Source organism: Halomonas marinisediminis, from assembly GCF_004347715.1.
In the GTDB taxonomy this organism is placed as follows: Bacteria; Pseudomonadota; Gammaproteobacteria; order Pseudomonadales; family Halomonadaceae; genus Halomonas; species Halomonas icarae.
The window spans coordinates 1-50,678 of sequence record NZ_SLTR01000024.1; the positions used below are offsets into that span (position 1 = coordinate 1).

The 50,678-nt window shown below is 64.6% G+C and carries 52 protein-coding genes; 25 read left to right on the top strand and 27 right to left on the bottom strand.

Translation table 11 applies throughout. The features are described 5' to 3' along the window. Nucleotides 1-116 precede the first annotated feature (116 nt). Nucleotides 117-449, bottom strand: a complete 333-nt coding sequence (locus E0702_RS14460; RefSeq protein WP_132045068.1) for a YqcC family protein — start codon at nucleotides 447-449, stop codon at nucleotides 117-119. Between the two features lie 301 nt (nucleotides 450-750). On the opposite strand from E0702_RS14460, the gene E0702_RS14465 reads away from it, so the two are divergent. From E0702_RS14465 to E0702_RS14480, 4 genes are all read left to right on the top strand, one after another. Beyond that, nucleotides 751-1,770, top strand: a complete 1,020-nt coding sequence (locus tag E0702_RS14465) for a DUF3549 family protein (RefSeq protein ID WP_132045070.1) — start codon at nucleotides 751-753, stop codon at nucleotides 1,768-1,770. A 24-nt stretch (nucleotides 1,771-1,794) separates the two neighbouring features. Then, nucleotides 1,795-2,232, top strand: coding sequence for an ATP-dependent zinc protease family protein (locus E0702_RS14470; protein ID WP_132045163.1), 438 nt, complete (start codon nucleotides 1,795-1,797; stop codon nucleotides 2,230-2,232). A 29-nt stretch (nucleotides 2,233-2,261) separates the two neighbouring features. Further along, nucleotides 2,262-3,170: a 30S ribosomal protein S6--L-glutamate ligase gene (gene rimK, locus E0702_RS14475; protein WP_132045072.1), complete on the top strand. Its 909-nt coding sequence runs from the start codon at nucleotides 2,262-2,264 to the stop codon at nucleotides 3,168-3,170. Between the two features lie 122 nt (nucleotides 3,171-3,292). Further along, the gene (locus E0702_RS14480; protein ID WP_132045074.1) at nucleotides 3,293-3,742 is read left to right on the top strand and encodes a hypothetical protein; all 450 of its coding nucleotides are present in this window, start codon (nucleotides 3,293-3,295) and stop codon (nucleotides 3,740-3,742) included. Nucleotides 3,743-3,751: 9 nt separating this feature from the next. On the opposite strand, the gene E0702_RS14485 is transcribed toward E0702_RS14480, so the two are convergent. The 8 genes from E0702_RS14485 to E0702_RS14520 form a co-directional block, all read right to left on the bottom strand. Beyond that, nucleotides 3,752-4,480 carry a SanA/YdcF family protein gene (locus E0702_RS14485; RefSeq protein WP_132045076.1) on the bottom strand — a complete coding sequence of 243 codons (729 nt, stop codon included), beginning with the start codon at nucleotides 4,478-4,480 and terminating at the stop codon, nucleotides 3,752-3,754. A gap of 68 nt (nucleotides 4,481-4,548) precedes the next feature. After that, on the bottom strand, nucleotides 4,549-5,121 hold the full coding sequence (sufT, locus tag E0702_RS14490) for a putative Fe-S cluster assembly protein SufT (RefSeq protein ID WP_132045078.1): 573 nt from the start codon (nucleotides 5,119-5,121) through the stop codon (nucleotides 4,549-4,551). Nucleotides 5,122-5,219: 98 nt separating this feature from the next. Next, the gene (locus E0702_RS14495) at nucleotides 5,220-6,476 is read right to left on the bottom strand and encodes a cysteine desulfurase (protein ID WP_132045080.1); all 1,257 of its coding nucleotides are present in this window, start codon (nucleotides 6,474-6,476) and stop codon (nucleotides 5,220-5,222) included. A 46-nt stretch (nucleotides 6,477-6,522) separates the two neighbouring features. Continuing rightward, complete coding sequence (gene sufD, locus E0702_RS14500) at nucleotides 6,523-7,872, bottom strand: Fe-S cluster assembly protein SufD (protein ID WP_132045082.1); 1,350 nt, start codon at nucleotides 7,870-7,872, stop codon at nucleotides 6,523-6,525. Continuing rightward, nucleotides 7,869-8,621, bottom strand: a complete 753-nt coding sequence (gene sufC / locus E0702_RS14505; RefSeq protein WP_132045084.1) for a Fe-S cluster assembly ATPase SufC — start codon at nucleotides 8,619-8,621, stop codon at nucleotides 7,869-7,871. Before sufC ends, sufD begins: the two co-directional genes overlap by 4 nt. A 44-nt stretch (nucleotides 8,622-8,665) precedes the next feature. Continuing rightward, complete coding sequence (gene sufB, locus E0702_RS14510) at nucleotides 8,666-10,108, bottom strand: Fe-S cluster assembly protein SufB (RefSeq protein ID WP_132045086.1); 1,443 nt, start codon at nucleotides 10,106-10,108, stop codon at nucleotides 8,666-8,668. A 70-nt stretch (nucleotides 10,109-10,178) separates the two neighbouring features. Then, on the bottom strand, nucleotides 10,179-10,643 hold the full coding sequence (locus E0702_RS14515) for an SUF system Fe-S cluster assembly regulator (RefSeq protein WP_132045088.1): 465 nt from the start codon (nucleotides 10,641-10,643) through the stop codon (nucleotides 10,179-10,181). 197 nt (nucleotides 10,644-10,840) lie between these two features. Further along, complete coding sequence (locus tag E0702_RS14520; protein ID WP_132045090.1) at nucleotides 10,841-11,182, bottom strand: zinc ribbon domain-containing protein YjdM; 342 nt, start codon at nucleotides 11,180-11,182, stop codon at nucleotides 10,841-10,843. Between the two features lie 135 nt (nucleotides 11,183-11,317). On the opposite strand from E0702_RS14520, the gene E0702_RS14525 reads away from it, so the two are divergent. Beyond that, complete coding sequence (locus E0702_RS14525) at nucleotides 11,318-12,226, top strand: complex I NDUFA9 subunit family protein (RefSeq protein WP_132045092.1); 909 nt, start codon at nucleotides 11,318-11,320, stop codon at nucleotides 12,224-12,226. 21 nt (nucleotides 12,227-12,247) lie between these two features. Here E0702_RS14525 and gloA read toward each other — a convergent pair whose 3' ends face one another. The 3 genes from gloA to E0702_RS14540 form a co-directional block, all read right to left on the bottom strand. Then, a complete protein-coding gene (gene gloA / locus E0702_RS14530) occupies nucleotides 12,248-12,781 on the bottom strand; it encodes a lactoylglutathione lyase (RefSeq protein ID WP_132045094.1) in 534 nt (177 codons plus the stop codon). Nucleotides 12,782-12,872: 91 nt separating this feature from the next. After that, nucleotides 12,873-14,456 (bottom strand): GMC family oxidoreductase, encoded by a 1,584-nt coding sequence (locus E0702_RS14535; RefSeq protein WP_132045096.1) that lies wholly within the window; start codon nucleotides 14,454-14,456, stop codon nucleotides 12,873-12,875. Nucleotides 14,457-14,493: 37 nt separating this feature from the next. After that, nucleotides 14,494-15,063, bottom strand: a complete 570-nt coding sequence (locus E0702_RS14540) for a twin-arginine translocation signal domain-containing protein (RefSeq protein WP_132045098.1) — start codon at nucleotides 15,061-15,063, stop codon at nucleotides 14,494-14,496. Nucleotides 15,064-15,281: 218 nt separating this feature from the next. On the opposite strand from E0702_RS14540, the gene E0702_RS14545 reads away from it, so the two are divergent. Next, nucleotides 15,282-15,608: a ribbon-helix-helix domain-containing protein gene (locus tag E0702_RS14545; protein ID WP_240721770.1), complete on the top strand. Its 327-nt coding sequence runs from the start codon at nucleotides 15,282-15,284 to the stop codon at nucleotides 15,606-15,608. Between the two features lie 386 nt (nucleotides 15,609-15,994). Next, nucleotides 15,995-17,140: a histone deacetylase family protein gene (locus E0702_RS14550; RefSeq protein ID WP_240721771.1), complete on the top strand. Its 1,146-nt coding sequence runs from the start codon at nucleotides 15,995-15,997 to the stop codon at nucleotides 17,138-17,140. A gap of 53 nt (nucleotides 17,141-17,193) precedes the next feature. Here the strand turns inward: E0702_RS14550 and E0702_RS14555 are convergent, their stop codons facing one another. After that, nucleotides 17,194-17,952, bottom strand: a complete 759-nt coding sequence (locus E0702_RS14555) for a VIT1/CCC1 transporter family protein (RefSeq protein WP_132045102.1) — start codon at nucleotides 17,950-17,952, stop codon at nucleotides 17,194-17,196. Between the two features lie 209 nt (nucleotides 17,953-18,161). Between E0702_RS14555 and E0702_RS14560 the strand changes: the two genes are divergently transcribed. Continuing rightward, the gene (locus E0702_RS14560; protein WP_132045105.1) at nucleotides 18,162-19,418 is read left to right on the top strand and encodes a M20/M25/M40 family metallo-hydrolase; all 1,257 of its coding nucleotides are present in this window, start codon (nucleotides 18,162-18,164) and stop codon (nucleotides 19,416-19,418) included. 189 nt (nucleotides 19,419-19,607) lie between these two features. After that, nucleotides 19,608-19,856, top strand: coding sequence for a hypothetical protein (locus tag E0702_RS14565; protein WP_132045107.1), 249 nt, complete (start codon nucleotides 19,608-19,610; stop codon nucleotides 19,854-19,856). An 89-nt stretch (nucleotides 19,857-19,945) separates the two neighbouring features. Here E0702_RS14565 and E0702_RS14570 read toward each other — a convergent pair whose 3' ends face one another. Beyond that, on the bottom strand, nucleotides 19,946-20,860 hold the full coding sequence (locus E0702_RS14570; RefSeq protein ID WP_240721772.1) for a ribose-phosphate diphosphokinase: 915 nt from the start codon (nucleotides 20,858-20,860) through the stop codon (nucleotides 19,946-19,948). Nucleotides 20,861-20,864: 4 nt separating this feature from the next. After that, complete coding sequence (locus E0702_RS14575; RefSeq protein ID WP_132045109.1) at nucleotides 20,865-22,445, bottom strand: thymidine phosphorylase family protein; 1,581 nt, start codon at nucleotides 22,443-22,445, stop codon at nucleotides 20,865-20,867. Nucleotides 22,446-22,590: 145 nt separating this feature from the next. On the opposite strand from E0702_RS14575, the gene E0702_RS14580 reads away from it, so the two are divergent. The 3 genes from E0702_RS14580 to E0702_RS14590 all read left to right on the top strand — a co-directional run bounded on the left by E0702_RS14580 (nucleotide 22,591) and on the right by E0702_RS14590 (nucleotide 24,607). Further along, on the top strand, nucleotides 22,591-23,052 hold the full coding sequence (locus E0702_RS14580; RefSeq protein WP_240721773.1) for a potassium channel family protein: 462 nt from the start codon (nucleotides 22,591-22,593) through the stop codon (nucleotides 23,050-23,052). A gap of 68 nt (nucleotides 23,053-23,120) precedes the next feature. Beyond that, on the top strand, nucleotides 23,121-24,053 hold the full coding sequence (locus E0702_RS14585) for a 2-dehydropantoate 2-reductase (protein WP_132045113.1): 933 nt from the start codon (nucleotides 23,121-23,123) through the stop codon (nucleotides 24,051-24,053). 131 nt (nucleotides 24,054-24,184) lie between these two features. Beyond that, nucleotides 24,185-24,607 (top strand): secondary thiamine-phosphate synthase enzyme YjbQ, encoded by a 423-nt coding sequence (locus tag E0702_RS14590; protein ID WP_132045115.1) that lies wholly within the window; start codon nucleotides 24,185-24,187, stop codon nucleotides 24,605-24,607. Nucleotides 24,608-24,619: 12 nt separating this feature from the next. Here the strand turns inward: E0702_RS14590 and E0702_RS14595 are convergent, their stop codons facing one another. The 3 genes from E0702_RS14595 to E0702_RS14605 all read right to left on the bottom strand — a co-directional run bounded on the left by E0702_RS14595 (nucleotide 24,620) and on the right by E0702_RS14605 (nucleotide 26,195). Then, nucleotides 24,620-24,991: a thiol-disulfide oxidoreductase DCC family protein gene (locus E0702_RS14595; protein WP_132045117.1), complete on the bottom strand. Its 372-nt coding sequence runs from the start codon at nucleotides 24,989-24,991 to the stop codon at nucleotides 24,620-24,622. A 102-nt stretch (nucleotides 24,992-25,093) separates the two neighbouring features. Continuing rightward, nucleotides 25,094-25,624 carry a GNAT family N-acetyltransferase gene (locus E0702_RS14600; protein WP_132045119.1) on the bottom strand — a complete coding sequence of 177 codons (531 nt, stop codon included), beginning with the start codon at nucleotides 25,622-25,624 and terminating at the stop codon, nucleotides 25,094-25,096. A 247-nt stretch (nucleotides 25,625-25,871) separates the two neighbouring features. Then, entirely contained in the window at nucleotides 25,872-26,195 is a 324-nt protein-coding gene (locus E0702_RS14605; RefSeq protein ID WP_132045121.1) for a hypothetical protein, read from the bottom strand. 723 nt (nucleotides 26,196-26,918) lie between these two features. Here E0702_RS14605 and E0702_RS14610 point away from each other — a divergent pair. After that, nucleotides 26,919-27,605 (top strand): type 1 glutamine amidotransferase domain-containing protein, encoded by a 687-nt coding sequence (locus E0702_RS14610; protein WP_132045123.1) that lies wholly within the window; start codon nucleotides 26,919-26,921, stop codon nucleotides 27,603-27,605. Nucleotides 27,606-27,722: 117 nt separating this feature from the next. On the opposite strand, the gene E0702_RS14615 is transcribed toward E0702_RS14610, so the two are convergent. Next, nucleotides 27,723-28,202 (bottom strand): YbhB/YbcL family Raf kinase inhibitor-like protein, encoded by a 480-nt coding sequence (locus E0702_RS14615; RefSeq protein WP_132045125.1) that lies wholly within the window; start codon nucleotides 28,200-28,202, stop codon nucleotides 27,723-27,725. A gap of 69 nt (nucleotides 28,203-28,271) precedes the next feature. Here E0702_RS14615 and E0702_RS14620 point away from each other — a divergent pair, with 69 nt between their 5' ends. Further along, nucleotides 28,272-28,736: a flavodoxin family protein gene (locus E0702_RS14620; protein WP_132045127.1), complete on the top strand. Its 465-nt coding sequence runs from the start codon at nucleotides 28,272-28,274 to the stop codon at nucleotides 28,734-28,736. A 310-nt stretch (nucleotides 28,737-29,046) separates the two neighbouring features. Beyond that, the gene (locus tag E0702_RS14625; RefSeq protein ID WP_132045129.1) at nucleotides 29,047-30,063 is read left to right on the top strand and encodes a TAXI family TRAP transporter solute-binding subunit; all 1,017 of its coding nucleotides are present in this window, start codon (nucleotides 29,047-29,049) and stop codon (nucleotides 30,061-30,063) included. A 111-nt stretch (nucleotides 30,064-30,174) separates the two neighbouring features. Here E0702_RS14625 and fadA read toward each other — a convergent pair whose 3' ends face one another. After that, nucleotides 30,175-31,353, bottom strand: coding sequence for an acetyl-CoA C-acyltransferase FadA (gene fadA / locus E0702_RS14630; RefSeq protein WP_132045131.1), 1,179 nt, complete (start codon nucleotides 31,351-31,353; stop codon nucleotides 30,175-30,177). Nucleotides 31,354-31,380: 27 nt separating this feature from the next. Further along, nucleotides 31,381-33,570 (bottom strand): fatty acid oxidation complex subunit alpha FadB, encoded by a 2,190-nt coding sequence (gene fadB / locus E0702_RS14635; protein WP_132045133.1) that lies wholly within the window; start codon nucleotides 33,568-33,570, stop codon nucleotides 31,381-31,383. 353 nt (nucleotides 33,571-33,923) lie between these two features. Between fadB and E0702_RS14640 the strand changes: the two genes are divergently transcribed. Then, nucleotides 33,924-35,195 carry a DUF5924 family protein gene (locus tag E0702_RS14640; RefSeq protein ID WP_132045135.1) on the top strand — a complete coding sequence of 424 codons (1,272 nt, stop codon included), beginning with the start codon at nucleotides 33,924-33,926 and terminating at the stop codon, nucleotides 35,193-35,195. A gap of 73 nt (nucleotides 35,196-35,268) precedes the next feature. Beyond that, entirely contained in the window at nucleotides 35,269-35,721 is a 453-nt protein-coding gene (slyA, locus tag E0702_RS14645; protein ID WP_132045137.1) for a transcriptional regulator SlyA, read from the top strand. Here the strand turns inward: slyA and E0702_RS14650 are convergent. Next, complete coding sequence (locus E0702_RS14650; protein WP_132045139.1) at nucleotides 35,718-36,239, bottom strand: preprotein translocase subunit YajC; 522 nt, start codon at nucleotides 36,237-36,239, stop codon at nucleotides 35,718-35,720. The two genes, slyA and E0702_RS14650, sit on opposite strands and share 4 nt — an antisense overlap. 120 nt (nucleotides 36,240-36,359) lie before the next feature. Here E0702_RS14650 and E0702_RS14655 point away from each other — a divergent pair, with 120 nt between their 5' ends. Further along, complete coding sequence (locus tag E0702_RS14655) at nucleotides 36,360-36,815, top strand: universal stress protein (protein WP_132045141.1); 456 nt, start codon at nucleotides 36,360-36,362, stop codon at nucleotides 36,813-36,815. Nucleotides 36,816-36,902: 87 nt separating this feature from the next. Here E0702_RS14655 and E0702_RS14660 read toward each other — a convergent pair whose 3' ends face one another. Then, nucleotides 36,903-38,849, bottom strand: a complete 1,947-nt coding sequence (locus tag E0702_RS14660; protein WP_132045143.1) for an ATP-binding cassette domain-containing protein — start codon at nucleotides 38,847-38,849, stop codon at nucleotides 36,903-36,905. Nucleotides 38,850-38,972: 123 nt separating this feature from the next. On the opposite strand from E0702_RS14660, the gene E0702_RS14665 reads away from it, so the two are divergent. Both E0702_RS14665 and E0702_RS14670 read left to right on the top strand, forming a co-directional pair. Next, a complete protein-coding gene (locus E0702_RS14665; protein WP_132045145.1) occupies nucleotides 38,973-39,875 on the top strand; it encodes a TatD family hydrolase in 903 nt (300 codons plus the stop codon). Between the two features lies 1 nt (nucleotide 39,876). After that, nucleotides 39,877-40,371: a hypothetical protein gene (locus E0702_RS14670; RefSeq protein WP_132045147.1), complete on the top strand. Its 495-nt coding sequence runs from the start codon at nucleotides 39,877-39,879 to the stop codon at nucleotides 40,369-40,371. A gap of 8 nt (nucleotides 40,372-40,379) precedes the next feature. On the opposite strand, the gene E0702_RS14675 is transcribed toward E0702_RS14670, so the two are convergent. Continuing rightward, on the bottom strand, nucleotides 40,380-42,545 hold the full coding sequence (locus tag E0702_RS14675) for a dehydrogenase E1 component subunit alpha/beta (RefSeq protein ID WP_205741938.1): 2,166 nt from the start codon (nucleotides 42,543-42,545) through the stop codon (nucleotides 40,380-40,382). A gap of 135 nt (nucleotides 42,546-42,680) precedes the next feature. After that, entirely contained in the window at nucleotides 42,681-43,244 is a 564-nt protein-coding gene (locus E0702_RS14680; protein WP_132045149.1) for an elongation factor P hydroxylase, read from the bottom strand. Nucleotides 43,245-43,367: 123 nt separating this feature from the next. On the opposite strand from E0702_RS14680, the gene E0702_RS14685 reads away from it, so the two are divergent. From E0702_RS14685 to E0702_RS14695, 3 genes are all read left to right on the top strand, one after another. Then, the gene (locus E0702_RS14685) at nucleotides 43,368-44,804 is read left to right on the top strand and encodes an MATE family efflux transporter (protein ID WP_132045171.1); all 1,437 of its coding nucleotides are present in this window, start codon (nucleotides 43,368-43,370) and stop codon (nucleotides 44,802-44,804) included. Continuing rightward, nucleotides 44,776-45,837, top strand: coding sequence for a DUF3080 family protein (locus E0702_RS14690; RefSeq protein ID WP_132045151.1), 1,062 nt, complete (start codon nucleotides 44,776-44,778; stop codon nucleotides 45,835-45,837). Before E0702_RS14685 ends, E0702_RS14690 begins: the two co-directional genes overlap by 29 nt. A 148-nt stretch (nucleotides 45,838-45,985) precedes the next feature. Then, nucleotides 45,986-46,717, top strand: coding sequence for a hypothetical protein (locus tag E0702_RS14695; RefSeq protein ID WP_132045153.1), 732 nt, complete (start codon nucleotides 45,986-45,988; stop codon nucleotides 46,715-46,717). On the opposite strand, the gene tusA is transcribed toward E0702_RS14695, so the two are convergent. Beyond that, the gene (tusA, locus tag E0702_RS14700) at nucleotides 46,714-46,953 is read right to left on the bottom strand and encodes a sulfurtransferase TusA (protein ID WP_132045155.1); all 240 of its coding nucleotides are present in this window, start codon (nucleotides 46,951-46,953) and stop codon (nucleotides 46,714-46,716) included. The two genes, E0702_RS14695 and tusA, sit on opposite strands and share 4 nt — an antisense overlap. Before the next feature lie 75 nt (nucleotides 46,954-47,028). Here tusA and E0702_RS14705 point away from each other — a divergent pair, with 75 nt between their 5' ends. Beyond that, complete coding sequence (locus tag E0702_RS14705) at nucleotides 47,029-47,319, top strand: antibiotic biosynthesis monooxygenase family protein (RefSeq protein ID WP_132045157.1); 291 nt, start codon at nucleotides 47,029-47,031, stop codon at nucleotides 47,317-47,319. 3 nt (nucleotides 47,320-47,322) lie between these two features. Here the strand turns inward: E0702_RS14705 and rlmM are convergent, their stop codons facing one another. Then, nucleotides 47,323-48,402, bottom strand: coding sequence for a 23S rRNA (cytidine(2498)-2'-O)-methyltransferase RlmM (gene rlmM, locus E0702_RS14710; RefSeq protein WP_132045159.1), 1,080 nt, complete (start codon nucleotides 48,400-48,402; stop codon nucleotides 47,323-47,325). A 335-nt stretch (nucleotides 48,403-48,737) separates the two neighbouring features. Here rlmM and gdhA point away from each other — a divergent pair, with 335 nt between their 5' ends. Further along, nucleotides 48,738-50,090, top strand: coding sequence for an NADP-specific glutamate dehydrogenase (gene gdhA, locus E0702_RS14715; RefSeq protein WP_132045161.1), 1,353 nt, complete (start codon nucleotides 48,738-48,740; stop codon nucleotides 50,088-50,090). Nucleotides 50,091-50,678 lie beyond the last annotated feature (588 nt).

The window sequence follows — 50,678 nt, forward strand, 5'->3', positions numbered from 1 at the left end:
TCCTGTTGTCCTGTTGTCCTGTTGTCCTGTTGTCCTGTTGTCCTGTTGTCCTGTTGTCCTGTTGTCCTGTTGTGCTGTTGTAACAGTGCCTGGCGACCAGGCAGCTCGCTACCGACTCAGTTGTCGGTGATCAGGCGGTCGATCTCCTCCACCACCTGGCAGAGCAGCAGGCGGTCGCTGGCACGCCCTCCCTGCTGGGCAAAATAGGCCGCCAGGGCCGGGGCCACATCACAGCGCGCCGGCAGTGGAGCGCGACGCTCCACCAGGGCGTCCAGCCGGGCGATAAACACGAAACGCAACCACTGGGGAAGCGCCATGGTATCGACGCAGAAGGGCTCCTCGCTATCGAATGCCGAGGGCGCGGGCGTCTCCATCTTCCACAGGTTGGCGGCCTTCATGTTGGCCTCGAGCCGGCGCAGGGACTTGTCGAGTTCGTCGTGAACCGTCATCGGGGAAGCTCCCAGTCGAGTGTGGCGTCATTATCCCGCCCCCGGCGACCCGTGACCACCCGCCACCTAAAGGATCACGATATCGCGCTCCGCTCCGGGTAATTATCCCATGCTCATGGCTCATTCACAGTTTCCGTGAACGGCCCTGTGGATAACCGCTGGAAAGAGTTCGCTAGCCCTGATGCCATGGGAGACAGCGAACGGCGATCAAACTTTGACCATCCCTGGCACATCCTCGCCGAACCTGCTGACAGCCTGGTGATGCCACGGTAGAGTGCACGCTCAGACAAGCGGAGATGCCATGCAACCCATCCACACCCTTCACGACTTCTTCGTGCGCAGCGGGGCCGAGGTACGGCTCTACCACCTGGGCCGGCGCGTGGAGCCCTGCGAGATGGCGACCCTGGAAGCCCTGGAGGCCGGCACGGCGCCCTGGCCGGCTCCCTGGCAGGGCCAGGCCCGGCTGGGCCTGGTCTTCCGTCTTGGCGACATGCCCGACCCGCTGATCTGGTTCCTGGCACTGCCCCTCGATGAACAGGGCCGGCTCGACCCTGCATCCCGCGATGCCTTCGTGCAGCGGTTACTCGAGACCCTGGGCCGGAACGTGGCCAATGTCGGGCGCGAGGATGGCCAGGCGGTGGATAACCTGATGAAGGACAATCCGCTGGCCTTTACGCCATCGCTCCCCTTCCAGGCCATGCTGCATGCCCTCGCCAGCCACAATCTGGGACGAGCGGCCAGCTCGCACCTGGAGCCGGTAGAGGCCTATCTCAGTGGTCAGCAGACGCTCGACTGGCAGGCGCTCGGCCTCCAGGGCCTGGCCGACTTTGCGGTACGTATGGGAGATGAGGAGAGTCGCCAGCTCGTCCGGCGGCTGCCCGACCTGCCCACCGCGATGCTCACCTCACTGTGCTACTGTCTCGAGCATGTCGCCATCGATGACCGGCTGGCCCAGGCGCTACGCGTCCGGGGCGAGGCGGCTGCCGAGGCCGGCGATGTCGAGACCCTGTGTGCCTGTGTACGGGCGGCGTCGACCAGCGAGGCCGCCGGTGACTGGTTCGACAGCCTGCTGGCCGATGTCCACGCCTGTGGCCCCGATCTGCTGGCGGCCATCGCCGCGCGCGGCTGGCCGCTTCTCGAGGATGGTCAGCGGCTGCCGTGCTACCTTGAGCGCCTGGCAAGCTGCGAGCAGGCGGACTTCATGAGAGTGGCCCGCGACCTGGCCCTGATCCCCAGGCTGCGGCTGCCGGTGTTGATGATCTTGCGCGAGGCGCCCGCCGACTCGTCCATCGGCAAGCGGCTCGTGGCCCTGACGCGCTAAAGGCGAAGACGACCCATGACAACGATGAAGGAACTGCCCTATACCCCCAAGGCGATCATTGGCCGCCGGGAGATGGTCGAGCTGACCGACATGCAGCTGGTATTGTGCGCCAAGGCGGATACCGGGGCGCGTACCTCGGCGCTGCACGCGGAGGACATCACGACCTTCGAGGAGGAGGGAGAGCCGTGGGTCAGTTTTACCATCCCCGGCAGTGGCCCCGACTCGCCACCCCACGTCTTCCGCATGCCGCTCCACGACCGCCGCAAGGTACGCAGCTCCAACGGTCAACAGGAGTGGCGCTATGTGGTCCGCACGCCCATGCGGCTCGGCACCCTGGAGTACCCGGTGGAGTTCACCTTGACCGATCGACGCGACATGCGTCACCCCATGCTGTTGGGCCGGCGCGCTCTGCGCCGCCTGTTAGTAGCTCCCGGCGCCTCCTTTCTGCTCGGCGACCCCTGAATTCGCTTTCCCCCCTCCGGAGCGACTCGATGCATTTTGCACTGCTGTCACGCAACCGTAATCTCTACTCCACTCGACGCCTGGTGGAGGCCGCCGAGCAGCGCGGCCACACCGCGCGAGTGGTCGACACCCTGCGCTGCTACATGAGCATCGCGGCTCACCAGCCATCGATCCACTACAAGGGCGGAGAGCTGGAAACCTTCGATGCCGTGATCCCGAGGATCGGCGCCTCGGTAACCTTCTACGGCTGTGCGGTGCTGCGCCAGTTCGAGATGATGGGCACCTATGTGCTCAACGACAGCGTCGCGATCACTCGCTCGCGAGACAAGCTGCGCTCGCTGCAGCTGCTCTCGCGCAAGGGGCTTGGCCTGCCGATCACCGGTTTTGCGCACTCCCCCGATGATATTCCCGACCTGATCACCATGGTCAAGAATGCTCCGCTGGTCATCAAGCTGCTCGAGGGCACCCAGGGGATCGGCGTAGTGCTGGCCGAGACCAACCAGGCGGCGGAGAGCGTGATCCAGGCCTTCATGGGCATGAAGGCCAACATCATGGTTCAGGAGTACATCAAGGAAGCCAAGGGTGCCGATATTCGCTGCCTGGTGATCGGCGACAAGGTCGTGGCCGCCATGAAACGTCAGGCCGCCGAGGGTGAGTTCCGATCCAACCTGCACCGCGGCGGTACCGCCAGTGTCATCCGGATCACCCCTGAGGAGCGCTCCACGGCGATCCGTGCCGCCAAGGCCATGGGCCTGCGAGTGGCCGGTGTCGACCTGCTACGCAGCAATCATGGTCCAGTCATCATGGAGGTCAACTCCTCGCCCGGCCTGCAGGGCATCGAGAGTGCCACCGGCAAGGATATCGCCGGCCTGATCATCGAGCACCTTGAAAAGAATGCGGCCCCGGCACGCAAGGCGCCACCTAAACCCAAGGGGTAATTGCCAGTTGCGCACAAGCCAGGCTCAATGGGCATTGCGATTTCCATACTTATTCCAGTCTGGGGGTAGCAAAACACTGTTTTCCCCGCCACAATCTGCGTCACCAAAGGGGGTGACCGCTCATGTTTCTCGACAATCGCCAGGTGGCGATGGACAGCGTGCTGGAAGCGCTGGCTGACAGCATCGACTATTTTCAGGACAATCTGGAGCGCCTGCGGCCAACGCTGCGTGATGCTCTCAAGCCTCACTATGAGACACGCAGCCGTTCAATGCGCGAGCTGCAATCACTCGCCCGGGAGCATCTCAACATGCTGCCGCGTGATGCCGATGTCGAACGCGACGACTACATGTGGTTGTGGAGCCGGCTGAAGAGCTTCGTCGGCAACGAGCGTCAGGTGGTGATCGGAGAGCTCCTGGAACAGGAGCGAGTGCTGATGCAGTCGCTCTCCAATCTGATGACCCACCCCCTGCCAGATGAGGTCGAGTCGAAGGCAGAAGAGTGCTGGAAGGGCTGCCGGGCACTGATTCGCGAGCTCTATGCCCTGCAGAAGACCCGTGACAAGCGGCGCTGAGGCGTCTTCTCAGCGCTTTTCGCCCGATGGTGTATCGGCCGCCCAGCCCTCCTGGTCAGTAGTGCGTCGCTGCGGAATGATGACCAGCGGCTCTCGGGGTCCCAGGAAGTAGGGCTCACGGTCCCATAGATAGAGATCCCCCAGGGTAGCCAGTCGCGCTACCCACTCCCGTGCCGCCAGCCGCCACTGCCCCTTTACCTTCCGCTCCTTCACCGCACAGCCCTGGGCCTCGATCCCCAGCGCCTCGGCAATAAACAGCGCCCGTGGTAGATGCCACTCTTGCGTGATCAGCAGCGCACGCTCCACGCCAAATACCGCCTTCGCGCGAGCCAGCGTATCGAAGGTGCTGAAGCCTGCGTAATCCAGCGTCATGGCCGTTTCGGGCACCTCACGACCGCGCAGGTCACGCCACATGGTAATGGGTTCATTGTAGGAGAGGGTGCGGTTGTCACCGGAGAGCAGCAGATGGTCGACACGCCCCAGGCGCAGCAAGCGAGCCGAGGCGCTCATACGCCCCTCGAAGTAGGGATTGCGAGTTCCACTGCGGGTCCAGTGGGAAGTACCGAAGACGATACCAACCTGTTCGGCATGACACTGGGACAGATGATAGTCGATGCGTTCGCGGGTCTGCCCCAGCACCCACAGGTTGGCCACCAGCAGCAGGAGTCCCGCCATCAACACCAAGGTGCCCAGCGCCATCAGGACGGCCCGAAGGATCCGCCATGCCATCCGCTTCATCGGCACCTCCTGTTCCCTCAGCGCTCTCCCCCGCTGGTCGATCATCGCGGGGTCAACGGCGCGAGCCGCTAGAACATGCCGAGCTCGAGCTTGGCCTCGTCGCTCATCATCTCACGGCTCCAGGGCGGGTCGAAGACGATCTCGGTATGCACCTTGCTGACCTGAGGGGCGCCAAGGATCTTGTTGCGTGCATCGGCAGCGATCACATCCCCCATGCCGCAGCCGGGGGCAGTCAACGTCATGCGGATGGTGACGATACGCTCGCCACTGATCAAGCGCTCGATCCGACAGCCATAGACCAGGCCCAGGTCGACGATATTGACCGGAATCTCGGGGTCGAAGCAGGTGCGTAGCTGGTCCCACACAAACTGCTCGAGCTCCTCATCCGTGGCATCCTCATGCAGGGTCGGTCGCGGCATGGCCTCGAGCCCCACGGCGTCGAGATTGGCGCCCTCGATCAGGTAGAGGCGCCCCTCGAAGCCCACGCTGAGCGTGCTGCCCTTGGCCTGCATTACACTGACCACGCTGTCCTCGGTCAGCGTCACGCTGTTGCCGAAGGGAATGGAGATCACCTCCACATCACGCTGCAGGGGCAGCTCCTGCCCCTTGTGAAGGCTCGCAATCTGCTCGATGTCGCTCATGGCGTTCCTTTTCTAGCGGTTCCTTGTCCGACCATTATTTGCCTGACCATTGCTTGCCTGACCATGGCTTGCCTGACCATGGCTTGCCTGACCATGGCTTACCTGACCATGCCGATCACGCGCTCCAGGGCATCGGCGAAGATGTCGACTTCATCCAGGGTGTTGTAGGCGGCAAACGACGCCCGGCAGGTCGCATCGACACCGAAGTGAGCGAGCAGCGGTTGAGCACAGTGGTGGCCGGTTCGAATCGCCACCCCGAGCTGGTCGATCAGCAGGCCGATATCCTGGGCGTGGGCACCATCGACCACGAAGGAGAGCACTCCGGCCTTCTCCGGTGAGGTGCCCAGTATACGCAGGCCGTCGATGCGCAGGACCCGCTCGGTGGCATGGGCCAGCAGCCGCCCCTCCCAGGCACCGATCGCCTCGACCCCGACTCCACTCACCCACTTCAGTGCCGCGCCAAGGGCGATCACCTCGGCAATGGCCGGCGTGCCGGCCTCGAACTTGTGGGGAATCTCGGCGAAGGTGGTCTCGGCCTCGAAGGAGACGGTGGCGATCATCTCCCCCCCTCCCTGCCAGGGCGGCATCGCCTCGAGCAGCTCGGTCTTGCCATAGAGCACACCGACCCCGGTGGGGCCATAGACCTTGTGACCGGAGAAGGCGTAGAAGTCGGCATCGAGATCGCGCACGTCTACCGCCTGATGGGGCGTGGCCTGGGCACCATCGACCAGGATCCGCGCACCATGGGCATGGGCAATGGTCGCCATTTCCTTGACCGGGTTGACGGTTCCGAAGGCATTGGAGACATGGTTGACCGCGACCAGCCGGGTTCGCTCGCTGAACAGCTCGCGATAGGCATCGAGATCCAGTGTGCCATGGGCGTCTACCGGGATCACCTTGATGGTAAAGCCGATCTCGGCGGCCAGCAGCTGCCAGGGCACGATATTGGAGTGGTGCTCGAGGCGCGAGATAAGCACCTCGTCACCGGCCTGGAGGTTGGCACGCCCCCAGCTGTTGGCCACCAGGTTGATCGCCTCGGTGGTACCACGGGTGAAGATGATCTCGCGGCTATCGGCGGCATTCAGGAAGCCGCGCACCGTCTCCCGGGTACCCTCGAAGGCAGCGGTGGCCTCATCCGCCAGGGTGTGCAGCCCGCGGTGAATGTTGGCGTTGTAGCCACCGTAGTAGGCAGCGAACGTGTCGATCACCTGCCGTGGGGTCTGGCTGGTCGCCGCATTGTCGAGATAGACCAGCGGCCTGCCATGCACCTGGCGCGTGAGAATCGGAAAGTCGGCGCGAATCGCCGCGACGTCGAGGCTCGACGTCGCGGGGGCGCGGGTAGCCAGATCGGTCATGGCAGGCTCCTCCTCAGGATATCGCGGTCGCTCTCACTCATGGCCCTTACTCATCACCCAGGGCCACGGCGGTTTCCACCAGCCCGGCCAGGTTGAAGCGCTCGGGCAGCTTGCCGGCGACGGCGAGCTCCACACGCTCGGCGATGGCATCCAGGCGCACCGCCTCGAGCACCTCACCCGCGAAGGCCAGGGTCAGCAGACCTCGAGCCGTCTGGCGATCGATTCCGCGAGCGCGCAGGGCATAGATCGCCTCCTCGTCGAGCTGTCCCGTGGTGCAGCCGTGGGTGCACTTGACGTCATCGGCGTAGATCTCGAGTTCGGGCTTGGCATCGATCTCGGCGCGATCGGAGAGCAGCAGGTTGGCGTTGCTCTGGAAGCCTTCGATCTTCTGACTGTCAGGCTTGACCACCACCTTGCCGTTGAACACGCCATGCGAGCGATCGTCGAGGATGCCCTTGTAGTTCTCGTTGGAGAAGGTGCGCGGCGCATTGTGGTTGGCCAGGGTGTGGCTGTCGACATGCTGGCGACCCTCGCCATAGAACAGGCCGTAGAAGTCGCTGGTCGCGTTCTCGCCATTCAGCTCGCTGATCAGGTCGGTGCGCACCAGGGCGCCCCCCAGATTCAGGTTGAACGAGGTATAGCGGCTGTCACGGGCCTGTTCGACATGAATCGACGCCACATGCAGATCGGCGAGCGGCGCCTCCTGAAGCTTGTAGTGGGTGAGCATGGCGTTACGCTCGAGGATCACTTCCGCCACCAGGTTGGTGAAGTTGGCGGCGCCCTCCTCGCCCACATGATGCTCGACCAGGGTCGCCTCACTGCGCCCGCCGGCCTGCACCAGAACGCGGGGATGGCTCATCACCGGTGCCTCGCCGTTACGGGAGAGGAACTGCAGGATGATCGGCTTCTCGACCACGGTGCCCGGCGCCAGGCGCAGCACGGCGCCCTCCTCCATAAAGGCGGTGTTCAGCGCCGAAAAGGGCGAGAATTCGACCCCGGTGAGGCGCCCCAGCGGTCCGCCTACCGCCTCGTGATTCTCGGCCAGTGCCACCGACAGGGGCTGCAGGGAGACGCCCTCCGGCAGGCCATCGAGCTGCGACAGCGATGCCGAGAAGATGCCGTCGACGAAGGTCAATCGATAGGCATCGATGGGCAGGGTCAACGTCGCCGCGCTGGCGGGTGAGAAGTCGGCATCGGCGGCCAGGGCGAAGTCGCCCCGGGCGATGGCACGAACATCGGTATACTTCCACGCCTCGTCGCGGCGAGTGGGAAAGCCCATCGCCTCGAAGCGGGCCGCGCCGGCCTGCCGACGCGCGGCAATCCAGGTCGGCTCGCCAGCGCGGTCGGCACGAGCCTCGGCCAGACGGTCGAGAAAACGCTGTGTATCTTCACTCATGCGACGGACTCCTCCAGCACCCAGTCATAGCCACGGGATTCGAGCTCGCGAGCCAGGTCCGCGTCGCCGCTCATGGCGATACGGCCGTCGACGAGCACGTGAACCCGGTCCGGCACGATATAGTCGAGCAGACGCTGATAGTGGGTCACCAACAGGATGGCCCGCTCCTCGGAGCGCAGCGAGTTGACGCCATCGGAGACGACCTTCATGGCGTCGATGTCGAGACCCGAGTCGATCTCGTCAAGCATCGCCAGGCGCGGCTCCAGCACCAGCATCTGCAGGATCTCGTTGCGCTTCTTCTCGCCGCCGGAGAAGCCTTCGTTGACGGAGCGCTGCAGGAAGCTGGCATCCATCTGCATGAGCGCCGCCTTCTCCTTGATCAGCTTCATGAACTCGGGAGCCGGAATCTCGCCTAGCCCCTGAGCCTCGCGCTTGGCATTGAGCGCGGCCTTGAGCAGATAGATGTTCTTGACCCCCGGAATCTCGACCGGGTACTGGAAGCCCAGCAGCAGGCCCGCACAGGCACGCTCCTCGACGGACATCTCCAGCACGTCCTGGCCGTCATAGGTGATGCTGCCGCTGGTCACCTCATACTCTTCCCTGCCGGCGATGACCGCCGAGAGGGTCGACTTACCGGAGCCGTTGGGCCCCATGATGGCGTGCACCTCACCGGCATTGATGGACAGCGACAGGCCCTTGAGGATTTCATTACCCTCGACGGAAACGTGTAGATCCTTGACTTCGAGCATCGTGAATACCTTTTGATTCGATTAAGCGATTGGCAACGGTGTGATCAGCCGACGGAGCCTTCGAGGGTGACCCTGAGCAGCGCTTCGGCCTCGACGGCAAACTCCATGGGCAGCTCCTGGAAGACATCCTTGCAGAAGCCGTTGACGATCATGCTCACGGCGTCCTCCTCGGAGATGCCGCGGCTCTGGCAGTAGAAGAGCTGGTCATCGCCGATCTTGGAGGTGGTGGCCTCATGCTCCACGGTCGCGGTGCTGTTGCCGATCTCCTGATAAGGGAAGGTGTGGGCGCCACACTGATCACCGATCAGCAGCGAGTCACACTCCGTAAAGTTGCGCGCGCCCTTGGCACGGGGGCCGATCTTCACCAGGCCGCGATAGGCCTGGTTGCTGCGCCCGGACGAGATCCCCTTGGAGATGATGCTGGAGCGAGACCCCTCGCCGATATGGATCATCTTGGTGCCGGTGTCGGCCTGCTGGCGGCCACCGGTCACCGCCACTGAGTAGAACTCACCGATGCTGTCCTTGCCGCGCAGCACGCAGGAGGGATACTTCCAGGTGATGGCGGAGCCGGTCTCGACCTGGGTCCAGCTGATGCGCGAGCGGTCGCCACGACAGTCACCGCGCTTGGTGACGAAGTTGTAGATACCGCCCTTGCCATCCTCGTCGCCGGGATACCAGTTCTGCACGGTGGAGTACTTGATGTAGGCATCGTCCAGCGCCACCAGCTCGACCACTGCCGCGTGCAGCTGGTTCTCGTCGCGCATCGGCGCGGTGCAGCCCTCCAGATAGGAGACCTGGGCGCCCTCCTCACAGATGATCAGGGTGCGCTCGAACTGCCCGGTATTCTCGGCGTTGATGCGGAAGTAGGTGGAGAGCTCCATGGGGCAGGTCACGCCCTTGGGCACGAACACGAAGGAGCCGTCGGTAAATACCGCCGAGTTGAGCGCCGCGAAGTAGTTGTCGGTCTGGGGCACCACGGTGCCGAGATACTGCTTGACCAGCTCCGGATACTTCTGCACCGCCTCAGAGATGGGGCAGAAGATCACCCCGGCTTCGCCGAGCTTCTCCTTGAAGGTGGTGGTCACGGAGACCGAGTCGAAGACGGCGTCCACCGCCACCCCAGCCAGGGCGGCACGCTCATGCAGCGGAATACCCAGCTTCTCGTAGGTCTCGAGCAGCTTGGGATCCACCTCGTCGAGGCTCTGGGGGCGATCCTCGGGGCGCTTGGGCGCACTGAAGTAGGAGATGGCCTGGTAGTCGATAGGCGGAAAATCGAGGTGAGCCCAGGAGGGCGGCGTCATCTTCAACCAGGCACGGTACGCCTTGAGACGCCACTCGAGCATCCACTCCGGCTCGCCCTTCTTCTTCGAGATAAAGGCGATGACGTCCTCGTCAAGGCCCGGCGGTAGCGTCTCGCTCTCGATGTCGGTCACGAACCCCTCTTTGTATTCGCGACGGACAAGCTGTTCCATTTCTTCAGTTGCCATGATCTCTCCCCTCCCGGACATTGGGCCGGCGAGACGGGCTCGCCGATTGTATCTGATGAAACTTGGGTGCTCAGGCCGTATCGGCGGCCAGGCTCACGCTCTGGATGGGCAGCTGTACCGGCAACTTGATCGGCGTGGGGCTGGCCAGGTGTGCCAGAGTCACGCTGCCGAGCAGGGTGCGCACACCCAACGATACGCGCTGCCAGTTATCGGCGACGCCGCAGGTGGCGGCCAGTTCACAGTCGCCGTCGTCATGACTGCACTCCGTCATCGCCACCGGCCCTTCGATGGCGGTGATGATATCGATAGTGGTGATCTCGGAGGCAGGCCGTGCCAGCGAATATCCCCCCAGGGCACCGCGGCGTGACTCGAGCAGCCCCGCCTTGACCAGCATCTTCAGCGTCTTGCTGACGGTGGGGTGCGGTAGCTGGACGGCCTCGGCGAGATCGGCAGCGGCCTGGGGGTGCTCGGGGTGACGAGCGATCTGGGCCATCACCACAGCGGCGTAGTCGGTCAGCCGCGAGAGCTTGAGCATGGCGAGCCTCCTGTGGACGAGTGGCCAGCGATATGCCGTGCCTCAATAGCGGACCATTTTAGTCCCATATGATTTCGATGTGAAGCCCGACCCGAGAATTCCCTTATCCAACCGGCAGAATCGCGGCATGATCGACGCAGATAGCATCAATAAAGGCAATCGTTATCATTTGCAGAAACTGTCAATCCGCATGGAAATCAGGCCTTTTTCACGAACTGGGACTTCAGCTTCATGGGGCCGACACCCTCGACCTTGCAGTCGATATCGTGGTCCCCCTCCACCAGCCGAATGCTCTTGACCTTGGTGCCCACCTTTACCACCTGGGAGGAGCCCTTGATCTTGAGATCCTTGATCACCGTGACGCTGTCGCCATCGGCCAGCAGATTGCCGTTGGCATCACGCACCTCGAGGCCAGTGTCGACGGCCTCGCCACCGGCTTGTGCGGACCACTCATGGCCGCACTCGGGGCAGACGTACTGGATGCCGTCCTCGTAGGTATAGGGAGAGTTACAGGCAGGACAGGCGGGAAGTTCGCTCATGACAGGCTCCGGACGAGGTGGGTTGAAAGCCGCCAAGCCTACACCGCGGCGCTGCGAGTCACCAGTGGACACATGACGACCGGGGCCCGGCCTGGCAGGATTGACCCATCCAATGTGTAGGTAGAAGGAAGCAGCATGCAGGAGGGTCCAACCACGGTCTTCGGTGGCACCGGCTTCCTTGGCCGCGCCATCGTGCGCGAGCTGGTGGAGGCGGGCCGCCCGGTGCGCATCGCCTCACGCCACCCGAAACTACCCGCATGGCGCGAGCCAGGGGACCGGATCGAGGCCATGACCTGCGACATTCGCGACGAGGCACAGGTGGTGGCGGCCCTGGAGGGCAGCACCGCCGCGATCAATGCAGTGAGCCTCTACGTGGAGCAGCCCCGAGCGGGTCTGACCTTTACCGCGATTCATGAACGGGCCGCCGGCCGCCTCGCGGAGATGGCGCGGGGGGCCGGCATCTCGAGGCTCGTACATGTCTCGGGGATCGGTGCCGATGCCCGCTCCCCCTCCGCCTATGTGCGTGCCCGGGCCGCCGGCGAGGACGCCGTGATCGCCGAGCTGCCCAAGGCGATCCTGATCCGCCCCGGTGTGCTGTTCGGCCCCGATGACGCCTTGCTGGCCAACCTCGCCCGGCTGGTGCGCCTGCCGCTGGTGCCGCTGTTCGGTCGCGGGGCGACCCGCCTGCAGCCGGTGCATGTGGATGATGTGGCCCGTGCCGCGACGCGCCTCACTGCGACACGCCCCGTCGAGCGACGGCTCTTCGAGCTGGGTGGGCCCGAGGTATTGACCTACCGGGAACTGGTCGAGCGTGTGGCGGCTCAGCTCGAGCGCCATCCGCGACTGCTTCCGCTGCCCTTCTTCGCCTGGCGCCTCGCCGCCACCCTGCTCTCCCCGCTCCCCTCACCGCCCCTGACGCGGGACCAGGTACTGCTGATGCAGCGCGACAACCTCGCCGACCCGGACGCGGGAAGCTTCGCCGACCTCGGCATCATGCCGCGCACCCTGCACGACAGCCTGCCGCGCTGCCTTGGGGGTGGCTAGGCCGGGCGCGCCGGAACGGCGTCAGTCGCCCAGTGCCGCCAGGCGATCCGCCTGGACCACCTCGATCCAGTAGCCGTCGACGTCCTTCACGAAGACCACGTTCTTCATCTTGCCCTGGTCGGAGCGCTTGACGAACTCGACATCGTTGGCGTCGAACCACGCCTCGGCGGCCTCGAGGTCCGGAACGCTGAAGCAGATGTGGCCGAAGCCCTGAGGCTCGGCATTGCCATCGTGATAGATGCGCCCCTCTTGGTTCTCGGTGCCCCAGTTGTGGGTCAACTCCAGCAGGCCACGCTGACTGAAGGTCCAGACGGTACGCTCGCCACTCTCCTCCGGTACCGCCTCGCCGGCCTCCGGACGGGCCAGGAAGTAGAGCGAGAATTGCATCTCCTCGAAGTCGAGGCGACGCATGACGCGCATGCCGAACACCCGAGTGTAGAAAGCGAGCGCCTTCTCGGGGTCCTTGACCCTGAGCATGGTGTGGTTGAGGAGGAAGCCATCGGAGTCGGAGGTGGGGGCCTTTACTCCGGGGTATTGTTCACCGGTGAAACTCATGGGATCTCCTTGCCGTGTAGCTCGAAATCGTGCTGCCAATAGGAAGCATTCTGCGAAAAGGCGCCTCCGGCCTCGGCCGGGGGCGAAGGGTTCAGACAGCGCCGCGCTGCATCAGTTCCCCGATATACTCCGCCTGACGGATCGCCAGGGAGACAATAGTCAGGGTGGGGTTCTCCGCCGCCGAGGTGGTGAACTGACTGCCGTCCGATATGAACAGATTGGGGATCTCGTGAGCCTGTCCGAACCCGTTGCAGACGCCGTCCTCGGGGCGCTCGCTCATCCGGCAGGTGCCCAGGTTATGGGTCGAGGGGTAAGGTGGCACCTCGTAGATGTCCCGAGCCCCCACCGAGCGGTATAGCTCGGCCCCCTGGCGGTAGCCGTGCTCGCGCATGGCAATGTCATTGGGATGATCGTCGTAATGTACGTTGGCCACCGGAAGGCCGTAGCGGTCTGTGACGTCAGAGTTTAGGGTTACGCGGTTGCTCTCCTGAGGCAGGTCCTCACCTACCAGCCACATGCCGGCCATGTTCTCATACTGGTCGAGCGCGCCGGTGAAGCGCGGTCCCCAGGCACCGGGGTCGAGGAAGGCCGCCATAAACGGAAGGCCCAGCGACAGTGTTTCCATTTCGTACCCGCCCACGAATCCCCGCTCAGGATCGTGTCGTGACTCATCGGAGATGATGCCGGCCATGGTGGTACCGCGATACATGTGCACGGGCTCGTCGAAGGTGGCGTAGACCGAGCCAGTCATGTGGCGCATGTAGTTGCGTCCCACCTGGCCGGAACCGTTGGCAAGTCCCTCGGGGAACATCGTGCTCGCCGAGTTGAGGAGCAAGCGCGGCGTTTCGATGGAGTTGCCGGCCACTGCCACCAACCGCGCCTTCTGCCGCTGCTCGTTGCCGTCGGCATCGAAGTAGACAACAGCCGTTACCTTGCCGCTATCATCGTGCTCGATGCGTGCCACATGGGACTCGGGGCGAAGCTCCAGGTGGCCGGTCGCAATCCCTTCTGGCAGTTCGGTATAGAGAGTCGACCACTTGGCGCCGGTCTTGCAGCCCTGGAAACAGAAGCCCCGCTGTTGGCAGGCGGCACGTCCATCGCGGGGCGCGCTGTTGATGGCCATGTGCCCGGTGTTGCATGAGTAGCCTAGGTTCTTCGCTCCGTTGTACATCACATTGAAGTTGTTGTTGCCAGGCAGCCCCTTGTTGTCGTTAGTGCGGGTCACCCCCATGCGCTGTTCAGCACGGTCATAATAGGGTGCCAGGTCGTCGTAGGTGAGTGGCCAGTCGAGCAGGTTGGCACCCGCGACGTCCCCATAGGTCGAGAGAGCCGCAAATTCATGAGGCTGGAAGCGCAAGCTCGCGCCTGCCCAGTGAACCGTGGTCCCACCCACTGCCTTGACGATCCAGGCCGGCAGGTTCGGAAAGTCCTTGGCGAGTCGCCAACTGCCGGAGGTGGTGCGCGTGTCGAGCCATGCGAGCTGAGCAAAGGAAGCCCACTCGTCGGCCAGGAAGTCGGCCGTGGTGTGCAGGGCGCCAGCCTCCAAGACCACCACATTGATGCCCTGCTGAGCCAGTTCGTTGGCCAGGGTGCCCCCCCCAGCCCCAGACCCGATCACGACAACGACGCTGTCATCGTCATGGGCAAAGGTCTTCTGGTTATCGGTCATTGCCATCTTGGCGTCTCCACATGCATTGTTGTTCTGGTCCGCGTCAGGCCGTCGGTTCCTCGAAGGGCAGATAGCCACCCTGGGGCTGCGGTGGATCAGGCAGCCAGGTAAGATCATTAAATCCTTTGGTCAGGTAGCCTCCATCGCCCTCGGCCCCCTGATAACCGAAGTGGGCGAAAGCCAGGGGATTGTCGTAGAGGGAAACCACGGCATCGCCACGGATGGTCTCGAAGAAGGGTGTACCGGCCAAGGGGGCCAGGTGCTCGAGTCGCGCGGCATCATTCAGAGCCAGCCAGTCTCCCCCGGCAGACCGGTCGAGCTCGACAATGCCATCGTGAAGGATGCCGAGCATCAAACCATCGGCCGACTTGCGATCGAGACTCTTCACCACGTGGGCGTAGACAGCATCCTCCAGGCCAGGATGGGGGAACATCTGCTTGGCGACCCCCAACAGCACCTCTCCCTGGCGAGTGCTGAGAGTATCGAGTGGCATGGCCCAGCTTCGCGAAGGGGCGAGAAACGAGATGGGCCCGGCGGCGAAGGCCAGGGTGCCGGCCAGAACGCCACCACTTCCCTTGAGGAAGACGCGGCGCGACAGGGTGGGTGAACTCATGGCTGACCTCTCTAGATTAGGGCACGACGATTGCAGGAATCGAGCACCGACTCTTGTTGTCATGGGGTGACCAGCGGAAGCGGTCACCCAAGGAGAGCATATGGCCAGCAATGCTTCGCCGGGTAACAGCGGGGTACTACATCGACGATGGTCTAATGCTAAAGGGCCACAACAGGCGGCAATGTCGGATTGAGGCCATCTCGGCAAGGTGCCGGTGCGTGGCCAATGTCTGTGAAAAAAATGAATATAAGAGAGAAGCCATGTGCCATGTCTATGCATCTACCGAGCCGGAACGCTACGAGTGCACCACCCGCTCGGTGCGCCTTCAGGGAAGCGTGACCAGCGTTCGACTTGAAAACGAGTTCTGGGAGATCCTCGACCAGTTGGCCCACGACCAGCAACTGTCTACCGGACGGTTCATCAGCGAGCTCTATGGCGAGGTCATGGCAACCAAGGGAGCGGTACCCAATCTCGCTTCCATGCTGCGGGTGGCCTGCGCGGTGCATCTGCACATCCGCGCTGAACCTGCTGCACACAGAGCATGAAATCTGAGCTATTTACCAAACGGGTTGTCAATCACACGGGACCCGACAATTAGGAACTCGAGCGCCATCCGCGACTGCTGCCACTGCCCTTCTTCGTCTGGCGCCTCGCCGCTACCCTGCTCTCCCCGCTACCCTCACCGCCCCTGACGCGGGACCAGGTAGTGCTGATGCAGCGCGACAACCTCGCCGACCCGGACGCGGGAAGCTTCGCCGATCTCGGCATCATGCCGCGCACGCTGCATGACAGCCTGCCGCGCTGTCTCCCCGTGCGTTGACACTCGACCGCGTTAGACGACCAACGGCCCGGACGAAGCGCCGCCGTCACGTCTATGCTAGATGAGCGCGCCCACGCCCAGTGGAGCCTCGCCCATCAGGGAGCCTTTGCCGTGAGCGAACAGAACCGAGTCATCGCCTTCTATGATGAACGCATGCTGGCCCACGAGCCCGACATTGAGGTGCCCTTCCTGCCTGGGCGCATGGACACGCGTATCCGCTCGCTGCTGTCAGGGCTCGGCGTGCCCTGGAAATACCCGGAACACCCCGCCCGGCTTACCGCCATTCGCCACCTCCTCGAACAGGAGCCGGTCTCCGGCATGAGGTTTGAGACGGGTATGGCCGCGACCCGGGAACAGCTCGCACGGGTTCACACCCTCTCTTACCTGGACCGTATCTTCCGACTACGCGGCCAGAACGTCTGGCTGGACGTGGATACCACCGCGGTCTCGCCCGGCAGCATTCAGGCCGCCGAGGTGGCCGCAGGCACGGCGATCGCCGCCGTGGAAGCGGTGTTCAAGGGGCAAACGGAGAGCAGCTTCGCGTTGGTGAGGCCACCGGGGCATCACGCCGAGCCGGTGCGCGCCCGGGGCTTCTGCCTGTTCAACAATGTGGCGGTGGCCGCCGCCCATGCCCGCGCGGTGCTGGGCTGCGAGCGGGTGATGATCGTCGACTGGGATGCCCACCACGGCAATGGCACCCAGGACATCTTCTGGGCCGACCCCGACGTGCTGTTCTTCGATATCCATCGTGCTGCCCCCTTCTACCCCGGCACGGGCAGCCTCGAAGAGGTCGGGGATGGTCTCGGCGATGGTACCAACGTCAATGTCCCGCTACCCGCCGACGCCGGTGATGCCGCCTATCTCAAGGCCTTCCGCGAGATCCTGGTGCCCGCGGCGCAATGGTTCCGACCAGACCTGATTCTGGTCTCGGCAGGCTTCGACCCCCACAGCCACGACCTGGCATTGAATGTCACCTACGATGGCTTTGCCGCCATGACCGGTATCCTCCAGGCCCTGGCCCGTGAGCAGTGCGGGGGACGGCTGGTCTTTGTGCTCGAGGGTGGCTACAACCTCATCTCGCTGTCACGCGGGGTACGCTCGGTGCTGAAGGTGCTGGCAGGAGAGGTCCCACCGGAACCCGGGCGACGTGGAATAGCAGAGGTGGAAGCCGCGGCAACCTTTCACCGTGCAGCTTTCGTGGAACCTGGGGTTCCGGAGGAGCCGGATAATAATGACCAGGTAAGACACCGGGAGTAGAGATCGACACTCCACGGCCACGGTCCCGAGTCGCCTTGATCCGCGTCAAGCCTTCAGACGCCAACCCCAAACAGCGCCTGAGCGAGGTGACCGGTCAGGAAGGCCAATCCCGCCGCCGCGCCGCCCATCAGCAGGGTACGCACGCCGGAGGTCAGCATCGGCTGATGATAGACGAGGCTCTTGCCCATGCCGATCAGGAAGAACATCAGCCCGGCGAGCGCGAGGCTGGAGAGAAACTGCACATTGACCGTCAGGCCGGGCACGGCGTAGGGCAGAAGCGGCACCGCCCCCACCACCAGAAAGGCAGCGAAGGTGACCAGCCCCGAGCGCAGAGGACTCAAACCCTCGGTCTGCAGGCCATGCTCCTCGCGCAGCATGGTCTCCACCCACAGCTCACGGTCGCTGCAGATGGTCTCGACCACCCGCTCGAGGGTCTCGCCGGCGAAGCCCTTGGCGATGAAGATCTGGCGGATCTCCTCGCGCTCCCCCTCGGGAATCACATCGATATGATGGTGCTCATCGCGGCGCACCCCGTCGACATGCTCGCGCTGTGCCTTGATCGCCTCATAGTTGCTGATCGCCATGCTGAAGCCATCGGCCAGCAGGTTGGCGAACCCCAGTACCAGCGCCACGGTGGCCGAGAAGCCGGCCCCGAAGGCACCGGAAACCACCGCGAAGGTCGTCACACAGCCGTCGATGCCACCCAGGATGGCGTCGGGCAGGCTCTGTCCGGCATTGCCGCCCTGCAGCCGGCGGCGGATGGCCTCCGGATGGTGCTCCGCCTCCAGATCGCTACGCTTGTGCCCTTGCATGCGAACTCCTTCCCACCGAATGGTGACATCGCTCCCCTCCTACGAGGGCCAGTGACCTCCCTCGACCCCTGCAGGGCCTGGCTGGCTCCATGATAAGCTTGGGGGAACATCCATAAGGTAGCCACTGCCGGCACGCCTGGCCTATATCACGAAGCCCCGGACACCAGGGGCACCGGCCGTGTCACCCGGCACACAAGGAGAAGTAACGAATGAGCTCTACCCCCTGGACCGCCCCCATGCCCGACGAGCAGTTCGAGCTGATGCGCGAGATTCTCGCCGCCCCGAGCCCCGTGGGGCTCGAAGGAGCCATGACCTACGGCGTGCTCAAGCCCCACTTCGATAGCTTCGCTCCCGAAGGCTGGCGGCTGCACCAGTTCAAGGGGCACGCCAGCGTGGTGCTGGACACCCACCCCGGGCGCGACGATCTGTTCAAGGTGATGATCATCGGGCACGCCGACAAGATCCGCATGCAGGTTCGCTCCATCGGCGAGGACGGCAAGATCTGGATCAACAGTGACTCCTTCCTGCCCAATGTGCTGGTCGGCCACGAGGTGACCCTGTTCAGCGAGGACCCCGAGGCGCCGGGCAGCTACCGTCGTATCCAGGGTGGCACCGTGGAGGCGCTGGGCGCCATTCACTTCTCCGATCCCGCCCAACGCAGCGGCGACAAGGGCATCAAGAAGGAGCAGCTCTACCTCGACCTGCAGATCCATGGCGACAACAAGAAGCAGCAGGTGGAGAACCTGGGCGTGCGCCCCGGCGATGCCATCCTGCTGGAGCGCCCCATCCGTCACGGCTTCAGCCCGGATACCTTCTACGGCGCCTACCTCGACAACGGCCTGGGCTGTTTCGTCACCGCCGAGGTGGCACGCCTGATCGCCGAGGCGGGAGGCACCGAGAAGGTCAGGGTGATGTTCGCCATCGCCAGCTATGAGGAGATCGGCCGCTTCGGCAGCCGGGTGCTCGCCGGCGAGCTCGAGCCCGACGCCATCATCGCCGTGGACGTCAACCACGACTACGTGGCCGCCCCCGGCATCGGCGACCGCCGCATGCAGCCACTGGAGATGGGCAAGGGCTTCACCATGTCGGTGGGCTCCATCGCCAGCGAACAGCTCAATCGCATCATCGAGAGCACCGCCCGGGAACACGCCATCCCCATGCAGCGCGATATCGTCGGCGTCGACACCGGTACCGACGGCATGGCCGGCGTGCTCGCCGCGGTGGATTGCGCGGCCACCTCGATCGGCTTCCCGATTCGCAACATGCATACCATCTCCGAGACCGGCAATACCCGGGATGTGACAGCGGCGATCCACGCGATCACTCGCAGCCTCCAGGCGCTGGACGCCCTGCCCGATCCGCATCGCGAGTTCCTCGACAACCACCCGCGCCTCGACACGGCCAGCCCGCTTACCCACCGCGGCGGTGACAAGCCCGAGAGCACGCAAGAGAACCAGGAAGGCTGATCACGAGGGACGGCCCGCGACGCCCCGAATGCCTGGCATTCAGGGCGCTATCGTCTGTGGCATCGACCATGCCGCCGAGGAATGATGCAGCGCCGACATGGGAGGTAACACAACGGAATCAGGGTTCGCTCTCATTTCCGACAGGCAAGGGCTATGATGCCCTCACAGTCACCAGTCAGTGAGAGCGACATGCACGCCTTTCTCGTCGATGTCTTTGCCATTCATCCCCGCGGTCAGGAGCAGCATCTCGGTGGCGGCATCTTCCATGCGGCCACCTCCGATGAGGCCGAGGAGCTGGCCACCCAGGAGTTCTGGCAATCCCGCCTGACCGACCAGGGTTACGATATCGGCTTTCGCACCGACCAGCCTGACACCGGCTGGAAGGTCATGAGCCTGGAGAGTCTTCAGGCCTTCATGCCGCGTCAGGCCTACGCCTGATACGCGACACGCCTGGAACGCTTCAGAGCAACGCCAAGGCTTGTTATCCGCGCCGCCCCTCGGGGCGGCGCTTGCGTTGGTGCCCCTCGCTACCTCCGTCCCAGCAGCCGGGCCAGGGCCTCGGCCAGCACCGGCGCCATGTCGATGGCATTGCTCGGATGAGCGATGCAGTCGGTACTCCATACCTGGCCCACCCCGGCCGCACGAATCACCGCCAGGGCATCCTCGGCGAACAGAGCATGGGTCAGGGCCACATCCACCGAGTCCGCGCCGGCCGCCAACAGCGCCTCGGCAGCACGGGCCACCGTATGCCCTGAGCTGGCCACGTCATCCATCAGCACCACCTCGCGTCCCGCCACGGGGATGTCGGGCAGTTGAATCGACACCTCGCGGTCACCGTGTCGCACCTTGCGACACACGCCATGCTCACCGCCGGTGACCTCGGCCGCCCTGGCCACCCACTGCCCCGCCTCCTCATCGGGCCCCAGCAGCAGCGCTGCGGGGCGCCTTTCGGCGACCAGCTCGGCCAGCCGCGGGGCGCCGGACAGGGCCAGCGCATGCTCGAGGGGGATCGCCTGCTCAAGCCGCTCGATACGATGCAGGTGGGGGTCCACCGTGACCACCCCATCAAACAGCTCCGCCAGAAAGCCTCCCACGATGGTCTGGCTGACGATCTCGCCGGGATGGAAGGCGATATCCTGGCGCATATAGGCGAGATAGGGCGCCACCAGCAGCAGGCGTCCCACGCCCTGGCGGCGGGCGTGGCGCGCCAGCAGCAGCAGCTCCACCAGCTTGTCATTGGGCCTGTCCAGGCTGCGGTAGATCACCAGTGTCTCGGGAAAGGCGCCCTTCTCGGCGAAAGGCAGGGTCAGCTTGAGCTCGTCATCGGGGAAGCGGTGGCGGTCGACGGCTAGCGCCTGCAAACCGGAGGCAGCGGCCAGGCGGCGCGCCGCGGCGGCTTCGTCGGCGAAGTGGAGCAGCATGGCTCGGCGATCTCGGCTCACGGTGTCACATCTCCACGTTCAGCTGGGGCAGCTCGTCATGCTCTCCCAGGGTGATGCCGCTATCGCGCTCGCTGGACTGATGGGCCAGCGAGAGCTCGTTGCGATAGGCGGCATAGACGGTATAGAAAGGCTGGCCTGGCCTGACCACATCACCGAGTCGCACGGCCAGATCAATGCCTGCCCCGGTGGCCTTGGGTGCCCCGGCCAGCCGGGCGACACGCGCCAGCTTGAGGTTATCGATGGCGACCACCACACCGCCCCGGGGCGCCGTCACCTCGAAGCGATGCCTCGCCAGCGGCGGGTTATCGGGATCGAAGGCCTTCGCTCCCTGAGCCTCGATGATCGCCTGCATCTTGTCCAGGGCACGCCCCGAATCGAGAATATCCCGGGCGATCGCGAAACCATCACCGCCGCGCACATCGGGGTCGAACTCGAGCATCCGACCGGCCAGCCGCAGCGCCTTCTGGCGCAGCTCCATGGGGGCGTCCGGATGATGGGTCAGTACCCGCATCACATCGCGAGCCTCTAGCATGGGACCGATGCCACGGCCGATCGGCTGGCTGCCATCGGTGATCACCACCTCCAGGGTCAGCCCCATGCGTCCGGCCACGAACTCGAACAGCTTGCGCAACCGGCGGGCCTCGGGCATCGACCGCACCTTGGCATGGGGACCAACGGGAATATCCAGCAGCAGATGGGTGGAGCCGGCGGACACCTTCTTGGAGAGAATCGAGGCCACCATCTGGCCCGGCGAGTCGATGGAGAGCGGGCGCTCCACCGAGATCAACACATCATCGGCCGGCGAGAGCTGGCTGCTGCCTCCCCAGGCCACACAACCACGATGGCGACGCACGATCTCCCCCAGGGTGTCGAAGGGCAGGTCGACAGTGGCCAGTACCTCCATGGTATCGGCGGTGCCCGAGGGCGAGGTGATGGCCCGCGACGAGGTCTTGGGACAGAGCAGCCCATGGGCGGCGACGATGGGCACCACCAGCATCGAGGTCCGGTTGCCGGGGATGCCGCCGATGCAGTGCTTGTCGGCCACCGGATGCTCGTGCCAGTCGAGGCGGCGTCCGACCCGACACATGGCGTCACTGAGGTAGAAGATCTCCTCGCGATCCAGCTCGCCCAGATCACAGGCCACCACGAAGGCGGTCAGCTCGATCTTCGAGTAACGTAGCCCGGCGATATCCTGAATAATCGCCCGGTAGTCGTCGCGGGTGAGACGCTCGCCGCGAATCTTGCCATGCAGGGCGGGAATCGACGCCGGTGGCTCCGCCTGGGAGACGCTTACCGGCCGCCCCTCCTCCAGGCCCAGCGAGGCGAAGGCATCCTCGGAGAGCCCCAGCTGCTGGCAGTCGACGATGCCGGGGTCATCGACCACGTTGAGGCTGGCGAGGATACAGCGACCATCGGCGCGCACCTCGACCTTGGAGAGTGCCTGGAAGCCCTCGGCGCGATAACGGTGGCACTCGCGGTGCAGATAGGCCACATGCTCGCGATAGGTATCGATGCCGACACGCTTGAGCGCCAGCGGCGAGAGGGTGTCGTCCAGTGGGGACGCCTCGGAGGAGGTCTTCTTCATCGCAACATCTCCAGGCATGGCACTCGAGAAGGCCGGTGGCTCCATCCTAGCAGCCGTTTCGACGAGGCGTCTTGACGATACGCGGGTCTTAACGCCAGCCATCGATCACGCTAGGCTGACGATTACCGACCAGCGGAGTCCAACCGTGTTCGATGCCCACCTGGATGCCGGCCATCTCTGGGCCGTGATCGTGACCCTGATCGTCGTGGTCCTCTGCATCCTGCTCCACTACGAGGTGTCGATGCGGCTCTGGCGTAGCCTTGAGCGTGCCCGCGGCACCCTGCGCCGGCGCTTCCTGATGCTCAGCTTCGTGCTCTTTGCCACCCATGTGACGGAAATCTGGATGTTCGCCGTCGGCATGGTGCTGCTCGCCCAGCACCCTCTGGCCGGTAGCCTCGAGGGGATCGCCACACTGCAGTTTCTCGACTTCGTCTACTTTTCCGCCATCACCTACACCACCCTGGGCTACGGCGACCTTATCCCCACCGGTCCGCTGCGTTTCATCACCGGCAGCGAGGCGCTGCTGGGCTTCATGCTGATCACCTGGTCGGCCTCGCTCACCTTCCTGGAGATGCAGCGTCACTGGTCGGCACGCCGCGAGCGCTGAACCGGCCGTGCCGCCGACGCCGTGGCGGTGTAGGCTCTGCCTGAACATGTCCAAATGAGGAGTGAGGGATGCGTTTCGCGATCATGGGCAGTGGCGGCGTGGGTGGCTACTTCGGCGCACGCCTGGCCGAGGCCGGCCACGAGGTCACCTTCATCGCCCGCGGCGAGCACCTGGCGGCCATGCGCCGCGAGGGTCTCAGGGTCTCGAGCACCGAGGGCGACCTGCACCTGTCCAGGGTAAGCGCCACCGATGATCCCCGCGAGGTGGGAGCCGTGGATGCGGTTATCGTGGCGGTCAAGGCGTGGCAGGTCATGGAGGCCGCCGAGGCGATCCGCCCCCTGCTGGGCCCCGAGACCCTGGTGGTGCCGCTGGCGAACGGCGTCGAGGCCGCCGACACTCTGGCCGAGGCGCTGGGCGAGCGGCATGTGCTCGAGGGTCTGTGCGGCATCCTGGCCTGGAAGGCCGCCCCCGGGCACATCAAGCATGCCGGCGTCTCCCCGTTCGTACGCTTCGGCGAGCGTGACAACCACAAAAGCCAGCGCTGTGAGCGGCTCAAGGCCGCCTTCGATGCGGCCCAGGGCGTCACCGCCGAGATCCCCGACGATATCCAGGCCGCGGTCTGGAGCAAGTTCCTGTTCATCTGCGCCATGAGCGGCATCGGCAGCATCACCCGCGCCCCCATCGGGGTAACTCGCCGCCTGCCCGAGACCCGCGTGATGATCCAGCAGGTCCTGGCCGAGATCGCGGCGGTGGCCCGGGCGCGAGGCGTAGCGCTGCCTGCGGACGCCGAGGCCCGCGCACTGGGCTTTGTCGACGCCCTGCCGGAGGCCAGCACCGCCTCCATGCAGCGCGACATCATGGCCGGCCGCCCCTCCGAGCTGCACTCCCAGAACGGCGCCGTGGTGCGCCTGGGTCGCGAGGCCGGCGTGGCCACCCCGGTCAACGCCCTGATCCACTCGGCCCTGCTGCCCCAGGAGCGCGAGGCCCGGGGGGAGGAGTGACTCGAGACGGGGCCGCCCCTCGCCGCGGCCCGTTTCGAGCTGCCCACCCATCGCGATGCCGATACCCCGCTGATCCGCGAGCTGATGGCGGGCTATCGCTGACAACAGCTGACAACAAGGAGCACAAGACCATGTGGCACCAGCAGGAGATCCGTCTTCCCGCCCTGGCGCGGGGATTCCATCCGATCACGGAGCGCATTACCGAGGCCGTGCCGGAGCTGACCCACTGCCGGATGGGATTGCTGCATCTGCAGCTGCAGCACACCTCGGCCTCGCTGACCCTCAACGAGAATGCCGACCCCGATGTGCGCCATGACATGGATGCCTTCCTGCGCCGGCTGGTCCCGGATGACCTGCCCTACTTCCGCCACACCCTGGAGGGGCCGGACGATATGCCGGCCCACGTCATCGCCAGCCTGCTGGGCACCCAGCTGACCCTGGCGGTGCGCGACGGCCGCCTGGCGCTGGGCACCTGGCAGGGCATCTGGCTCGGCGAGCACCGCGACCACGGCGGACCACGACGGCTGATCATCACCCTCAACGGCGAGGCTTGACGCCAGTGGAGCTCAGGGCAGGCGCCCCTGCTTCGCCAGGCGCCGCCTGACCCAGGCATCGTAGAGGCGGCGCAGCAACGGCTTGAGCCCCGGCAGGCCGATCAGCCAGGCCAGCGGCCTGAGGCGCGGCACCCGCCGCATCAGCAGGATATAGGCGTCGATCCCCTCCACGATGTCCCCGCCCTCCTCTTCCACATGCAGCGAGAGCAGCGCCGCCTGGGGATCGATCCCCTTGTCGCGAAGCATCTGCTGATGCTCGGTCACATCGCACCACACCACCCGATCGCCGGCCTCTCCCGCCCACTGCTCGTAGCGAGCGCGATCCTTGCGGCAGCGCGGGCAGATGGCATCGTAATAGACCTTGAGCAGTGGAAGCTCGGACATCGACATTCTCCTTTATGAACTGGCCCGCCGCCGCGGCTGATTCGGCCCCAGGGCCTCATCGAACGCGCGAAGGCCGCAGCATGGCACTCCTTACCACATACCTTACCAGTAGGCGGGATCGTCGAATGCCGCGACACAGCGCGGTACCCCGGCTAGGGCCATGACCTCGCCGCCATCCAGCGCCTGACCGAGCCAGCCTTCGGGATGGGAGAGCCTGAAGGGCGCCGTCTCGAGGGGCGCGGGTGTAAAGCCGACCCGCGAATAGAAGGCAGGATCTCCGTAAGTAAAGATTCGCGTCGCGCCAGTCGCCTTCAGCCGCTCGAGACCGAAGCGGATCAGGCGCTGCCCGATGCCCCGGCCCTGGTGGTCGGGGTGCACGGCCACCGGTGACAGCAGGAAGGCCGTGACTGGGGGATCGAACGTCAGCCGCGAGAAGAAGATGCCGGCCATGATCCGGCCCTGCTCCATGGCCACGAAGCCCAGGACATCCTCGGGGGCACTATCGGCCATCAGCTTGCGCACCAGGCCCGCAACATGCTCACCCTCTGCCGGCCCCTCAGCAGCGGAAAAGGTACGAGCAAACAGCGCCTGAATCTCCGGCGACTGGCGCGATTCACACTCTACCAACTGCATGGCCTGGTTACCTCTTTAGGTCGGCGATGGTCAGGCCAGCCTATGGGAAGTGATTGTCCAAGTCTTCATCGTGGTAGCCGATATGGCTGCTATCGGCCAGGAGCGGCCATTGAGATTTTTCTGATGTATAACGCCTTGCTCACCGGCGACCGTTGCGGAGTGCGTTTTTGTGCAAAAGTGGAGCGTAGCGGAATGCACAAAAACGAACGTAGCAGTAGGCGCCCGTGTGGAGCAATTTGTTAACAGTTTATTGAATGACATCTGTTAACTTCTTAAATTTCTCGGCTCTCACTTCTGGATTTCTCTCAGCTAGCAGCATTTTTGCATCGGCTTCCTTTACCCAACCAATTGCTTGACGAGCACCACCGTTATTGCCGCTTCCATAGTTTCTCCAACCAGCAACTTTCATTTTTCTTAGCGCCTCGAGGGCTTCGTTATAAGTAGAAACATAGTATCCATTTTCTTTAACCGGGTTTTCACCCACATTGTAACCTTCATCGGCTTTTTGCCCGCTATTGAATGGCATACATCCTGTTTTTACTGTTGACACTGGAATTCTATTCTTACGCACGTTTCATTTCCTTGAAAATTCGTTTGAACTCAACTTGACTGCAAACAGCTATTAGACAGCGTGGTCGTTTATTGACTTGAACAAGCGCGCGTTCAACATTCCTATACCGCCATCTCAAACCATTGATTTTTCGTTGACATAGCTATACAACACCAATAAACGAGCATGCTGCCTTTGCCAGCATCGCCACTTTGGGTCGAAAGCGGCCAATCGCCCGATACATCGGGCTCCTACGACCAGCATGGCAATGCCCCGCCAGTGTTCAACATGACGAATCCATTGCTCCGCAAGCGGCTTTCCTTTGAAAACCGTTGGAGTGGATGGGGCGGGTTCCGCTTATCATGCCTGGTGGCTATCTCTGGCATACCGCCTGCCCTTCTGCATGGCCGAATATGAGCTCCATGATAAGTGTAATTCTCTACTATTTCTTGGGTGACCGGTTATTTTCGGCGCAAATGTAAGCGATATCTTACGTGTAAGATACGTTTATCACGGAGCCGTCGTGTTTGACGAGCGGGGATACAGCATAGGCAGGAAGGTAGGCTTGCGTTGGGAGCGCGATGGCAACGCTGGCAGCCGCGCCATGTCATCGAGCACCTCGCCGACGGCAATGGAGAGCCTGCATGCCAGCCATAGGCAAACTTCAATTCCCCTGCGCCCACCTATTGCGTCACACTGGCCTCGACACTCCAGACATGCAGCACCACTGACACGGAGATTCTCATGAGCCAACGCATCCTGATGGTCCTTACCTCTCACGACCGCCTGGGCGACACCGGCGAGCCGACCGGCTTCTGGCTGGAGGAGCTGGCGGCGCCCTACTACGCTTGCCTCGACGCCGGCGCCGAGGTGGTGCTGGCCTCCCCCGCCGGTGGCCAGCCGCCGCTGGACCCCAAGAGCGATGCCGAGGAGAGCCAGACCGACGCCACGCGGCGCTTCAAGCAGGACACCGAGGCCCAGCAGCAGTTGGCCACTACTCGGCGCCTGTCCGAGGTCAGCGCCGACGACTTCGACGCCATCTTCTACCCCGGTGGTCACGGTCCGCTCTGGGATCTGGTGGACAACCCCGACTCCATCCGCCTGATCGAGACCTTCTGGGCCCAGCAGAAGCCGGTGGCGACGGTGTGCCACGCCCCCATCGTCCTGCTTCATGCGCGTGACACCGAGGGCGAACCACTCGTCCGTGGACGCAGCGTCACCGGCTTCACCAACGGTGAAGAGGACGCCGTGGGCCTGACCGAGGTGGTACCGCATCTGGTGGAAGACGCCCTCAAGGCCGCCGGAGCGGACTACTCCAAGGCGGACGACTTCGCGCCCTACACCTGCCGCGACGGCCGCCTGATTACCGGCCAGAACCCGCCCTCCTCGGAGGCGGTCGCCAAGGTACTGCTCGAGGCACTGAGCGAATAACCCGCGCTTTTTTCCCGGCCCCATGGCAAAGCGCCCCGGCATCATATGATGCCGGGGCGCTCGTCTCTCTACTCCAGGGCCAGCTACTGCAGGGTCGGACCACTTGCAGGGTCGGGATCAGCCGCGCCGGTAGGTGCCCACCAGGCGGTTCATGCCGAGCAGATGCGGCTCGACCTTGAGCAGCAGATCTCGCAGGGAGATCCCTTCGGGCAGATCATCGGTGGGCTTGTCCAGCGCCAGCACCCAGAAGTAGTAGCGATGGGCCCCATGCCCCTCCGGCGGCATGGGGCCACCATAGCCCAGCCTGCCGAAGTCGTTCTTGCCGCGCGTCCCGACGCTGGTCGCCTCCTCCAGGCTGGTGGTGGACGCGGGTATATTGTAGAGCACCCAGTGCACGAAGCCGTAGGTACCGTTCTGCACCAGGGGGGCATCCGGGTCATGGCAGATCAGCGCGAAGCCCTTGGTGCCTTCGGGGGCATCCTGCCAGACCAGCGCCGGCGAGAGATCATCGCCCTCCCCCGTATGCCTGGCTGGAATGGCGCCTCCGTCCTCGAAGGCGGGACTGGAGAGGCGCAGGGTCGACAGGGCGAATGCCATCGGTAATCCTCCTGATTGAAGACAGACGAACGTCAACGTAGCCTGGGAAACAAACGAGGAGCTGTCAACATGCCCAAGCGTCTGCTGATCGTTGCCCATGCCCCCTCACCCAACACCCTCAGGCTTCGCGAAGCCGCCGAGCAGGGCGCCCGCCATCCCGAGATCGAAGGGGTGGAGGTGATCGTCAAGCCGCCCCTCGAGGCGGGCCCCGAGAACGTCCGTAACTGCGATGCCATCCTGCTCGGCACCACCGAGAACCTGGGCTATATGAGCGGTGCCCTGAAGGACTTCTTCGACAGAAGCTATTACGAGGTCCTCGAACAGACCCAGGGGTTGCCCTGTGCCCTCTATGTCCGCGCCGGCCATGACGGCACCGGCACGCGACGCGCCGTGGAGAGCATCACCACCGGCCTGCGCTGGCGCTGGGCGCAGGAACCGCTGATCCTGCGCGGCGAATGGCAGGAGTCCTTCACCGAGCAGGTGGAGGAGCTCGCCATGGCCATGGCCGCGGGACTCGAGGCGGGGGTGCTATAACCTTATTCGATAGAATTACGTTGAATGCCCCAGCCTGCCTCGCCGGTCCTGCTATACCTGAAAGATGGACCTGGTGATCGAGAAATGGCCGGGCCCCGCCTGGCCATCCTGGCCGATACCACAACTCCGAGATAACGACACCAGGATAGCCACACCAAGCTAACAATCGAGATAACCGTCAAGATAACCATCGAGATAACAACACAGCCTGTCGACCAGATACCGGGCGACACCTCTCCTGACAGGCATTGCCCCGCCACCTCACTGGTTCTGGTGTGCCTCTGGCCGACTCACTGCTACGAGGTGAGTCATGAACAGCATCGCCAAACGATTGGCCGTTGGCATCGCCAGCCTGCTACTGCACGCTTCCCTGCCTGCCGATACCGAGACACCCCTGACCATCGCCACCGCCAGTCCGGCCGGGGTCTACCACGTGGTCGGACGCGCCCTGTGTCGAACCCTCAGCACGCCCTGTCGGGCACAACCCAGCGATGGCTCCAGCGCCAATCTGCGCGCCCTGCGCCGTGGTGAGCTGGCATTCGCTCTCGTCCAGTCGGACCTGCACCAGTATGCCACCCAGGGCATCGAGGGATTCCGCCAGGCCGGCGCCGATACGGCCCTGCGTTCGGTGTTCTCGCTGCACAGTGAGCCGTTCACTCTGGTCGTCCACCGCGATGCCGACATCGCAAGCCTCGAGGATCTGCAGCGACGCTCCGTCAATATCGGCAACCCGGGCTCCGGGCAGCGCAGCACCATGCTCAGGCTGATGGATGCCCGCGGCTGGAGCCGCACCACCTTCCGCCAGGTACACGACCTGCCCGCCGATCAGCAATCCATGGAACTGTGCCATGGCAATATCGACGCCATGGTCTATACGGTGGGGCATCCCAATGACTCGGTCGCTCAGGCCATTCGTCTGTGTAACGCCGAGATCATCGATGTCAGCGGCACCACCATCGACCTGCTGGTCAACGCCTACCCCTACTTCAGCTACGCCACGATCCCCGCTGGCCTGTATGGGCCCGACCAGCCCGAGATCCACACCTTCGGCGTCAAGGCAACGCTGGTTACCCGCGCCGATGTCGATGCAGAGCAGGTCTACCGGCTGGTGTCCGAGGTATTCGGCGCGTTTACCCGTTTCAAGGCTACCCATCCCGCCCTGGGGGTGCTGACGCCCCAGGTGATGATCGAGGAGGGCCTGAGCGCCCCCCTCCATGATGGCGCCTTGCGCTACTATCGTGAGCGGGGCTGGATCCATGACGAGGCACTGCTCCCCGTACGCCACGAGATTCGTCGCGGCGCCGCCTTGGCGGGCATGGCGAACTGATACCGGCGGCAGGGGGAGGCGAGCGAGTGGCAATCTGATGTCAGTGGCCACAAAAAACGAAGCGGCGGCGCCCTCTGGGCGCCGCCGCTGTTATCTGCATCGAGCCGGTGCTTACGCCAGACGTTCGAACACCGTCGCCACGCCCTGCCCCATGCCGATACACATGGTGGCCAGGCCCAGGCTGGTATCGCGCTCGCGCATCACGTTGAGCAGGGTGGTGCAGATACGCGCACCGGAGCAGCCCAGCGGATGACCCAGGGCGATGGCGCCGCCATGCAGGTTGACCTTCTCGTCCATGACATCGCGCAGGCCCAGGTCCTTGAGCACCGGCAGCGCCTGGGCGGCGAAGGCCTCGTTGAGCTCCACGGTGTCGAGGTCATCGGCAGTGAGGCCGGCGGCCTTGAGCGCCTGCTTGGAGGCCGGTACCGGCCCGTAGCCCATGATGGAGGCATCACAGCCAGCCACGCCGGTGGAGAGCACCCGGGCGATGGGCTCGAGACCCAGCGCCTGGGCCCGCTCGTAGCTCATCACCGCCATGCCCGAGGCACCCACCGAGAGCGCCGAGGAGGTGCCCGCGGTCACGGTGCCGCCGCGCGGGTCGAAGGCCGGCTTGAGGGCGGCCATCTTCTCCAGGCTGGCATCGGCACGGATCACCTCATCCTGCTTGATCAGGGCGCGGAAGCCGTTGGCATCGTGCCCCTCCACGCCGATGATCTCGTTGTCGAACCCGCCTCTCTCCAGGGCGGCCTGGGCACGCTGATGAGAGCGTACGCCGAAGGCGTCCTGCTCCTCCCGGGAGATGCCGTGCATCTTGCCCAGCAGCTCGGCGGTAAGGCCCATCATCATCGCCGCCTTGGCGGCATGCTTGCTGGCCGCCGGATTGACGTCGACGCCGTGGGTCATCGGCACATGCTCCATGTGCTCCACGCCCCCGATCACATAGAAGTCGCCCATTCCGGCCTTGATATTGGCCGCGGCGATATGCAGCGCGCTCATCGAGGAGCCACACAGGCGATTGACCGTCTGGGCCGGCACACTGCGCGGAATGCCGGTCATGATCGCCGCATTGCGGGCGATGTTCATGGCCTGCTCCAGGGTCTGGTTAACGCACCCCCAGATCACGTCATCCACTTCGGCCGGATTGAGGCCCGGATTGCGGTCGAACAGCGACTGCATGACGGCGGCGGACAGGTTCTCGGCCCGCACGTGACGGAAGGCGCCGTTCTTGGCCTTGGCCATGGCGGTACGCACACAGTCGACCACCACGATATCTCTCGGATTCAAACTCATCTTGCTACTCCTGTAGGGGTGGTGGGGTCAGGCCTGGTCCGGGGCCTGGACCTGAGTGTCGTAGAAGCGCTCGCCGGCAGCCGCCATCTCGCGCAGCTTGTCGGTGGGGGCATAGAGGGCGCCCAGCTCCCCGGCCAGCTCGTCGGCCAGTGCGACGAAGGCCTCCACTCCCATGGCATCGATATAGCGCAGCGCGCCACCGCGGAAGGGCGGGAAGCCGATACCGTAGATCAGCGCCATATCGGCCTCGGCCGGGCTGCCGACGATGTTATCTTCCAGACAGCGCACGGCCTCCAGGCAGAGCGGCACCATCATCCGGGCGATGATGTCGTCGTCGCTGAATTCGCGACTCTCCTTGACCACCCCCTTGACCAGCTCGATGGCCGCCTCGTCGCGGACCTTCTTCGGCTTGCCCTTGCGATCCTCCTCGTAGGCGTAGAAACCCTTGGCGTTCTTCTGCCCCAGGCGATCGTTCTCGTACATCAGCTGAATGGCGCTGCTTTGGCCCTCGCCTCCCAGGCTACCCATGCGCTCGGGGAAGCCCTTGGCCATGACCTCGCCGGCATGCACCGCGGTGTCCATGCCCACCACATCGAGCAGGTAGGCGGGCCCCATGGGCCAGCCAAACTTCTCCATCACCTTGTCGACCCGGGCAAAGTCGGCGCCCTGCCCCATCAGCAGGCTGAAGCCGCCGAAGTAGGGGAAGAGCACCCGGTTGACCAGAAAGCCCGGGCAGTCATTGACCACGATCGGCGTCTTGCCCATGGCGCGGGCATAGGCCACGGTCGCCGCCACCGCGGCGTCACTGGTCTTCTCGCCGCGAATCACCTCGACCAGCGGCATGCGATGCACCGGGTTGAAGAAGTGCATGCCGCAGAAGTTCTCGGGGCGCTTGAGGTTGGCCGCCAGACGATCGATGGAGATCGTGGAGGTATTGGAGGCCAGGATGGTCTGCTCGCCGACCTCAGCCTCCACCTCGGTGAGAACCGCCTCCTTGACCTTGGGGTTCTCGACCACCGCCTCGACCACCAGATCGACGTGCCCGAAGTCGCCGTAGGAGAGGGTCGGGCGAATGTTGCTGAGCCTCTGGGCCATCTTCTCGGTGGAGAGCTTGCCACGCTCGACCTGCTTGGCGAACAGCTTGCGGGCCTCCTTGAGCCCCAGCTCGATGGCGTCGTCCTTGATATCCTTCATCAGGATGGGCGTGCCCTTGGAGGCACTCTGGTAGGCGATGCCACCGCCCATGATGCCGGCACCCAGCACCGCGGCCTGCTTCACCGGACGCGCCGCCTTCTCGTAGCGGCTGCCCTTCTTCTTGACGACCTGATCGTTCATGAACAGGCCAACCAGGTTGAAGGCCACATCGGTCATTGCCAGCTTGGCGAAGGCCTTGGCCTCGATGGCCTGAGCCCGGCCGCGCTCCTCGCCGGCGCCCTTCTGGATCACCTTGATCGCCTCGACCGGCGCCGGGTAGTGCGGGCCCGCCTTGCCGGCCACGTAGCCCTTGGCGGTCTCGAAGGCCATCATCTGTTCGATGGGGCCGAGCTTGAGGGGCTGCTGTTTCTCCGCACGGCGGGCACGGTAGTCAAGCTCCCCGGCAATGGCGCGGGCCAGGATGTCGCGGGCGGCGGCCTCCAGCTGCTCGGCCGGCACCACGGCATCCACGGCACCCATCTTCAGGGCGGCGTCGGCCCGATTCTGGGTCCCGCCGGCGATCCATTCGATGGCATTGTCGGCACCGATCAGGCGCGGCAGGCGCACGCAGCCGCCCCACCCCGGGAGGATGCCGAGCTTGGTCTCGGGCAGGCCGATCTGGGCGGATTCACTCATCACCCGGAAGTCGGTGGTCAGCAGCACCTCGCAGCCGCCGCCCAGCGCCAGGCCATTGATGGCGGTGACGGTAGGAAAGGGAAGATCCTCGATGGCGTTGAAGATGCCGTGCACCCGCATCAGCATCGACTCCAGGAAGTCACCGCCCTTGCCGAACATGGCCTGGAACTCGGTGATATCGGCGCCGACGATAAAGGCCTCCTTGGCACTGGTGAGCAGCAGGCCCGCCAGGCCGGTCTCGCCCTGCAGCGCCTTGACCGCCTCATCCAGCTCGGTGACCACCGCACTGGAGAGCTTGTTGACCGACTCATCCTTGAGATCGAAGGTCAGCGTGGCGATATCATCGTCGCCGCGTACCACCTCGATGGCATTACCCTGATAGATCATTCCGCGAACCTCCCGATTTCATACGGACGTTTGAATGCCCACAGCTTGGTTCAGCCTGGCCCGCACGTCAAGTCTCTTCCCCGGTGACTCAGGGCTTTCCCAGATAATTGGCAGGTCAGTATCCCGGGGCTGATCTGGCGACAAGCCTACGAGGAGGCGCTGTAAATACCTCCCTGTACGCTACCTCGGCCGTCCCTGGTCCTCGGACCTCCTCTTCGGCTTATCCCCAGTGCCCCTTGCTTCCGGTAACTGCGATAGCCCTGCCCGCTGATCCAGAAGTATGGCAGCCAGGCCAGCCAGCAATGCTGCTAGGATAGCGGGCTTATCGAGTCGTCAGCCCAGCCGAGGCCACCATGCCCACCCCACACGATACGCCATCCGCCAGCCGCATCACTCGCCTGCAGGCCCGCGCCGAAGGGCTGGTGAGACGACTGCGCCCCTGGAGCTGGCTATGGCCTCCCATCGCTTTTGCCGCGGGGCTCGGCAGCTTCTTCCTGGCAGAGCGTCAGCCGTGGCTCGGTGCAGTGCTGGCGCTGGGGATGCTCGCCGCCTGGCTGCTGCTGCTCTCCGAAAGCGTGATCGGCCGCCTGCTGGCACGCCGCGGCTACCCCACCCTGGCCCAGGGGGCGACCCAGTTCATCGCCCAGATGATCCACCAGGAGACACTCTTCTTCTGCCTGCCCTTTCTGCTGGCGACCACGGTGTGGAGCAGCGGCCAGGCCCTGTTCACCCTGCTGGTGATCGCCATGGCGCTGTTCTCGATTATCGACCCACTCTACTACCGGGTCGCCGAGCGGCTACGCTGGCTCTACTTCGCCTTCCACGCCCAGTGCGTCTTTGTGGTGGTGCTGGTCACCCTGCCCACCCTGCTCCATCTGACCACCTACCAGAGCCTGCTGCTGGCGATTGCCGCCATGCTGCTGTTCAGCCTGCCGAGCCTGCTGCATCTCACCGCCAGCCAGAGCGGTCGACGCTGGCTGATGGCGCTCACCCTGCTGCTACCCCTGGCCGGCGCCGCCTGGCTGGGCCGCATCTGGGTGCCGCCGGCCAGCCTGTGGATCACCGCCACGGCGCTCTCGCCAGGCTTCGACGAGGCCGCCCGCTCGCCGGAGGGTGAGCTTCGCCTCAGCCCCGAGGCGCTGAGCCATCAGGGACTGTTCGCCTTTACGGCCATCCGCGCCCCGCGTGGTTTGAGGGAGGAGATTCATCATGTATGGCGCCACGAGGGCGAAGAGGTCGACCGCATACCGCTGGTGATCGAAGGGGGGCGCAAGGCGGGGTATCGGGCCTGGAGCCATAAGCGGAACTTCCCCGAGGCGACCGCGGGGCGCTGGCGCATCGATGTGATGACCGAAGGCGGTCAACGCATCGGGGTGATTCGCTTTCATGTGGCCGACGAGCAGAGCGCGACCCTGGCCGATGGTCGCCTGCGTCGACCGGCGGGCCTGCCGGGGATGGATTGGCGGCCTCCGGTCCCAGGCGACGGCGAGCCCATCGCCGAGGAGACGGCGCCTCCACAGGAGGCCACTCCCGCACCGCCGCCCCCTGAACGAAACGTCGAGAAGGAGGCTGACGCCGTGGAGGCAGAAAGCCCGGCATCGGCCACTGTGTGGAAAAGCGAATGATAAGCCCGCTTGCAATCCACGCAGGGGGTTCCGACAATCCGAGCATACTTCCTGAATCGAAGGCCCTTTGCCCATGCATGAGAATATCGGATTCCAGCTCAGCCGGTTACCTCGCCTATGGCGGGCGGTCATCGATGAGCGTCTCGCGCCCCTGGGGCTAACCCAGACTCGCTGGGTTACCCTCTACCACCTGTGGCGACTGGGCGACGGCCAGCCCCAGTGCGACCTGGCCCGCGCCATCGGCGTGGAGGCCCCCTCACTGGTGCGCACCCTAGACCAGCTTTCCGACCAGGGACTGGTGGAACGTCGCCCCTGTGAGCAGGACCGTCGCACCAAGCGTGTGTTTCTGACTCCAGCCGCCACCCCACTGCTCGAGCGCATCGACGACGTGGTACGCGAGGCTCGCAACGAGATGCTCGCCGGGCTCGACCGGGAGGAGATCGCCACCCTGGCTCAGCTGCTGTCACGCATCGAGGACAACGGCCTGGCCCTGCAGTCGCGTGGCGATGCCACGGTAGAAGACTAGAACGCGGGAGGTCCCGGCACTTGCGGGTCATCGGGTCGGCCCGCCAGGCCGTCTCGCAGGGCCTCGAAGTCCTCCAGATAGGTCGAGAAGCGTGCAAAGCCCTGGGATTCCTGCCACCACAGGGTCAGGGCGTCGGCCCCGGACTCCACGACCAGGGCGTCCTGAGGCAGCCGCTCCAGCAGTCGCTTGAGCCTGGCCTCCACCCCCTCGGGCAGGGGGCGCAGCGGCTCCTTGCGCCAGCGCCAGTCATGCGCGAAGGGCTTGAGCGCCTCGGCCGCGTGCGAGTCTCGCACCAGCATGAAGTCCGGCCCCGGTTGCCGCGCTGGGTAGGGCCAGCGATAGGCCGGCATCTGGGTCCTTTCGCCATGCAGGGGTGGTACCCGCAGGGTTACCTTGATGCCCGCCTGCATGGCAGCATTGCGTAGTGACCCCACCCGCTTCTGGCGTGGATTGGGCTTGAGCCATATCACCGGCGATATCACCAGAAACATGGTCAGCAGGATAATCAGCCAGATCATTGGCGCTTCTCCCCTCGAGTTAATGCGAAATGGTTGATATAGATCGTTGTCTTACCGCGCCTGCCGGCCTAGAGTGAAGGCATACGATTCACCGAGAGACACCCGTCGAGGAGACGTCCCATGAGCAACGAATATCGTCACGTCCTGGTCGCCGTCGACCTGACCAAGGATTCCCACAGGGTGCTTGAGCGTGCTCATCAGATTGCCGACCGCAACCATGCCCGGCTCTCGATCATGCACACCCTCGAGCCGCTCGGCTTCGCCTATGGCGGCGATATCCCCATGGACCTGACCAGCATCCAGGACCAGCTCGATGAGCATGCCAAGCAGCGACTGGCCGAGATCGCCGACAGCCATGTGGCCAAGGAGGATCAGCACGTGCTGGTGGGCATGCCCGACACCGAGATCCATCGCTTCGCCGAGGAGAATGATGTCGACCTGATCGTGGTCGGGTCCCATGGCCGCCATGGCTTCGCCCTGCTGCTGGGCTCGACCTCTACCGGCGTGCTCCACGGGGCCCAGTGCGACGTCCTCGCCGTGCGCGTCGGCAAGAAGGGGGAGGAGAGCGCGGAATAACCCCCTCGCCCACCTCCTGACAAGGCGCCCTAGAGGGCGCCTTTTTCATGGCTCCTCGCTCACGCCTCTTCGTTCATGGTTCATGGTTCATGCCTCTCCGGCGGCCATCGCCTCCAGCTCCATCCAGCGCTCCATGGCCGCATCGAGCTCGGCCTGACGCGCCGCGAGAGCCTCAAGGGTGGCGGTCACCTTGCTGGCCTCCTGCTGATAGAAGGCCGGGTCGCCCACCTGGGTCTCGAACTCCGCGACCTCTCCCTCCAGCCGCTCGATCTCCGCCGGCAGCCCATCGAGTTCACGCTGCAGCTTGTAGGAGAGCTTGACCGGTTTCTTCGCGGTGGCGCTCGCCGCCGACTCGCTCGTGGAGGAGGTCTTCCTCTCCGGCTCCGCCGCTGGCGCCTCCGCCACCGGCTCGGCATGCTGGCGCGCCGCCCCTTCCCAGGGGGCCGGCGGCAGGCTCCCCCCCTGACGCACCCAGTCGCTGTAGCCACCCACATACTCACGAACCCGCCCCTCGCCCTCGAAGGCCAGCACGCTGGTGACGACGTTGTCCATGAAGGCGCGATCGTGGGAAACCAGCAACAGGGTGCCATCGAAGCTGAGCAGCAGCTCCTCGAGCAGCTCCAGGGTTTCCACATCCAGGTCGTTGGTCGGTTCGTCCAGCACCAGCACGTTGGCCGGCTGAGTGAACAGCTTGGCCAGCAGCAGACGATTGGACTCACCGCCGGAGAGCGCCTTGACCGGCTGGCGCACTCGCTCCGGCGTGAACAGGAAGTCCTGCAGGTAGCTCATCACATGGCGGTCGCGGCCGCCCACGGAGATGCGGTCGCTGCCCTGGGCCACGTTGTCATAGACCGTCTTCTCCGGCTCCAGTCCGGCGCGCAGCTGATCGAAGTAGGCCACCTGCAGCTTGGTACCGAACTGCACCTTGCCCTCGCTCGGCTCCAGCTCGCCGAGCAGGATCTTGAGCAGCGTCGTCTTGCCGGCGCCATTGCGGCCGATAAAGCCGATGCGATCGCCACGCTGCACCTCGATGGAGAGGTCGCGGATCACCGTCTCGTCGGCGAAGTGCTGGCTGACATGCTCGAGGCTCACCACCCGCTTGCCACTGCGCTCGCCGCTGTCGACGGAGAGTGAGGCCTTGCCCTGGCGATCGCGGCGATCGCTACGCTCCCGGCGCAGCTGCTCCAGCGCCCTTACCCGCCCCTCATTGCGGGTACGGCGCGCCTTGATCCCCTGGCGAATCCAGGCCTCCTCCTGGGCGAGCTTCTTGTCGAATTCGGCGTTCTCTCGAGCCTCCACTTCCAGCTCGTGGTTCTTCTGCGCCTGATAGGCGGCGTACTCACCGGGGTAGCGCCCCAGGCGGCCGCGATCCAGCTCCAGGATCGAGGTAGCCAGCTTCGACAGGAAAGCGCGGTCGTGGGTGATGAACAGCACGGCCCCCCTGAAGTCCAGCAGCTGCTCTTCCAGCCAGGCGATGGTGTCGAGATCGAGGTGGTTGGTGGGCTCATCGAGCAGCAACAGGTCAGGCTCGGCCACCAGCGCTCTTGCCAGCGCCACACGGCGACGCCAGCCACCGGAGAGCGACGCCATCTCGGCCTCGCCGGGAAGGCCGAGGCGAGTCAGCACCACATCGATGCGCTGGTGGAAGGACCAGCCATCGATGGCCTCCAGCCGCGTCTGCAGCTCGGACATGCGGCGCATGTCCGGCTCCTCCTCGTGAATCAGATGGTGGTATTCGGAGAGCAGCTCGCCGGCCTCGGGCAGGCCACCGGCCACCATATCGAAGATCGTCTGGCCGGAGGCCTCGGGAAGTTCCTGAGCCAGCACACCGATTTTGAGCCCGGGAGCACGCCAGATGCTGCCGCCATCGGGCAGGATCTCGCCGGCCACCAGGCGCAGCAGCGTGGACTTGCCGGTGCCGTTGCGCCCCACCAGGGCCAGGCGCTCGCCCTTCTCCAGCACCAGATCGGCGCCATCGAGAAGCACATGGGTACCATAGGCCAGTTGCAGCTGTTCCAGACGTAGCAGGGTCACGCGGGGTCCTCCTCGATCGACAGGGCGCCCAGTGTAACGCAAGCGCGCCCCGACGTGGCCGCAGCATCCAACCGACGGGTAGAATAGTGGCCTTTGCCGATCCTCACGCACAGGAGCCAAGGCGTGTCTGACACCTTCGACGACTTCCTGCCCGAGGCACTGCGCTTCACCGCGCCCGCGCCTCTGGTGGATATCGGTGCCAACCTGACCCATGACAGCTTTGCCCGGGACCTCCCGGCCGTGCTGCGCCGTGCACAGGCGGCCAACGTCACCACGCTGATTCTTACCGGCACCGACCGCGAACATGCCGAACAGGCCATCGCCATGGCGCGCCAGCACGCCGGCAAGGGCCTGGCGCTGCATGCCACCGCTGGGGTGCATCCCCATGACGCCAGCCGCTGGGACGCCGATCTCGCGACCGCCATGGGTGAACTGCATCGCCAGCCCGAGGTGGTGGCGGTGGGCGAGTGCGGCCTCGACTTCAATCGCAACTTCTCCACGCCCGCCGAACAGGAGCGGGCCTTCGAGGCTCAGCTGGAGCTGGCGGCGGTGAACGGCAAACCGCTGTTTCTTCACGAGCGCGATGCCGGCCCGCGCATGCGCGAGATCCTGCATGCCTGGCGAGACGAGATCACGGATGCCGTGGTGCACTGCTTTACCGCCGACCGCGCGACGCTGTTCGGCTATCTCGACCTGGACCTGCATATCGGCCTGACCGGCTGGCTATGCGACGAGCGCCGCGGCCACCATCTGCGGGAGCTGGTCACCCAGATTCCTTCGACGCGGCTGATGCTCGAAACCGACTGCCCCTACCTGCTGCCACGCAACTTACCTGCCAAACTCAAGGGCAGACGTCACGAACCGGCCCTGCTGCCCTGGATCCTGCGTGAGATTGCTCACTGGCGTGGCGAATCCGAAGCCGAGCTGGCAACCGCCACCACCGCTACCGCCCGGCGCTTCTTCCGGCTGACCGCGGACGCCGCCGGCGAGACAGGCCGCGACGACACGACACATGAGGACTCCTGACATGCCACCCAACGGCACAGACAACTCGATCCCCGGCTTTATCGCCGTGGAGACCGGCGATGCGGGCGGCCTGCCGCTGGCAATCGCCTGGACGCTGCCCGACGGCCGCATCAAGCACACCCTGATACAGCCCGATGATGAGTGGCTGGAGGCCGAGCTGGTATCACTCGGTGGCTACAGCCTCGAGGAGCTCGGCAACATGGGGGTCAGCCCGCTGGACGTGATCCGCGAGCTGGAGGGAGACCATTTCAATGCCACCCTCTACACCGCCGGCGTCGGCGACGATGAGGCGGCCCTCTCGCAGCTCTTCGACACCTATGGTCTCGACCCCTTCGTCGAGTTGGCCCCCGCCGACAGCCTGTATGATGACCTCGACCCCGGCGACTGGTCGCGTGCCCGGGGCGAGCTGTTTGGCGAACTGGGCCTGGAGCCGCTGCGCCCCGAACATGAGGTGGAGGTGATGCTGCACCTGCATCAACGCCTGAAGGAGAGCTGATCGCCCAGCTATCGCGCCAGCAGTGCCCGTGCATGCGCCACGATGCCTTCAACCGAAGGCAGGGTGACGGTGGCGGCCCGTGCCAGCGGAATGAAGCTGTCCTCGGCGGTGAGTCGTGCCAGACGCTCGCCGGGCAGCCCGCGCTCCACCAGGGCGGTCATCAGCTCCTCGCTCACCGACCCGGTACGCCGACACTCGTCGACGATCAACACCCGCGCGCAGTCGGCCACCGCCGCGAAGACGGCGTCGTGATCAATGGCGGTGAGCCAACGAAGATCGATGATGCGCAGGGCGATACCCTCGGCCTGAAGCCGCGCAGCCGCCTGACGAGAGAGATGGACCCCGTTGCCGTAGGTCACGATGGCCAGCTCGCGACCGTCGCCCCAGCGGCCGAGCTCCCCCGGCGCCAGGCGGTACTCCGCTCCCGGGTCGGGAAAGCACCAGCCGCCATCCCCCTCCTCCAGCAAGTCGCGGTGGTGATAGAGGGCGATCGGCTCGATCATGACCACCACCCGCTGCTCCTCGTCGGCCAGGCGCACCGCCTCCTGAAGGAGCCCCACGGCATCGGCGCCGTTGGCGGGGCAGGCCACCAAGAGGCCGGGGATATCACGCAGCACGGCGATGGCGTTGTCGTTGTGGAAGTGGCCGCCGAAGCCCTTCTGGTAGCCCAGCCCGGCGATACGCACCACCATGGGGTTGGTGTACTGGCCGCAGGAGAAGAAGCTCAGGGTGGCCGCCTCGCCGCGTAGCTGATCCTCGGCGTTGTGCAGGTAGGCCAGGAACTGGATCTCAAGAATCGGTACCAGGCCACTCTGCCCCATGCCGATGCCGAGCCCGAGGATGCTCTGCTCATCGAGCAGGGTATCGATCACCCTATGCCCCCCGAAGCGCGCCTGCAGCTTCTGGGTCACCCCGTAGACGCCCCCCTTGCGGCCGATATCCTCGCCGGCCAGCACCAGGTGGGGATAGCGGGTCATCAGCCGATCGAGTGCCTGATTGAGCCGTCGAGCCAGGGTGTCGGGGGTCGTGCTGACCTCGCCACGCCAAGGCTGAACGCGGCCAGGGCGCGGCGGTGGTACGATGCTGGCCATCACCTGAGATGCCTGCTCCAGGCGCGGCCGACACACCGCCTCCTCGGCCAATCGCGCCACCCGCTCGCGCACCCGATGATAGAGAGCGGCGACCGCCTCACGGTCGAGCCCCGCGTGGCGGCGCAGCAGCCCGGCGCCGATCAGCAGCGGGTCGCGGGCTTCATCGGCCTCGATGCGCGAGGCTGGCAGATAGGCCTGCTGAGCATCGGAGCCGGCATGACCGAACAGACGGACACAGCGCATGTGCAGAAACACTGGCTGGCGCCTGCTGCGAGCGATGCGCACCGCCTCGCGGGCCACACGCCAGGTATCGAGCAGATCGAGGCCGTCGCAGGCCAGGTAGTGGATACCCGGGCGTGCGGCCATGCTGGCCGCCACCCACCCTTCCGGTGTGGGCGTGGAAATGCCGATGCCATTGTCCTCGCACAGCCAGATCAGCGGCATCGGCACAGCCTGGAAGGCGGACCAGGCGGCGGCGTTGAAGGCGCCCTGGGCAGTCGAGTGGTTGAAGGAGGCGTCGCCGAAGCTGCACAGCACCACGCTGTCGCCGGGCCACTCGCCACCAGCTCCCAGCCGCCGCCACAGCCCCAGTGAGTAGGCCGCTCCCATGGCCTTGGGCAGGTGTGAGGCGATGGTGCTGGTCTGAGGGGGGATGCACAGTGTCTTGGAGCCAAGCACCTTGTGGCGGCCACCGGAGATCGGATCCTCGGCGGAGGCCGCAAAACTCAGCAGCATGTCCCACAGCGGCGTCTGCCCAGGCACCCGGCGGGCCCGCTGAAGAAAGAAGGCCGCATCGCGATAGTGGAGGAAGGCGGGATCGCTGGCGCGAAGCGCCAGGGCGATGGCCGCATTGCCCTCATGGCCGGCGCTGCCGATCGTGTAGAAGGCCTCGCCGCGGGCCTGCAGACGCCGAGCCTGGAGATCCAGATGACGGCTCATCAGCTGCGACTCGAACAGCTCGATCAGTTCTTCAGGGGTGAGCCCCACGGCGCCCGGCGTCAGGGACTGATCGGCGGCGGGCCAGTCGTCCTGGGCCAGCGCATCGAGGAAGCGCTGCTCCTGGGGTAACGGGTCGGGAAACACGGCGGCACCTCGCGGCGTTGATGTCTCCCCCTAGCCTAGCCTGCTCTCCAGACGAGGGTGTTGGAGCGACCGCCCGGGTCCGATAAGGAGGCTGCCCGTGGGTTCATATCGCCCCTGCCGAGCGTGGCGCGCCACTCAGGCCGGCTGAGGCGAGGCGGCAAGCCTGGCGCGACCGGAGGCCACCGCCTCGCACAGAGGCAGGCCCTGGTCATAGAAGGCGGCCAGGGTTCGGCGCCACGCGTCTGCCCGCGACGGCAGCCCTTCACGCTCGTAGCGTCGTGCACGCGCCTCGACCCTGGCATGGAAGGCCTCACGGTCCACTACGGCATCGCCATCGAGGTTATCGACGCTGACATGGAAGCGCAGGCCACAGGCCCGCGAGAAGAGCAGCTCCAGCGCCTGGGGCGCGACCTCCACGGCCTCGAAGTCACGTTGCTGGGCGACATCGCGCCCATCGGGCAGATACCAGTAGCCGTAGTCCTCCAGCTGGCGGCGCTTCGCCCCGGCGATGCACCAGTGGCTGATCTCGTGCAATGCGCTGGTAAAGAAGCCGCGGGCGAAGATCACTCGGTGCCAGGGCGAGTCGGCGTCGGCGGGCAGGTAGAGGGGGTCATCGCCACCCCGTACCAGACGCGTTCGGTAGGTCTCCTGAAACAGGCCATCGAACAGGGCGATGATATCCTCCAGGCGGTGTGTCACGCGGCCTCCATGATCGTGGTTGAGGCCCTAGTATACCGCTCGCCAGACGGGCAAAGAATGCCCGGCCTTGCTAGCATTGGCCCCCCTACCCGACTGCATGGAGCGCATCTCTTGAGCCGCCCGATGGCCACCCTTTTCGATACCGCCCGCCGTGAGACTCGTCCACTGCTGGCGCTGGCCCTGCCGATCTGCGGCGCCCAGCTGGCTCAGGCAGGCATGAGCGTGGCCGATGTGATGATGACCGGTCGACTGAGCGCCACTGACCTGGCGGCGGTGTCGGTTGGCTCCAGCCTGTGGCTGCCACTGATGCTGTTCATGACCGGCACCCTGATGGGGCTCACTCCCATCGTCGCTCAGCTGCTGGGGGGAGGTCGTATCGCGGAGATCACCCCCAATGTGCACCAGGGGCTATGGGTAGCGCTGGTACTCGGTGCACTGGCCGCCGGGCTGCTGTGGTTTGCGGTGGGCCCGATCTTCACCTTGATGGAAGTGCCCGAGGCAGTCGCCGAACGCTCGCGCAGCTATCTTCTTGCGGTGGCCTTCGGCATGCCCGGGGCCGCGCTCTTCCAGGCCCTGCGCGCCTTCTCCGACGGCATGAACCATACCCGTCCCTCGTTATGGATCAGCCTGGCGGGGCTGGCCGTCAATGTGCCAAGCAACTTCGTGCTGATTTACGGCGGCGAGGGACTGACCTCCCTGCTGGGGCCCTGGCTGCCGCACTGGCTTCAGGCGCTGCCGGCGCTTGGCGCGCTGGGCTGCGGGATCGCCACCGCGCTTTCGCTATGGACCATGTGCCTGTGCATGGGGCTCTATACGCGCCACTCGCGTGCCTATGGCAAGGTGTCGCTATGGCATACCGCCAGCCTCCCACGTTGGCGATTGGTCAGCGAACTGCTGTACGTAGGACTGCCCATCGGTGTGGCAATCTTCGTCGAGGTCACGCTATTCACGCTGATCGCCCTGTTTATCGCCAGCCTCGGCGAGGTCACCGTGGCTGCCCATCAGGTAGCTCTCAACTACACCTCCATCCTGTTCATGCTGCCGCTGTCGCTGAGCATGGCGCTAACGGTGCGGGTCGGTAATGTGCTGGGACAGCAGCGCCACAACCATGCGCGCCGGATCGCCTGGCATGGCATTGTCCTCTGCCTGGCCGTGGCCCTGCTCAACGGCCTGCTGCTGCGATTCACCGCCGAACCGGTGATCGGGCTCTACACGCGGGACCCGGAAGTGGCCTCTCTGGCCCTGTCGCTGGTCCTGCTGGCCATGGTCTACCAAGTCTCCGACTCGCTACAGGTCAATCTCGGTGGCGCACTGCGCGGTTACAAGGACACGCGTATCATCATGGTGATCACGCTGACCTCCTACTGGCTGGTGGGCATGGCCGGCGGCCACTGGCTGGGCACCCGCGGAATTCCTGGACTCGTGGCGCCGCTCGGCGTCCATGGCTACTGGATCGGCCTGATCGGAGGGCTCACCGTCGCGGCCATCCTGCTCGGTGAGCGACTGAGACGAATCAGCAAGGCGGTGGCCCATGGCGAACGCGACCCGCTTCATCCCTGACCCTGTGTGCCGTGGCATCGTGGCCATAGCGCTTATCCTGATGCTGGCAGGCTGCGACACCAACGATGCCAGCGATCGGCTGCTCCGCGACTATCAGCGAACCCTGGCCGAACGCCTCGACCTGTCACCTCCCGACCACGCCGAGCCACGCAATATCGGTGCCTTCCCCAGGCTACGCGAACGCCGTGTCCCCATCCCCGACACCCGCGAGGGCCTGCTCGACATCTTTGCCCTGCGTGAGTGCCATATCACCACCCTGGTCGCCCAGCGCAACAGCACCCTGGGACTTGTGGCCCCCGCCAGCCAGCGCTGGCAGTACGAACTAAAACTGTGGCAACGCCTCACGGCATGCCTGTCGAGCGGGGTGGCCGACAGGCTGGCCGCGGATGACCTCGCTCGTCTCGAACAACTAACCGCCACCAAGCGCCGACAACTTCCACAGGCGAGCTGGAATGGGCTCTTCGGTTCCGAGGAGTGGGCGCAGAGCTTCTCACGCGTCAGCTCCCCACTGCCCCCGGATGACCTGACGCCTCCGAGTGAGCAGCTAACCGCCCTCGAGTACCTTAACGCCTTGAGTCGCGCGCCGCTGGAAAGCTCTCCGCGACCGGTCGACCTCGAGGCACTCGAGAGACACCTGCAGGCGCTCAACGACCGTCCCTACACGGCACAGCTACTGCGCACCCTGCTGCTCGCCGAACAGCGCCTCACGGAAGCCAACACCTTGCTCGACCAGGCGCTCGACACCCCCGGATACTGTCCGCCGGAAGGCTTCTCTGCCGACCCGCGGCAGGCACCCGAGGCACGGCGGCTCGCCAACTGGCTGACAGCACTGGATGATGCCGCTGAGGCGTGGCTCACCCGCCTCCTGCCACTCTTCGATAGCCTTGAGGCGCCGCCGGAAGCGGTCCAGGCCTATCGTCAGGCGTGGCTCTCTCGGCGAAACTCCCAGGCGCCATTTCCGAGCTTCCATCAGGCCCTGCAGGCCCATCTTGAGCGGCGCGAGGCTCTCGCCTCACGCTGCCCCGAGGCATGACCGTCAGCGGCCCCGTGATGCAGAGCTTAACCTATGATCGGGTCTATGCTATTGGTGGTGCTTGAGTGACGCAGAGCGCTTCCGCACCGGCCCGGGGCGATCGCCGCCCGGCCTGGTTCCGTGATCAAGCAGCACCTGGAGGGACACCATGGGAACCCAGATGTCACCCCGCACTGCCCGGGTCATCGACCTGGATGCCAGGCGCCAGCGTCAGCAGGCCAGACGCCGCCTGGTCCGATTGGCACCGGAGCTTGATGGGCTCGAGATGGTGTATCGCCTCGACGCCAGCCCCGACACCCTGTATGGCATGCCACTGCTGGCATGGGGCCTACGCGAGGATGGTGAAGTGGTGGGCCTGGTGGCGTGGATGGAGTCACTGACACCCTGCCAACGCCTGGACGATGACGAGCATGGCCGCTTCGTCGGCTATCGGGATCCCGAGACCGAGGAGCTGCTCGATAGCGCTCCAGAGCACAAGGTGATGGAGCTGGAGCACGCCGCCAGCTACTTCGATTACGAGGAGACCGAGCAGGTCACCCTGATCCAGCAGCTACCCGAACTGCAGGGCACCCACGCCCTGTGCATGGATGATGGCGAGGCCCCCTGGCAGCTCAAGCAGGTATTCGGCTGGCGACTCTACAGCGACGGCACGGTCGAGGCGCTACTCGCCGATGAGCGCCATGTGGAGCAGACGCCGATCGTGCTCGGCGATGCCTGTCTCTATCCCGTGCATAGCCGCCATCGCCGGGTCTACTTCTTTCAGCGCCAGATCGCCAACCGGATTCGCCAGGAGGACCCGGCGACCCTGGAGGCGCTGGCCCTGATGGTGGTGCCTGAGGGCATCCCAGCCACGCCGGCGGCGCAGAGGGGACAGGATTAGCCTAAACGGATAAAGTAGAGATAACTGTCTCCCTGCTGCTGCTGATGGACCAGCTCATGCCCCAGAAACTGGCAGAACTTGGGCACATCGCGGGTGGTCGCCGGGTCGCTGGCGACTACCTTGAGCACCTCCCCGGTCTGCATGTCGCGGACCTTGTTGTGCATCAGCATGATCGGCTCGGGACAGTAGAGTCCGGTGGTATCGAGTTCGGCCTGAAAGTCGTGTTTCTCTGCCATCGAGAACCTCCTGGTGACAATTGAAGATCGCTGTAAAGGCATTAGGTGCTAAAGAAATCAGTCGGAGCCTGCAAGATGATCAAGATCATTATCGAACGCCGTATCATGCCCGGCCTCGAGGAAGAGTACGAGGCGGCCGCCCGCGAGGCCATGCGAGTGTCGCTGGGTGCCAAGGGCTTCGTGGGTGGTGAGAGCCTCGTGGAGCAGGGGCACAGCGACCGGCGTCTGATGATCACCAAGTGGCGTGACCTGCGTGCCTGGAAGGAGTGGTACACCAGCGAGACCCGCACTCAGGTAATGCAGCGCCTGCTGCCACTGCTAACCGAGGAAGAGCGGATCCGCATCTACGAACCCACCACGCACTGACGCTTACCCTTTCAGTCTCACATGCACCGTCACCTCTTCACGATCGTGATAGAGGTGACGGCAGGCAATCTCGGCCTCGACCCTGGCCGCCTCCAGCGCCTCGGAAAGCCGACGCAGACAGGCATCCACTTCCGGCCAGCGCTGTTTCATCGGCAGCTTGAGGTTGAATACCGCCTCCCGGCACCAGCGCCGAACCAGCCAGCGCTCCACCATTGCCTCCACCCGTGAGGGTTTGTCGACGATATCGCAGACCAGCCAGTCGAGACGGTACGGAGGCTCCCAGGTGAAGCCGTCCGCATGCAGGTGCTCAACCTGCCCGGTGGCCATCAGCGCCTTGTCCATCGGGCCATTGTCGATCGCATAGACATGCATGCCCCGCTGCACCAGCTGCCAGGTCCAGCCACCCGGTGCCGCGCCGAGGTCTGCCGCCTGCATGCCCTCGCCGAGTCGTTCGTCCCACTCTCCCCGCGGCACGAATTCATGCCACGCCTCCTCCAGCTTGAGAGTGGAGCGACTGGGCGCCGACTTGGGAAAACGCAGACGACGGATGCCGCCCGGCAGCTCGCTGCGATTTCCCGGAAAGCTCATCCCCAGCTGAACCCGGTCACCGGCACTCCACAGCAGATGCAGGCGCCTGCCGCCCGCCTTGCGACGCAGCGCCTTGCGCTTTTTCAGAAGCGAGGTCAATGGCCGCTCCAGCGCCTTGGCAAGCCCAGCCAGCGCCTTGCCATCGTTGGTATCCGGGGTCTCCTGCCAGAGGCTCTCGAAACTCCAGCCACTGGCCTCCACCTGATCGACGATCGATGTCAGTCGATCGACCCGCGACAGCGTCAGCGGCGGCAACGCCGCCAGACTCTGCCGGGCGAAGACCAGCCCGCCCAGCGGCAGGTCACGATGCAGGCCATTGGCGACCTCTCCCTCGGGGAGCAGGAACCTCACGAAGCCTGCATCCCGTGTAAAGTCGGTCTCCCCCGCTCTGCCAAGCGAAGCCGCCTTCTCGGAGAGCTCGGCAGCCAGGTCAGGTTCGAAGCCCGGGCGGCAGTAGCAGAGAAGCTCCACCGGATATGTTGTCGTCTTCTCCATGCCGTCTCTTCCTTACCGTTACAGCGCCTCGTGAACCCAACCTGCTGCCGGGGCACCGGCGGCAGAGCACCTTAGCACCGCTCCCCGCACAGGGAAAGCCGGCACGACCGCCATGCCGAGAGCCGCGACACGGTGTGTCAATGAAGATGCCTTCGACACCGAAGCTCCATAATGAGGACAACCGATATGCAGCGTGCACCATCACAGCGCACAGTGCACGCATGACCCATACATTTGCTGCATAATGCTGCATTGCTATATAGTCGTTGCCATGGAAAACACTTTCAGATTGGCCCACTGCGGTCAGCCCATTCACCTCTGTTCAGGATACGATGATGCCCTACGTTCATGAGACACTGGAAAACCTCCGCAAGAGCAGCCCCGCCCAGACCGAGTTCTACCAGGCGGCGGAAGAGGTTCTGGAGTGCCTGCGACCACTCTTCAAACGCAGCCCGCATTATCATGACCACAGCATCATCGAACGCATCGTCGAGCCGGAACGGCAAATCATGTTCCGCATCTGCTGGACCGATGACGCCGGCCGTGTCCAGGTCAACAAGGGCTATCGCATCCAGTTCAACTCGGCGCTAGGCCCCTACAAGGGCGGGCTGCGATTCCACCCCAGCGTCACCTCCGGCATCATCAAGTTCCTCGGCTTCGAACAGATCTTCAAGAATGCCCTGACCGGCCTACCCATCGGCGGCGGCAAGGGCGGCTCGGACTTCGACCCCAAGGGCAAGTCCGATGGCGAGATAATGCGCTTCTGTCAGGCCTTCATGTCCGAGCTGTATCGGCACATCGGGCCACATACCGACGTTCCCGCCGGCGATATTGGGGTTGGCGGTCGTGAAATTGGCTACCTCTACGGCCAGTACAAGCGCCTTACAGGCCGTTATGAGGGTGTGCTGACCGGCAAGGGACTGGACTGGGGTGGCTCCATCGGTCGCAAGGAAGCCACTGGCTATGGCGCCGTCTACTTCGCTCAGAACATGCTGGAAGCTCGCGGCAAGACGCTGGAAGGCAAGACCTGTCTAGTTTCGGGTGCCGGCAACGTGGCGATCTACACCATCGAAAAGCTATACGAGCTGGGCGCCAAGCCGGTGACCTGCACGGACTCCCGTGGCACGCTGCATGATGCCCGCGGCATCGATCTCGATCTGCTCAAGGAGCTCAAGGAGGTAACCCGCGCTTCCTTGGAGAGCTACCTGGAAAAACACCCTGAAGCTAACTACATCCCCGTCGGTGAGTATCCGGAGGATGGCCACGCGGTCTGGCGCATCAAGGCCGATGCCGCCTTTCCCTGCGCCACTCAGAACGAGCTTACCGCCGCCGATGCAGAGGTCATGCTCCACAACGGCGTCTACTGTGTCAGCGAAGGGGCCAACATGCCCTCCTCCGCCGATGCCGTGGACCACTTCCTCGAGGCAAAAATTGCCTATGGACCCGGCAAGGCCGCCAATGCAGGTGGCGTCGCGACCAGCCAGCTGGAGATGGCCCAGAACAACAGCATGGAACAGTGGCCACTGGAAAAAGTCGACGTGAAGCTCAAGGAGATCATCGCCAATATTCATCAGCAATGCGCCGAGACCGCCGAGGAGTTCGGCGAGCCCACCAACCTGGTACTGGGTGCCAATATTGCCGGCTTCCGCAAGGTCGCCGACGCCATGATCGACCAGGGCGTTGTCTGACCATGCATTGATCACGCACCTTCCTGCAAGTGCACCACTGAAAAGCCCGGACCTACTGGTCCGGGCTTTTGCGTGTCTTGCCGAGCGCCGAGTTTATCGGCGTTTGTTGATGCCTTAAACGTAGGGAAGATTCCCACGGCGAGCCTGTGCCGCGAACTGGGCTTCAGCCAACTTGATCATTCCATGCCAGAGCCCACGCAGAGCAGGCTTCACGACTCTGCGTGAGGTGCCGCTACGGTCCCAGATGGTAGGGAAAGCTACTGCTGACTTGCTCATATCATGTCCCTTACGGTGGTGATCTTTGAAAGCATTATACCTTTGTCTAACGACCAAAGTCTAATCACCACCCTCTTACTCCCAGGCTCCCTGAAAAAAAGGCAGCAAACGCAAAAAGCCCCGAACTCATCATGAGCTCGAGGCTTTTTCCAATAAGTGCCTGAGGGTGTTCCGGCCGGCGCTCCGGGCTCCGGTGAGCGGCGCCTCGATGGCCGGCATTCCGGGACGCTGCATGGGCAGCGTCCCGACATGAAAAAACCCCGAGCAACTGAATGCCCGGGGTTTTCTCGGTATAAGTGCCTGACGATGACC

Bases quoted from the DNA above. Each gene is read 5' to 3' on its own strand.
- E0702_RS14460 (WP_132045068.1), bottom strand. From the start codon at position 449: ATGACGGTTCACGACGAACTCGACAAGTCCCTGCGCCGGCTCGAGGCC.
- E0702_RS14465 (WP_132045070.1), top strand. From the start codon at position 751: ATGCAACCCATCCACACCCTTCACGACTTCTTCGTGCGCAGCGGGGCC.
- E0702_RS14470 (WP_132045163.1), top strand. From the start codon at position 1,795: ATGAAGGAACTGCCCTATACCCCCAAGGCGATCATTGGCCGCCGGGAG.
- rimK (WP_132045072.1), top strand. From the start codon at position 2,262: ATGCATTTTGCACTGCTGTCACGCAACCGTAATCTCTACTCCACTCGA.
- E0702_RS14480 (WP_132045074.1), top strand. From the start codon at position 3,293: ATGTTTCTCGACAATCGCCAGGTGGCGATGGACAGCGTGCTGGAAGCG.
- E0702_RS14485 (WP_132045076.1), bottom strand. From the start codon at position 4,480: ATGAAGCGGATGGCATGGCGGATCCTTCGGGCCGTCCTGATGGCGCTG.
- sufT (WP_132045078.1), bottom strand. From the start codon at position 5,121: ATGAGCGACATCGAGCAGATTGCGAGCCTTCACAAGGGGCAGGAGCTG.
- E0702_RS14495 (WP_132045080.1), bottom strand. From the start codon at position 6,476: ATGACCGATCTGGCTACCCGCGCCCCCGCGACGTCGAGCCTCGACGTC.
- sufD (WP_132045082.1), bottom strand. From the start codon at position 7,872: ATGAGTGAAGATACACAGCGTTTTCTCGACCGTCTGGCCGAGGCTCGT.
- sufC (WP_132045084.1), bottom strand. From the start codon at position 8,621: ATGCTCGAAGTCAAGGATCTACACGTTTCCGTCGAGGGTAATGAAATC.
- sufB (WP_132045086.1), bottom strand. From the start codon at position 10,108: ATGGCAACTGAAGAAATGGAACAGCTTGTCCGTCGCGAATACAAAGAG.
- E0702_RS14515 (WP_132045088.1), bottom strand. From the start codon at position 10,643: ATGCTCAAGCTCTCGCGGCTGACCGACTACGCCGCTGTGGTGATGGCC.
- E0702_RS14520 (WP_132045090.1), bottom strand. From the start codon at position 11,182: ATGAGCGAACTTCCCGCCTGTCCTGCCTGTAACTCTCCCTATACCTAC.
- E0702_RS14525 (WP_132045092.1), top strand. From the start codon at position 11,318: ATGCAGGAGGGTCCAACCACGGTCTTCGGTGGCACCGGCTTCCTTGGC.
- gloA (WP_132045094.1), bottom strand. From the start codon at position 12,781: ATGAGTTTCACCGGTGAACAATACCCCGGAGTAAAGGCCCCCACCTCC.
- E0702_RS14535 (WP_132045096.1), bottom strand. From the start codon at position 14,456: ATGGCAATGACCGATAACCAGAAGACCTTTGCCCATGACGATGACAGC.
- E0702_RS14540 (WP_132045098.1), bottom strand. From the start codon at position 15,063: ATGAGTTCACCCACCCTGTCGCGCCGCGTCTTCCTCAAGGGAAGTGGT.
- E0702_RS14555 (WP_132045102.1), bottom strand. From the start codon at position 17,952: ATGCAAGGGCACAAGCGTAGCGATCTGGAGGCGGAGCACCATCCGGAG.
- E0702_RS14560 (WP_132045105.1), top strand. From the start codon at position 18,162: ATGAGCTCTACCCCCTGGACCGCCCCCATGCCCGACGAGCAGTTCGAG.
- E0702_RS14565 (WP_132045107.1), top strand. From the start codon at position 19,608: ATGCACGCCTTTCTCGTCGATGTCTTTGCCATTCATCCCCGCGGTCAG.
- E0702_RS14575 (WP_132045109.1), bottom strand. From the start codon at position 22,445: ATGAAGAAGACCTCCTCCGAGGCGTCCCCACTGGACGACACCCTCTCG.
- E0702_RS14585 (WP_132045113.1), top strand. From the start codon at position 23,121: ATGCGTTTCGCGATCATGGGCAGTGGCGGCGTGGGTGGCTACTTCGGC.
- E0702_RS14590 (WP_132045115.1), top strand. From the start codon at position 24,185: ATGTGGCACCAGCAGGAGATCCGTCTTCCCGCCCTGGCGCGGGGATTC.
- E0702_RS14595 (WP_132045117.1), bottom strand. From the start codon at position 24,991: ATGTCCGAGCTTCCACTGCTCAAGGTCTATTACGATGCCATCTGCCCG.
- E0702_RS14600 (WP_132045119.1), bottom strand. From the start codon at position 25,624: ATGCAGTTGGTAGAGTGTGAATCGCGCCAGTCGCCGGAGATTCAGGCG.
- E0702_RS14610 (WP_132045123.1), top strand. From the start codon at position 26,919: ATGAGCCAACGCATCCTGATGGTCCTTACCTCTCACGACCGCCTGGGC.
- E0702_RS14615 (WP_132045125.1), bottom strand. From the start codon at position 28,202: ATGGCATTCGCCCTGTCGACCCTGCGCCTCTCCAGTCCCGCCTTCGAG.
- E0702_RS14620 (WP_132045127.1), top strand. From the start codon at position 28,272: ATGCCCAAGCGTCTGCTGATCGTTGCCCATGCCCCCTCACCCAACACC.
- E0702_RS14625 (WP_132045129.1), top strand. From the start codon at position 29,047: ATGAACAGCATCGCCAAACGATTGGCCGTTGGCATCGCCAGCCTGCTA.
- fadA (WP_132045131.1), bottom strand. From the start codon at position 31,353: ATGAGTTTGAATCCGAGAGATATCGTGGTGGTCGACTGTGTGCGTACC.
- fadB (WP_132045133.1), bottom strand. From the start codon at position 33,570: ATGATCTATCAGGGTAATGCCATCGAGGTGGTACGCGGCGACGATGAT.
- E0702_RS14640 (WP_132045135.1), top strand. From the start codon at position 33,924: ATGCCCACCCCACACGATACGCCATCCGCCAGCCGCATCACTCGCCTG.
- slyA (WP_132045137.1), top strand. From the start codon at position 35,269: ATGCATGAGAATATCGGATTCCAGCTCAGCCGGTTACCTCGCCTATGG.
- E0702_RS14650 (WP_132045139.1), bottom strand. From the start codon at position 36,239: ATGATCTGGCTGATTATCCTGCTGACCATGTTTCTGGTGATATCGCCG.
- E0702_RS14655 (WP_132045141.1), top strand. From the start codon at position 36,360: ATGAGCAACGAATATCGTCACGTCCTGGTCGCCGTCGACCTGACCAAG.
- E0702_RS14670 (WP_132045147.1), top strand. From the start codon at position 39,877: ATGCCACCCAACGGCACAGACAACTCGATCCCCGGCTTTATCGCCGTG.
- E0702_RS14685 (WP_132045171.1), top strand. From the start codon at position 43,368: ATGGCCACCCTTTTCGATACCGCCCGCCGTGAGACTCGTCCACTGCTG.
- E0702_RS14690 (WP_132045151.1), top strand. From the start codon at position 44,776: ATGGCGAACGCGACCCGCTTCATCCCTGACCCTGTGTGCCGTGGCATC.
- E0702_RS14695 (WP_132045153.1), top strand. From the start codon at position 45,986: ATGGGAACCCAGATGTCACCCCGCACTGCCCGGGTCATCGACCTGGAT.
- tusA (WP_132045155.1), bottom strand. From the start codon at position 46,953: ATGGCAGAGAAACACGACTTTCAGGCCGAACTCGATACCACCGGACTC.
- E0702_RS14705 (WP_132045157.1), top strand. From the start codon at position 47,029: ATGATCAAGATCATTATCGAACGCCGTATCATGCCCGGCCTCGAGGAA.
- rlmM (WP_132045159.1), bottom strand. From the start codon at position 48,402: ATGGAGAAGACGACAACATATCCGGTGGAGCTTCTCTGCTACTGCCGC.
- gdhA (WP_132045161.1), top strand. From the start codon at position 48,738: ATGCCCTACGTTCATGAGACACTGGAAAACCTCCGCAAGAGCAGCCCC.